The 57,290-nt window shown below is 73.7% G+C and carries 49 protein-coding genes and 2 pseudogenes (1 of these 51 running past the window's edge); 33 read left to right on the forward strand and 18 right to left on the reverse strand.

The genetic code is table 11. From position 1 onward, the window contains the following. Positions 1-992, forward strand: the 3' portion of a protein-coding gene (locus ACF9IK_RS27980) for a proline racemase family protein (protein ID WP_395296856.1). The gene continues 37 nt to the left of window position 1, outside the view; the window shows 992 of its 1,029 coding nt (coding positions 38-1,029); its start codon lies beyond the left edge, outside the window; it ends in the stop codon at positions 990-992. 113 nt (positions 993-1,105) lie between these two features. Beyond that, entirely contained in the window at positions 1,106-1,978 is an 873-nt protein-coding gene (locus tag ACF9IK_RS27985) for an ornithine cyclodeaminase family protein (protein ID WP_395298705.1), read from the forward strand. Between the two features lie 429 nt (positions 1,979-2,407). Here ACF9IK_RS27985 and ACF9IK_RS27990 read toward each other — a convergent pair whose 3' ends face one another. After that, complete coding sequence (locus ACF9IK_RS27990; protein WP_395296857.1) at positions 2,408-2,986, reverse strand: TetR/AcrR family transcriptional regulator; 579 nt, start codon at positions 2,984-2,986, stop codon at positions 2,408-2,410. Positions 2,987-3,094: 108 nt separating this feature from the next. On the opposite strand from ACF9IK_RS27990, the gene ACF9IK_RS27995 reads away from it, so the two are divergent. The 3 genes from ACF9IK_RS27995 to ACF9IK_RS28005 all read left to right on the forward strand — a co-directional run bounded on the left by ACF9IK_RS27995 (position 3,095) and on the right by ACF9IK_RS28005 (position 5,535). Continuing rightward, positions 3,095-3,979, forward strand: coding sequence for an NAD(P)-dependent oxidoreductase (locus ACF9IK_RS27995; RefSeq protein ID WP_395296858.1), 885 nt, complete (start codon positions 3,095-3,097; stop codon positions 3,977-3,979). A 145-nt stretch (positions 3,980-4,124) separates the two neighbouring features. After that, positions 4,125-4,832: a GntR family transcriptional regulator gene (locus ACF9IK_RS28000; protein WP_395296859.1), complete on the forward strand. Its 708-nt coding sequence runs from the start codon at positions 4,125-4,127 to the stop codon at positions 4,830-4,832. A 127-nt stretch (positions 4,833-4,959) separates the two neighbouring features. Continuing rightward, a complete protein-coding gene (locus ACF9IK_RS28005) occupies positions 4,960-5,535 on the forward strand; it encodes a Uma2 family endonuclease (RefSeq protein WP_395296860.1) in 576 nt (191 codons plus the stop codon). A gap of 35 nt (positions 5,536-5,570) precedes the next feature. Here ACF9IK_RS28005 and ACF9IK_RS28010 read toward each other — a convergent pair whose 3' ends face one another. Both ACF9IK_RS28010 and ACF9IK_RS28015 read right to left on the reverse strand, forming a co-directional pair. Next, the gene (locus tag ACF9IK_RS28010) at positions 5,571-6,251 is read right to left on the reverse strand and encodes an ABC transporter ATP-binding protein (RefSeq protein WP_395296861.1); all 681 of its coding nucleotides are present in this window, start codon (positions 6,249-6,251) and stop codon (positions 5,571-5,573) included. Then, on the reverse strand, positions 6,248-7,324 hold the full coding sequence (locus tag ACF9IK_RS28015) for an ABC transporter permease (protein WP_395296862.1): 1,077 nt from the start codon (positions 7,322-7,324) through the stop codon (positions 6,248-6,250). Before ACF9IK_RS28015 ends, ACF9IK_RS28010 begins: the two co-directional genes overlap by 4 nt. Positions 7,325-7,510: 186 nt before the next feature. Between ACF9IK_RS28015 and ACF9IK_RS28020 the strand changes: the two genes are divergently transcribed. From ACF9IK_RS28020 to ACF9IK_RS28055, 8 genes are all read left to right on the forward strand, one after another. Beyond that, a complete protein-coding gene (locus tag ACF9IK_RS28020) occupies positions 7,511-8,779 on the forward strand; it encodes a sensor histidine kinase (RefSeq protein ID WP_395296863.1) in 1,269 nt (422 codons plus the stop codon). A 29-nt stretch (positions 8,780-8,808) separates the two neighbouring features. Further along, complete coding sequence (locus ACF9IK_RS28025) at positions 8,809-9,456, forward strand: response regulator transcription factor (protein WP_395296864.1); 648 nt, start codon at positions 8,809-8,811, stop codon at positions 9,454-9,456. A 310-nt stretch (positions 9,457-9,766) separates the two neighbouring features. After that, complete coding sequence (locus tag ACF9IK_RS28030) at positions 9,767-11,524, forward strand: ABC transporter substrate-binding protein (protein WP_395296865.1); 1,758 nt, start codon at positions 9,767-9,769, stop codon at positions 11,522-11,524. Positions 11,525-11,537: 13 nt separating this feature from the next. Beyond that, on the forward strand, positions 11,538-12,497 hold the full coding sequence (locus tag ACF9IK_RS28035; protein ID WP_395296866.1) for an ABC transporter permease: 960 nt from the start codon (positions 11,538-11,540) through the stop codon (positions 12,495-12,497). Further along, the gene (locus ACF9IK_RS28040) at positions 12,494-13,480 is read left to right on the forward strand and encodes an ABC transporter permease (protein ID WP_395296867.1); all 987 of its coding nucleotides are present in this window, start codon (positions 12,494-12,496) and stop codon (positions 13,478-13,480) included. The genes ACF9IK_RS28035 and ACF9IK_RS28040 overlap by 4 nt, the downstream gene beginning before the upstream one ends. Continuing rightward, the gene (locus ACF9IK_RS28045; protein WP_395296868.1) at positions 13,480-14,478 is read left to right on the forward strand and encodes an ABC transporter ATP-binding protein; all 999 of its coding nucleotides are present in this window, start codon (positions 13,480-13,482) and stop codon (positions 14,476-14,478) included. The genes ACF9IK_RS28040 and ACF9IK_RS28045 overlap by 1 nt, the downstream gene beginning before the upstream one ends. Next, on the forward strand, positions 14,475-15,503 hold the full coding sequence (locus ACF9IK_RS28050; protein WP_395296869.1) for an ABC transporter ATP-binding protein: 1,029 nt from the start codon (positions 14,475-14,477) through the stop codon (positions 15,501-15,503). The genes ACF9IK_RS28045 and ACF9IK_RS28050 overlap by 4 nt, the downstream gene beginning before the upstream one ends. A gap of 647 nt (positions 15,504-16,150) precedes the next feature. Continuing rightward, the gene (locus ACF9IK_RS28055) at positions 16,151-16,381 is read left to right on the forward strand and encodes a hypothetical protein (protein WP_395296870.1); all 231 of its coding nucleotides are present in this window, start codon (positions 16,151-16,153) and stop codon (positions 16,379-16,381) included. A 78-nt stretch (positions 16,382-16,459) separates the two neighbouring features. On the opposite strand, the gene ACF9IK_RS28060 is transcribed toward ACF9IK_RS28055, so the two are convergent. From ACF9IK_RS28060 to ACF9IK_RS28070, 3 genes are all read right to left on the reverse strand, one after another. Next, a complete protein-coding gene (locus ACF9IK_RS28060) occupies positions 16,460-18,832 on the reverse strand; it encodes an immune inhibitor A domain-containing protein (RefSeq protein WP_395296871.1) in 2,373 nt (790 codons plus the stop codon). Between the two features lie 220 nt (positions 18,833-19,052). Beyond that, positions 19,053-19,430 (reverse strand): YrdB family protein, encoded by a 378-nt coding sequence (locus ACF9IK_RS28065; RefSeq protein ID WP_395296872.1) that lies wholly within the window; start codon positions 19,428-19,430, stop codon positions 19,053-19,055. A gap of 86 nt (positions 19,431-19,516) precedes the next feature. Then, positions 19,517-21,583 (reverse strand): S9 family peptidase, encoded by a 2,067-nt coding sequence (locus tag ACF9IK_RS28070; protein ID WP_395296873.1) that lies wholly within the window; start codon positions 21,581-21,583, stop codon positions 19,517-19,519. A 90-nt stretch (positions 21,584-21,673) separates the two neighbouring features. On the opposite strand from ACF9IK_RS28070, the gene ACF9IK_RS28075 reads away from it, so the two are divergent. Next, the gene (locus tag ACF9IK_RS28075; protein WP_395296874.1) at positions 21,674-22,876 is read left to right on the forward strand and encodes an aminotransferase class V-fold PLP-dependent enzyme; all 1,203 of its coding nucleotides are present in this window, start codon (positions 21,674-21,676) and stop codon (positions 22,874-22,876) included. Positions 22,877-23,115: 239 nt separating this feature from the next. Further along, on the forward strand, positions 23,116-24,681 hold the full coding sequence (gene dacB, locus ACF9IK_RS28080; RefSeq protein WP_395296875.1) for a D-alanyl-D-alanine carboxypeptidase/D-alanyl-D-alanine endopeptidase: 1,566 nt from the start codon (positions 23,116-23,118) through the stop codon (positions 24,679-24,681). Positions 24,682-24,764: 83 nt separating this feature from the next. Here dacB and ACF9IK_RS28085 read toward each other — a convergent pair whose 3' ends face one another. Beyond that, a complete protein-coding gene (locus ACF9IK_RS28085; RefSeq protein WP_395296876.1) occupies positions 24,765-25,112 on the reverse strand; it encodes an ArsR/SmtB family transcription factor in 348 nt (115 codons plus the stop codon). 29 nt (positions 25,113-25,141) lie between these two features. After that, the gene (locus ACF9IK_RS28090) at positions 25,142-25,516 is read right to left on the reverse strand and encodes a hypothetical protein (protein WP_395296877.1); all 375 of its coding nucleotides are present in this window, start codon (positions 25,514-25,516) and stop codon (positions 25,142-25,144) included. Positions 25,517-25,785: 269 nt separating this feature from the next. On the opposite strand from ACF9IK_RS28090, the gene ACF9IK_RS28095 reads away from it, so the two are divergent. The 3 genes and pseudogenes from ACF9IK_RS28095 to ACF9IK_RS28100 all read left to right on the forward strand — a co-directional run. Beyond that, the gene (locus tag ACF9IK_RS28095; RefSeq protein ID WP_395298706.1) at positions 25,786-28,641 is read left to right on the forward strand and encodes a DEAD/DEAH box helicase; all 2,856 of its coding nucleotides are present in this window, start codon (positions 25,786-25,788) and stop codon (positions 28,639-28,641) included. A 262-nt stretch (positions 28,642-28,903) separates the two neighbouring features. After that, positions 28,904-29,065 (forward strand): annotated as a pseudogene (locus ACF9IK_RS37080) (transposase); the annotation flags it as partial. Positions 29,066-29,104: 39 nt separating this feature from the next. Continuing rightward, a pseudogene (locus tag ACF9IK_RS28100) lies at positions 29,105-29,744 on the forward strand (IS3 family transposase); the annotation flags it as partial. 114 nt (positions 29,745-29,858) lie between these two features. Here ACF9IK_RS28100 and ACF9IK_RS28105 read toward each other — a convergent pair. Together ACF9IK_RS28105 and ACF9IK_RS28110 are read right to left on the reverse strand one after the other, a co-directional pair. Beyond that, a complete protein-coding gene (locus ACF9IK_RS28105) occupies positions 29,859-30,761 on the reverse strand; it encodes a 5'-3' exonuclease (RefSeq protein ID WP_395298707.1) in 903 nt (300 codons plus the stop codon). A gap of 59 nt (positions 30,762-30,820) precedes the next feature. Next, positions 30,821-31,924, reverse strand: coding sequence for a cation diffusion facilitator family transporter (locus ACF9IK_RS28110; protein WP_395296878.1), 1,104 nt, complete (start codon positions 31,922-31,924; stop codon positions 30,821-30,823). 187 nt (positions 31,925-32,111) lie between these two features. On the opposite strand from ACF9IK_RS28110, the gene chrA reads away from it, so the two are divergent. Then, positions 32,112-33,260, forward strand: coding sequence for a chromate efflux transporter (chrA, locus tag ACF9IK_RS28115; protein WP_395296879.1), 1,149 nt, complete (start codon positions 32,112-32,114; stop codon positions 33,258-33,260). 89 nt (positions 33,261-33,349) lie between these two features. On the opposite strand, the gene ACF9IK_RS28120 is transcribed toward chrA, so the two are convergent. Continuing rightward, on the reverse strand, positions 33,350-34,093 hold the full coding sequence (locus ACF9IK_RS28120; protein ID WP_395296880.1) for a gamma-glutamyl-gamma-aminobutyrate hydrolase family protein: 744 nt from the start codon (positions 34,091-34,093) through the stop codon (positions 33,350-33,352). A gap of 154 nt (positions 34,094-34,247) precedes the next feature. Between ACF9IK_RS28120 and ACF9IK_RS28125 the strand changes: the two genes are divergently transcribed. From ACF9IK_RS28125 to ACF9IK_RS28135, 3 genes are all read left to right on the forward strand, one after another. Further along, positions 34,248-35,711, forward strand: coding sequence for a glutamine synthetase family protein (locus ACF9IK_RS28125; protein ID WP_395296881.1), 1,464 nt, complete (start codon positions 34,248-34,250; stop codon positions 35,709-35,711). 73 nt (positions 35,712-35,784) lie between these two features. After that, on the forward strand, positions 35,785-36,639 hold the full coding sequence (locus ACF9IK_RS28130) for a 3-oxoacyl-ACP reductase (RefSeq protein WP_395296882.1): 855 nt from the start codon (positions 35,785-35,787) through the stop codon (positions 36,637-36,639). Positions 36,640-36,740: 101 nt separating this feature from the next. Beyond that, positions 36,741-37,850, forward strand: a complete 1,110-nt coding sequence (locus tag ACF9IK_RS28135; protein ID WP_395296883.1) for a DUF2510 domain-containing protein — start codon at positions 36,741-36,743, stop codon at positions 37,848-37,850. A gap of 193 nt (positions 37,851-38,043) precedes the next feature. On the opposite strand, the gene ACF9IK_RS28140 is transcribed toward ACF9IK_RS28135, so the two are convergent. The 3 genes from ACF9IK_RS28140 to ACF9IK_RS28150 form a co-directional block, all read right to left on the reverse strand. Next, positions 38,044-38,964, reverse strand: coding sequence for a lytic polysaccharide monooxygenase auxiliary activity family 9 protein (locus tag ACF9IK_RS28140; protein ID WP_395296884.1), 921 nt, complete (start codon positions 38,962-38,964; stop codon positions 38,044-38,046). Between the two features lie 254 nt (positions 38,965-39,218). Continuing rightward, complete coding sequence (locus tag ACF9IK_RS28145; RefSeq protein ID WP_395296885.1) at positions 39,219-39,653, reverse strand: hypothetical protein; 435 nt, start codon at positions 39,651-39,653, stop codon at positions 39,219-39,221. A gap of 125 nt (positions 39,654-39,778) precedes the next feature. After that, entirely contained in the window at positions 39,779-41,005 is a 1,227-nt protein-coding gene (locus tag ACF9IK_RS28150; RefSeq protein WP_395298708.1) for an alanine racemase, read from the reverse strand. Positions 41,006-41,119: 114 nt separating this feature from the next. On the opposite strand from ACF9IK_RS28150, the gene ACF9IK_RS28155 reads away from it, so the two are divergent. Beyond that, positions 41,120-41,863: an SseB family protein gene (locus ACF9IK_RS28155; RefSeq protein WP_395296886.1), complete on the forward strand. Its 744-nt coding sequence runs from the start codon at positions 41,120-41,122 to the stop codon at positions 41,861-41,863. Positions 41,864-41,947: 84 nt separating this feature from the next. Here ACF9IK_RS28155 and ACF9IK_RS28160 read toward each other — a convergent pair whose 3' ends face one another. Next, positions 41,948-42,325, reverse strand: a complete 378-nt coding sequence (locus ACF9IK_RS28160; RefSeq protein WP_395296887.1) for a DUF1844 domain-containing protein — start codon at positions 42,323-42,325, stop codon at positions 41,948-41,950. Between the two features lie 452 nt (positions 42,326-42,777). On the opposite strand from ACF9IK_RS28160, the gene infC reads away from it, so the two are divergent. The 9 genes from infC (at position 42,778) to ACF9IK_RS28205 (ending at position 52,885) form a co-directional block, all read left to right on the forward strand. After that, a complete protein-coding gene (infC, locus tag ACF9IK_RS28165) occupies positions 42,778-43,482 on the forward strand; it encodes a translation initiation factor IF-3 (RefSeq protein WP_395298709.1) in 705 nt (234 codons plus the stop codon). A gap of 140 nt (positions 43,483-43,622) precedes the next feature. Continuing rightward, entirely contained in the window at positions 43,623-43,817 is a 195-nt protein-coding gene (gene rpmI, locus ACF9IK_RS28170) for a 50S ribosomal protein L35 (protein ID WP_030286227.1), read from the forward strand. A gap of 108 nt (positions 43,818-43,925) precedes the next feature. Then, entirely contained in the window at positions 43,926-44,321 is a 396-nt protein-coding gene (gene rplT / locus ACF9IK_RS28175) for a 50S ribosomal protein L20 (RefSeq protein ID WP_030055649.1), read from the forward strand. Positions 44,322-44,458: 137 nt separating this feature from the next. Beyond that, the gene (locus ACF9IK_RS28180; protein WP_395296888.1) at positions 44,459-45,328 is read left to right on the forward strand and encodes a TrmH family RNA methyltransferase; all 870 of its coding nucleotides are present in this window, start codon (positions 44,459-44,461) and stop codon (positions 45,326-45,328) included. A 181-nt stretch (positions 45,329-45,509) separates the two neighbouring features. Next, the gene (locus ACF9IK_RS28185) at positions 45,510-46,613 is read left to right on the forward strand and encodes a sensor histidine kinase (protein WP_395296889.1); all 1,104 of its coding nucleotides are present in this window, start codon (positions 45,510-45,512) and stop codon (positions 46,611-46,613) included. A gap of 305 nt (positions 46,614-46,918) precedes the next feature. Further along, entirely contained in the window at positions 46,919-48,040 is a 1,122-nt protein-coding gene (gene pheS, locus ACF9IK_RS28190; RefSeq protein WP_395296890.1) for a phenylalanine--tRNA ligase subunit alpha, read from the forward strand. Next, the gene (pheT, locus tag ACF9IK_RS28195) at positions 48,040-50,541 is read left to right on the forward strand and encodes a phenylalanine--tRNA ligase subunit beta (RefSeq protein WP_395296891.1); all 2,502 of its coding nucleotides are present in this window, start codon (positions 48,040-48,042) and stop codon (positions 50,539-50,541) included. Before pheS ends, pheT begins: the two co-directional genes overlap by 1 nt. Before the next feature lie 176 nt (positions 50,542-50,717). Then, entirely contained in the window at positions 50,718-51,554 is an 837-nt protein-coding gene (locus tag ACF9IK_RS28200) for a chitosanase (protein WP_395296892.1), read from the forward strand. A 239-nt stretch (positions 51,555-51,793) separates the two neighbouring features. Further along, the gene (locus ACF9IK_RS28205; protein ID WP_395296893.1) at positions 51,794-52,885 is read left to right on the forward strand and encodes a sugar ABC transporter substrate-binding protein; all 1,092 of its coding nucleotides are present in this window, start codon (positions 51,794-51,796) and stop codon (positions 52,883-52,885) included. A 69-nt stretch (positions 52,886-52,954) separates the two neighbouring features. Here the strand turns inward: ACF9IK_RS28205 and ACF9IK_RS28210 are convergent, their stop codons facing one another. From ACF9IK_RS28210 to ACF9IK_RS28220, 3 genes are all read right to left on the reverse strand, one after another. Next, on the reverse strand, positions 52,955-53,824 hold the full coding sequence (locus ACF9IK_RS28210) for a 3-hydroxybutyryl-CoA dehydrogenase (protein WP_395296894.1): 870 nt from the start codon (positions 53,822-53,824) through the stop codon (positions 52,955-52,957). A gap of 275 nt (positions 53,825-54,099) precedes the next feature. Next, positions 54,100-55,098, reverse strand: coding sequence for a ketopantoate reductase family protein (locus tag ACF9IK_RS28215; protein ID WP_395296895.1), 999 nt, complete (start codon positions 55,096-55,098; stop codon positions 54,100-54,102). A 92-nt stretch (positions 55,099-55,190) separates the two neighbouring features. Continuing rightward, positions 55,191-56,132 (reverse strand): polysaccharide deacetylase family protein, encoded by a 942-nt coding sequence (locus ACF9IK_RS28220; protein ID WP_395296896.1) that lies wholly within the window; start codon positions 56,130-56,132, stop codon positions 55,191-55,193. Positions 56,133-56,380: 248 nt separating this feature from the next. On the opposite strand from ACF9IK_RS28220, the gene ACF9IK_RS28225 reads away from it, so the two are divergent. Then, on the forward strand, positions 56,381-57,280 hold the full coding sequence (locus tag ACF9IK_RS28225) for an SAM-dependent methyltransferase (RefSeq protein WP_395296897.1): 900 nt from the start codon (positions 56,381-56,383) through the stop codon (positions 57,278-57,280). The last annotated feature ends 10 nt before the right edge of the window (positions 57,281-57,290 follow it).

Genomic DNA, 57,290 nt, shown 5'->3' on the forward strand with positions numbered 1-57,290 from the left:
AGCCGTTCCGGATCGTCCTCGACGGCACGCCGGTGATCCCCGGTGACACCGTCGCCGAGCGACGGGCGATCGCGATCGGCGCCGGGGGCAGCGCCACCGCGCCCCGGCCGAGCGCGCTGGACCGGGTGCGGCAGCTGCTCACCCGCGAGCCGCGCGGGCACGCCGGGATGTACGGCGGGTTCCTGGTGCCCCCGGACGACGACGAGGCGCACCTCGGCGTGCTGTTCTGGCACAAGGACGGCTACTCGACCGCCTGCGGCCACGGCACCATCGCACTCGGCGCGTGGGCGGTGGACTCCGGCGTCGTCGCGGCTCCGGACGACGGCGTCGCCGGCGTGCGGATCGACGTCCCGTCCGGGCGGGTGACCGCGCTGGTGCACCGGACCGCCGGCCGCACCACCGGGGTGACCTTCCGCAACGTGCCGGCCGTCGTCAGCGCGCTCGACCTGCCGGTGGAGACCTCGCGCGGCACCGTCGGGGTCGCCGTCGCGCACGCGGGCGCCTGCTACGCCTCGGTGCCCGCGGCGGCGCTCGGCCTGTCCGTCGAGTCCGGCCGGCTGGCCGAGCTCACCGCCGCAGGCCGGGAGATCCGCGCCGCGCTGGAGGACTCGCCGGCCGTCCGGCACCCGCAGGACCCGCTGCTCTCCGGCGTCTACGGCGTCATCCTGTACGACGAGCTTCCCTCCGCCGACGGCGCGCCGAACCAGCGCAACGTCACCGTCTTCGCGGACGGGCAGATCGACCGCTCGCCCTGCGGTTCGGGCACCTCGGCCCGGCTCGCCGTGCTCGCCGCCGAGGGGCGGATCGTGCCGGGCGGGGAGCTGCGGCACGAGTCGGTGGTCGGCACGGTCTTCACCGGCCGGGTGCTGCCCGGCGGCGACCCGCTCGCCGGCGGGGTGGTCACCGAGGTGACCGGCACCGCCCACCGCACCGGCGAGCACAGCTTCGTGCTGGATCCGGACGACGCGCTGGGAACGGGGTTCCTGCTGTGACCGCGGCGGACGCCGTGACTGCGGACGCCGTGGCCGGCCCGCTCGTCGGCACCCTCACACTGCCCGGCGCGGCCGCTGAGCCGCTCCAGCACGCCGCGCCGGGCGCCGCCGGACTGACCCCGGGGGAGGCCGCCGACGCGATCGAGCGGGTGCTGCTGGACGGGCTTGACCCGGAGGCGGGACCGGCCCGCTCGGCGGTGCCGGTACCGGCCGGGGAGCTGCTGCTGATGCCGGCCGCCTCGGCCGACCACGTCGGCGTGAAGATCGCCGGCGTGGCCCCGGCGAACCCGGCCGCCGGCCTGCCCCGGATCACCGGTAGCTACCTGCTGCTGGACGGGCCGACCCTGCAGCCGGTCGCGCTGCTCGACGGTGCCGCGCTCACCGCGCTGCGCACGCCCGCCGTCACCGCCGTCGCCATGCGCCGGCTGGCCGCGCCCGACGCCGCGCACCTGGTGCTGTTCGGGGCCGGTCCGCAGGCGTACGGGCACCTGGACGCGCTGCTCGCCGTCCGGCCGCTGACCCGGGTCACCGTGGTGGCCCGGAGCGCGGCGCCCGCCGAGGCGCTGGCCGAGTACGCCCGGGCCCGCGGGCTGGAGGCCGTGGCGGGCGGGCCGGCCGCGGTGGCCGAGGCCGACCTCGTGGTCTGCTGCTCCACCGCCCGGACCCCGCTGTTCGACGGCGCGCTGGTGCCCGACCGCGCCGCCGTGGCGGCGGTCGGCTCGCACGAGCCGGACGCCCGGGAGGTGGACGCGGCGCTGGTCGGCCGGGCCGCGCTGTACGTCGAGGCGCGCGGGGCGGCGCTGCGGGAGGCCGGTGACCTGCTGATGGCCGGCGTGGGAGAGGGCCACGAGCTCTGGAACCTGGCCGAGCTGGTGCGCGGCGAAGCGCCGGTGCCGACCGACCGGCCGCGCTTGTTCAAGAGCGTCGGCATGGCCTGGGAGGACCTCGCGGTGGCGGCCGAGACGCACCGGCGCGGTCTCGCCTGAGCCCGGTTTCGGGCCGGACCTCCGGTGCCGGGTGGCGCCCGGCGCCGGGCGGATCCCGGCACGCGGGGTGCTTCGGCGCCGGACGGATCCGGTGCCGTGGGCCCGGGAACGTCGGAAGACTCCCGGTCGCGGCTAGGTGGGCCGCGGCCGGGCGGTCGCGGCGGGTGGGCCGCGACGGGTCGGGTCCGGTGGCGGTGGGTACGTCACCGGGCCCGGCCGTTGGGAAAGGCGGCGGGGCGGCCGCGGCCCTGGTGTGGGCCCGGCCGCGGTCGCCCGGCCGTCGAGGCACGGGCCCGGGGCGCCGACGTGCGTGCGGGGCCGTGGCTGCGGTCGGCGTGGTGGGAAGGGATCCCCCGCCACGCCGGCCGCTTCGGCGTTTCCGGGGCCGGGGTCCCCTGGCAGCGGTCGGCCGCAGGCAGTCGCGGGCGGTCAGCGGCAGCCGGCGATCAGGCGGGCCAGGTGCTTGCCGGCCAGGTGCAGCGGTTCCTCGCTGCGGGTGATCTGCGCGGTGAGTTCCGCGCCCTCCAGGGTGTTGACCACGGTGACGGCCAGCTCGCGGGAGTCCTCCGCGCTCAGGCCGGAGGTCCGCAGCCGGTCCTCGACGATGGCGCGCCAGTGCGTGAACGCCTCGCGGACGGCCTCTTCGATGACGGGCGCGCGGCCCACCGTCTCCAGGGCGGTGCTGGTGATCGGGCAGCCGTCCTGCCAGTCGGAGGCGCGCAGCGCCTCGGCCAGGAGCCGGGTGCAGGCGGTGATCGCCTCGGCCGGGTCGTCCGCCGCGCCGAGCCCCGCGCGGAGCAGTCCGGCGAACTCCTGGTCGCCGTGGCGGATCGCCTCGGCGGCCAACTCCTGCTTGCCGCCCGGGAAGAAGTGGTAGACGGAGCCGAGCGTGGCCTCCGCCTCGCGCGAGATCTGCTTGATCCCGGTGCCCTCGTACCCCTGGCGCTGCAACAGCCGGGAGGTGGCCCGGACGATCCGCTCCCGGGTGCCGGTGGTCGTCGTCTTCACCCGCCGAGTCTAGAGCCTGCCCTCCACGAACTGAATAGAGCGTTCGTTCCAGAATTCGTGTTAGCGTGCTTCTGGATAGAGCGTTCGTTCTAGTGGAGGGGGATCCCCGTGCCTTCTGTCGTCGTGCCCGCCAAGCAGCCCGTCACCGTGATCGGACTCGGCCCGATGGGCCGCGCGATGGCCGGTGCCTACCTGGACGCCGGCCACGCCGTCACGGTCTGGAACCGCACCGCCGCCCGCGCCGGCGGCCTGGTCGCCCGCGGCGCGGTGCTCGCACCCGATGTCGCGGCCGCCGTCGCCGCCAACGAGCTGGTCGTGCTCAGCCTCACCGACTACGACGCGGTCTTCGCCGTCCTCGACGCCGCCGGGGCCGCGCTCGCCGGGAGGGTCGTCGTCAACCTGAGCTCGGACACTCCGGAGCGGGCCCGGGAGGCCGCCCGCCGGCTGGCCGAGCTGGGTGCCGTCCACCTCACCGGCGGGGTGCAGTCGCCGCCCTCGGGCATCGGCAAGCCGGAGTCGTCCACCTTCTACAGCGGCCCGGTCGAGGCGTTCCAGCGCCACCGGGAGACGCTGGAGGTGCTGACCGGCGCCGACTACCGGGGTGACGACCCGGGACTGGCCCAGCTGTACTACCAGATCCAGATGGACCTCTTCTGGACCTCGTTGGTCGGCTACCTGCACGCCACCGCGGTGGCCGAGGCCAACGGCATCTCGGCGGAGGAGTTCCTGCCGTACGCCGGCTCCACGGCCGCCTCGATGCCGGACTTCCTGGCGTTCTACGCGCCGCGGATCACGGCCGGGTTCCACGAGGGCGACGTCGACCGGGTGGCGATGGGGCTGGCCAGCGTCGAGCACGTCCGGCACACGGTGGAGGCCTCCGGCGTGGACGCCTCGCTGCCGGCGCTGCTGGCCGACGCGTTCGGCCGCGCGGTGGCCGCCGGGCACGGCGACTCCAGTGCTACCAGCCTGGTGGGGCTGTTCCGGAAGGCCTGAACCGGGCCCTGGCGGGATCTCGTGAACGCAGGGGCTCCCACGGGGCCCCTGTGACGGCTGGCGGTCGTCCGAGTCGCGGAATGTTGCACACTCAACGTAACGTGACATTGTACGCTGGTGTCCTGCAAACCTCCGGAGGAACACCATGGCCGACCTGAAACCCCGCACCCTGATCTCCGTCCAGGAGCGGCTGCGCGACCAGGTCGCCCACGCGCTCCGCGCGGCCCTGATCTCCGGTGAGCTCCGGCCCGGCGTGGTCTACTCCGCTCCCGCCCTCGCCGCCGACTTCGGCGTCTCCGCCACCCCCGTCCGGGAGGCCATGCTCGACCTCGCCCGAGAGGGCCTGGTCGAGGCCGTCCGCAACAAGGGCTTCCGGGTCACCGAGCTGACCGAGCGCGACCTCGACGACTTCACCGAGATCCGCGCGCTGATCGAGGTGCCCACCGTCGGCCGGGTCGCCCGGACCGCCACGGCCGAGGAACTGGAGGCGCTGCGCCCGCAGGCCGAGGCGATCGTCGCGGCCGCCCGCAAGCACGACCTGATCGGCTACCTGGAGGCCGACCGCCAGTTCCACCTCGACCTGCTCGGCCTGGCCGGCAACGCCCGCCTCGTCGAGGTGGTCGGCGACCTGCGCAAGCGCTCCCGCCTGTACGGCCTCAACCGCCTGGACCAGCGCGGCGAGCTGGTCTCCTCCGCCGAGGAGCACCTGGAGCTGCTGGACCTGATGGTCCGTGGCGACGCCGAGGCCGCCGAGGCCTGCATGTCCCGCCACCTCGGCCACGTCCGCTCGCTCTGGGCCGCCGACCAGGAGGCCGAGGAGGAGCGCCCGTCGCTCCGCCTCCGCTCCCGGTAGGGGCTCCCGGTAAGGCGTCAACCACTCGTTCGGGTGAGGGGTGACGATCGGGCGCCGGGAGGCGCCCGCTCCCTACGACGATGCTCTCGACATCGGCAGCAAGGGGGAATTCCATGTCCGCCGCGCCATGGACGAGCCAGTGGAGCAGCCGACGCTGCTCGAAGCCGCCGAGCTGATCTCCAACCAGTTCGCCGGGCACCGGGTCGAGATCGTCGGGAGCCAGGTCGTGACGCCGCCGCCGAACGCTCCGTACGGCAACTCGCTCAGCCGGCTCATGCGCGTACTGTTCGCGGCGGGCCTCGACGGGGACGAGGCGGAGGTTCTGCAGAACGTCGGCATCTGGCTGCCGGACGGGCCGTCGGACTACGCCGTGCCCGACCTGTCGATCGTCGACACCGACATCGACGACCACCTTGTCGAGTACAACTGTTACGACCCGGTGGTCTTCCTCCTCGTGCTGGAGGTGACGTCTTCCGATCTCAGCGACGACCTGAAGAAGAAGCCGTTCGCCTATGCCTCCGCCGGCGTCCCGGTCTACGTGATCGTGGACCGGACGAACCCGCGCGTCATGGTGCTCACCGACCCGCAGGACGGTGAGCACCGCGTGCACGCCGTCCACCACCCGGGGCAGTCCTTCGCCCTGCCCGGGTCGATCGGGGCGGTGACGCTCTCGGTGGACGACGTGCTCGCGGTGAAGAGGTAGCTCACGTCGACGTGAGTGGCTCACGTCGACGTGGCTCACGCCGGCGTCGGGACCGTCAGCCTGCCGTCGTGGACCTCGGCCACCTGGTCGACGGCCGTCAAGTGGGTGCGGTCGTGGGTGACCAGGACGGTCGCGGTGGCGCGCCGGTGGGTGAGCTCGGTGATGAGCTCCAGGACGGCGGCGCCGCGTTCGTGGTCGAGGGCGCTGGTGGGCTCGTCGACCAGGAGCACGGTGGGGTCGTTCATGAGGGCCCGGGCGATGTTGACGCGCTGGCGCTGACCGCCGGAGAGCTGGTTCGGCCGGCGGCCGGCCCGGTCGCGCAGGCCGACGGCGTCCAGCAGCTCCAGGGCCCGGGGGAGGGCGGCGCGCGGTGAGCGGCCGTCCAGGTGGGCCATCACCTGGAGCTGCTCGGCGGCGGTCAGCGAGGGCAGCAGGTTGGCCTGCTGGAACACGATGCCGATCCGGTGCCGCCGCAGGGCGGTCAGTTCGGCGCGGCCGAGGCCGGCGGTGTCGACGCCGTCCACCACGACCCGGCCGGAGTCCGGGGTGATCAGCGTCGCGGCGACCGCGAGCAGGCTCGACTTGCCGGAGCCGGACGGGCCGACCACCGCGGTGATCGAGCCCTTGGGGACGTTCAGCGAGACCTCGTCCAGCGCGGTCAGCCGGCCGTCGCCGTCCGGGTAGGTGAGGGTGATGCGGTCGAGTTCCAGAGTCATCGGGCGCTCCCCAGGGCGGTCAGCGGGTCGACGGCGGTGATCCGTCGGATGGACAGGGCGGCGCCGACCGCGCCGAGCGCGATCATCACGGCGGCCGGGAGGAGGACGGTCGGGGCGTCCAGGACGAACGGCACCGCGGAGCCGATCACGGCGCCGGCGCCGGCCGCGATCGCGGTGCCGAGGGCGGTGCCCAGGACCAGCAGCAGCACGGCCTGGCCGAGGGCGTCCCGCAGCAGGTAGCGGGTGGAGGCGCCGAGCGCCTTGAGGACGGCGACGTCGCCGCTGCGCTGGATCGTCCAGACGGTGAAGAAGGCGCCGATGACGAGCGCCGAGATGGCGAAGAGGAAGCCGCGCATCAGCTGCAGCGAGCCGTTCTCCGAGGTGTAGGAGCCGATCGCGGCGAGGGCGTCCGCACGCGTCCGGGTCTCGGTGCCCAGCCGGGCGTCGGCGGCGCCGAGGTCCGCGCCGGAGGTGCCGGTCAGCGCGATCACGGTCGCGTGCCCGGTGCCGCCCGGGGCGAAGCGCTGCCAGTCGGCGAGGCTGGTCCAGACGACCGGGGTGTGGCTGTACCAGGCGTCGTCCGCCACGCCCGCGACCTGGAGCGGGTGTCCGGCGAGGGTGAACGACGCGCCGGGCTGCAGGCCGCCCAGGTGCTCGGCGGCGGTCGCCGAGAGCACCGCCCGGCCGGGGGCGACGGGCGCGCCCTTCGGGGCGAGCCCGGATCCGTCCGGTACGCCGAAGGCGGAGAGCGCCGCGGTGCGCTGCCCGGCGGCCGCCTTGGTGGTGGTGATCCCGAGCGGCTGCGCGGCCGACACCCCCGGGACCTGCGCCCAGGCCTGCCACTGGTCTGGCGTGACCTGCGAGTCGGTGAACGAGAGCTGCTGGCCGTCGGCGGGCTTCGAGAAGACCAGGTGGTCGGCGGGCAGCCCGGTGATCGCCGAGACGTTCTGCCGGCCCAGCCCGGCCGTCAAGCCGGACAGCAGGCCTACCAGCACGGTGATCAGTACGATGACGGTCCCCATCAGGGCGAACCGCCCCTTGGCGAACCCCAGGTCCCTCCAGGCGACGAACACGATGAGCCCTCTCCCTTTCCGTTCCCGCTCCTCTGTCGGGCCTTTGCTCCGACACTCACCACGGTCGCCGAACGGGGGCCCGCCGGGCATCGCCCGGGGGATTGGATCCCCGGCATCGAAGGGGAGAAGTGGAGTTCAACCTTTTGATTGATGCCGGGGGCGTGGCCCGGACCCTAGGCTGGGGGGATGGCGACCGAACGATCCCGCACCACTCCCGTCGCCCGCGTGCTCCAGGTCTGCCTGCACCTGCTGGTGGCGGGCCTGCTCGCACTCGCCGTCGCCCGGGCCGCCGTCGGCCGGGGCGGAGACCTCGCCGCCGTGGCCGCGGCCGCCACCGCGATGGCCGCCGTCTACGCCGCGGGCCCGCTGGTCGGCGCGGTACGGCGCTCGCCCCGGGCGGCCGCACTCTGGCTGGCGCTGCTCGGCGCCACCTGGGTGGGCGTGCTGATCGCCACCCCGGACGGCGTCTGGCTGGCCTTCCCGCTGTACTTCCTGGAGCTGCACCTGCTCGGCCGCCGGGGCGGGCCGGTGGCCGTCGCCCTGACCGCCGCCGCGGCGATCGCCGCGTACTCCTGGCACCAGCACGCCGTCAGCGTCGCCGCGGCCATCGGCCCGGCGCTCGGCGCGGCCGTCGCCACCGCCACCGTGCTGGGCTACCAGGCGCTCTACCGGGAGAGCGAGCAGCGGCGCCGGCTCATCGACGAGCTGACCGCCGCCCGCGCCGACCTCGCCGCCGCGCACCACACCGCCGGCGTCCTCGCCGAGCGCGAGCGCCTCGCCCGGGAGATCCACGACACCCTCGCGCAGAGCCTCTCCAGCATCCAGCTGCTGCTGCGGGCCGCCCAGCGGGCCCTGCCGGATCGGACCGAGGCCGCCGCGGACTACGTCGAGCAGGCCCGGCAGGCCGCGCAGGACAACCTCGCCGAGGCCCGGCGGTTCGTCCGCGCGCTCACGCCGCCGGACCTGGAGAGCGACTCGCTGCCGGTGGCGCTGGAGCGGCTCTGCGCCACGACCACGGCGCACAGCGGCCTGCCGGTGCGGCTCCACGTCTCCGGCGACCCGGTCGGGCTGCCGGTGCCGCAGGAGGTGGCACTGCTGCGGATCGCGCAGTCGGCGCTCGGCAACGCCGTCCGGCACGCCGACGCCTCGCACGCCGAGGTCACGCTCAGCTACATGGAGGGCGAGGTGGCGCTGGACGTGTTCGACGACGGGAGGGGGTTCGACCCGGCGGCGGTGGCCGCGGGCGCCGGGTCGGCGGGCGGCGACGGCGGTTTCGGACTGCCGTCGATGCGGGCCAGGGCCCGGGCGCTGGGCGGTACCTTCACCGTGGAGTCCGCGCCCGGGGAGGGGACGGCGCTCGCCGTCCTGCTGCCCCTCGCCCCGGCGGACGCAGAGCGGGCGGGGGCGGGCGGCGTCCGGGGTCCGGGACCGTCCGGGGTCCAGGAACGTCCGTGAGCAAGGAGCGCCCGTGAACGGGGATGCACGTGAGTGAGCGAGTGATCCGCCTGCTGCTGGCCGACGACCACCCGGTGGTCCGGGCCGGGCTGCGGGCCGTCCTGGAGAGCGAGCGGGACTTCGCCGTCGTCGCCGAGGCCGCGACCGCCGAGCGGGCGGTGGAGCTGGTCGCGGAGGTCGAGGTCGACGTGGTGCTGATGGACCTGCAGTTCGGGCCGGGCTCGGCGATGAACGGCGCGCAGGCCACCGCGGCCGTCACCGCCCGGCCGGGCGCACCGCGGGTGCTGATCGTCACCACCTACGACACCGACGCGGACATCCTGCCCGCGCTGGAGGCCGGCGCCACCGGGTACCTGCTGAAGGACGCGCCGCCGGAGGAGCTGGCCAGGGCCGTCCGCTCGGCGGCGGCGGGGCGCACCGCGCTCGCGGCCACCGTGGCGGACCGGCTCCTGGAGCGGATGCGCACACCGGCGGCGGCGCTGAGCGCGCGCGAGACCGAGGTGCTGGGGCTGGTCGCGGACGGGCTCACCAACCAGCAGATCAGCCAGCGGCTGCACCTCAGCCAGGCCACGGTGAAGTCCCACCTGGTGCACATCTACGCCAAGTTGGGGGTGGACTCGCGCACGGCGGCGGTGCGGGAGGCCCGCGGCCGGGGGCTGATCCGCCGCGGGGGCTGACGGCCTTCCCGTCCGGTCGCGGCGGTCCCGGCGTTCCCGGCGCTCCCGCACGGTTGTCGTGCGGGCCGGCCCGGTGCGGGCCGACGGAGGGTCACGTCACCGGATGGCTCCGGCGGTTCGGGCGGGGTCCGCACGGACACAGCTCGGTAACGGGTCGCGTCACCTCTTGTGCAGTGCAATTTCACATTACTATGTTACGGGTCACACCGTGGAGCGTCGGACCCCCTGAGGTCGCCTCCCGGTCGGGCCCCGGACCAGCCCCGGGGCGGGACCTCGGCCCTCACTTCGGGCCCCCACTGCGGAGTTGCACATGACCAGGCGCACCCAGGCCGCCCTCGCGGCGGCCATCGCAGCGACACTCACCCTCGGCCTCGGGGCCTGCGCGAAGGACAAGGACAAGGACGACAGCGCCGACAGCAGCGCGGCGGCGTCCACCAAGGGGCCGGGCGCCGACACCGGCACGATCATCGGCGGCACCCCGGTCAAGGGCGGCACCCTGACCGTCCTGACCAACCAGGACTTCGCCCACCTCGACCCCGCCCGCAACTGGGTCGTGCCGCACATGGACTTCGGCACCCGGCTGCTCTACCGCACCCTGACCACCTTCAAGGCCGAGCCGGGCCCGGCGGGCAGCGAGATCGTCCCGGACCTCGCGACCGACCTCGGCAAGTCCTCCGAGGGTGGCAAGGTGTGGACCTTCACCCTCAAGGACGGGCTGAAGTACGAGGACGGCACGCCGATCAAGGCCGCCGACGTGAAGTACAACGTCGAGCGCTCCTTCTCGCCGGACCTCACCGGCGGCCCCGACTACGCGGTCCAGTACCTGGCCGGCGGCGAGAACTACAAGGGACCGTTGGGCGGTGAGCACCTGGCCTCCATCGAGACCCCGGACGACAGGACCATCGTCTTCCACCTGAAGCGCCCGGTCGCCGAGTTCTCCTACACCGTCACGCTGCCGACCTTCTCGCCGGTGCCGCAGTCCCGTGAGAAGGGCACCCAGTACGACTCCCAGGTCTTCTCCTCGGGCCCGTACAAGATCGAGACCTACGACCGCGGCAAGCAGCTGGTGCTGGTCCGGAACACCAACTGGGACGCCGCGACCGACCCGGTCCGCAAGGCCTACCCGGACAAGATCGTGGTGACCCAGGGCCTCAAGGGCGGCCAGGCCGACGACCGGATCATCGCCAGCAGCGGTGTCGACGCCTCGGCCATCGAGATGCCCTGGATGCAGCACGAGTCCGTCTCCAAGGTGCTGCCCAAGCCGGACGTCAAGGCCCGGATGGCGGCCGAGCGGACCGGCTGCACCGACATGCTGTACCTGAACACCGCCAAGGCCCCCTTCGACGACCCGAAGGTGCGCGAGGCGATGATGTGGGCCGTCGACCGCGAGGCCCAGGTCACCGCCTTCGGCGGGCCGGCGATGGCCGACGTGGCCACCTCCTACCTGCCGCCGTCGCTGACCGGCGGGGCCAAGGCCGACCCGCTGAAGATCCCCGCCACCGGTGACCCGGCGAAGGCCAAGGAGCTGCTCAAGGCGGCCGGGAAGTCCGACCTCAAGGTCTCGCTCACCGTCTCGCTCGGCGACAAGACCCGTGCCGAGGCGATCCAGCAGTCGCTGGCCCAGTCCGGCGTCCAGGTCACGGTCAACACCGTCGACCCGTCCGCCTTCGCCGACACCGTCGGCGACACCAAGAACGCGCCCGACCTGGTGATCCAGGGCTGGTGCCCGGACTACCCGTCCGGTGCCACCTTCCTCCCGTTCCTCTTCGACGGACGGACCATCAAGGAGAAGGGCAACCAGGGCAACTACAGCCAGTTCCGCGACCAGGCGACCATGGACCGGATGGACCAGATCGCGGCCATGACGGACATCGACGCGGCGAACAAGGCCTGGCAGCAGTTGGACGAGGAACTGCTCAAGAAGGCCCCGGCCGTCCCGCTGATGTGGCAGCGCCGCCCGCTGCTGACCGGCACCAACGTGGCCGGCGCGTTCGGCAACTCCGGCTACGCCGGCATGATCGACATGGCCGTGGTCGGCCTCAAGGACCCCGCGAAGAGCCAGGGCTGAGGAACCGTCCGTCATGAGTACAACGACTGAGCCCGCCGCCGTGGACACCACGGCGGCGGGCCCCGCGAAGGCCGCCGGGCGCGGGCCCTGGCGGCTGGTCTGGGACCAGCTGTGGGCCAGGGGCTCCGCCCGGTTCGGCCTGATCACCGTGGCCGTGCTGATCCTCGCCGCCGTCCTGGCCGGCCCGCTGAGCGCACTCGGCGGATGGTCCCCCGAGGAGTTCGACAAGCGGGCCGTCGACCCGTACCTGGGCGGCCTGCCCCGGGGCGACTTCGGCGGCATCGGGGCCCGGCACTGGCTGGGCGTCGAACCCATCACCGGACGCGACCTGTTCGCCCGGGTGCTGCACGGCGGCCAGGTGTCGCTGCTGATCGCCTTCGCCGCCACCGCGGTGGTCGTCGTCGTCGGCACCCTGGCCGGCATCGCGGCCGGCTACTTCGGCGGCCGGGTCGACACCGTGCTGTCCCGGCTGATGGACCTCACGATGTCCTTCCCCTCGCTGATCTTCATGATCGCGATGATGTCGGTGGCCAAGGACGTCAACCGGATCCTGCTGATGACCTCGGTGATCGGCCTGTTCGGCTGGCCCGGCATCGCCCGGGTGGTCCGCGGCCAGACCCTCTCGCTCAAGCACCGCGAGTACGTCGAGGCCGCCAAGGTGGGCGGCGCCCGGTCCTGGCGGATCCTCACCCGGGAGATCCTGCCGAACGTGTCCGGCCCGATCATCGCCTACACCACGCTGCTCATCCCCGGAATGATCGCGACCGAGGCGGCGCTCTCCTACCTCGGCGTCGGCGTCCGCCCGCCCACGGCGTCCTGGGGGCAGATGATCGCCGAGAGCATCGTCCACTACGAGGTGGACCCGACGTACTTCCTCATCCCGACGGTCTTCCTGTTCACCGCCGTGCTCGCCTTCACCCTGCTCGGTGACGCGCTGCGCGACATCCTCGACCCGCGGGGAGGCCGGTCGTGATTCTCTACCTGGGCCGCCGGCTGCTCGGGGTGCTGGGCATCCTGCTGGCCATCTGCGCCATCACCTTCACCATCTTCTACCTGCTGCCGAACGACCCGGCCGGGGCGGCCTGCGGCAAGACCTGCAGCCCCGAACGGCTCGCCGACGTCAAGGCGGCGATGGGCCTGGACAAGCCGGTCTGGGAGCAGTTCGGCACCTATCTGGCCGGCATATTCGCCGGCCGCGACTACGGCTCCGGGCCCAGCGCCACCCACTGCGGCTTCCCCTGCCTCGGATTCTCCTACGAGTACTCGCTGCCGGTCTGGGACCTGCTCGTGGACCGCCTGCCGGTCTCCGTCTCGCTCGCCCTCGGCGCGGCCGTGCTCTGGCTGGCCCTCGGCATCGGCGCCGGCGTCGCCTCCGCGCTGCGCAAGGGCAGCCTCACCGACAAGGCGCTGATGGTGCTCTCCGTCGGCACCGCCTCGCTGCCGGTCTACTTCACGTCGATCATGCTGATCTGGGGCGTGGTGCGGACGCTGGGCTGGCTGCCCTACCCGGCGTACCACAAGTTCACCGACGACCCGTTCGACTGGGCGTCCAACCTGCTGCTGCCCTGGATCGCGCTGGCCCTGCTGTACGCGGCCCAGTACGCCCGGCAGAGCCGCAACTCGATGATCGAGACGATGGCCGAGCCGTACGTCCGGACCGCGCGGGCCAAGGGCCTGCCCGGCCGCACCGTCACGGTCAAGCACGGGCTGCGCTCCGGCATGACGCCCATCCTCACCATCTTCGGCATCGACCTCGGCGGCCTGCTGGCGGGCGCGGTCATCACCGAGTCCATCTTCGGCCTGCCCGGCGTCGGCCGGCTCTTCTACGACGGGCTGCTCCGCTCCGACCAGCCCGTCATCCTCGGCGTCACCCTGCTCGCGGCCTTCTTCATCGTCGTGGCGAACCTGCTGGTCGACCTGCTCTACGCGGTGGTCGACCCGAGAGTGAGGTACTGATGGCTCTGCTGGAGGTCGACGACCTCAGGGTCGCGTTCGACACCCCGCGCGGTACCGTCCGGGCCGTCGACGGCATCTCCTTCGCCGTCGAGGCCGGGCGGACCCTCGGCCTGGTCGGCGAGTCCGGCAGCGGGAAGTCCGTCACGTCGCTGGCCGTCATGGGCCTGCACCGCGGCGCCGCCGTCACCGGATCGATCCGGCTGGCCGGGCAGGAGCTCGTCGGGCTCGGCGAGCGCGCGCTCGGCACCGTCCGCGGCCGGCGGATCGCCATGATCTTCCAGGACCCGCTCTCAAGCCTGCACCCCTTCTACACCGTCGGGGAGCAGATCGCCGAGCACTACCGGGTGCACTTCAAGGCCTCCCGCAAGGCCGGGCGCGAGCGTGCGATCCAGATGCTCGGAGAGGTCGGCATCCCCGAACCCGCCCGCCGCGTCGACGAGTACCCGCACCAGTTCTCCGGCGGCATGCGCCAGCGCGTCATGATCGCCATGGCGCTCGCCTGCGAGCCCGACCTGCTGATCGCCGACGAGCCCACCACCGCCCTCGACGTCACCGTCCAGGCCCAGATCCTGGACCTGATCGCCCGTATCCAGCAGGAACGCGGCCTCGGCGTCGTCATGATCACCCACGACCTCGGCGTGGTCGCCCGGGTCGCCCACGAGGTGCTGGTGATGTACGGCGGCCGGGCGGCCGAACAGGCCCCCGTCGACCGGCTGTTCGGCGCCCCCGCACACCCGTACACCCGCGGGCTGCTGGACTCGCTGCCCCGCCTCGACGACACCGACGACGCCCCGCTGCGCGCCATCCCGGGCAGCCCGCCGTCGCTGATCTCCCCCGCCCCCGGCTGCTCCTTCGCCCCGCGCTGCGCCCGCACCACCGCCGCCAGTGCCGAGGACCACGCCCGATGCCTGTCCGAGCGTCCGGTGCTCGGCCCGCTCGTCCCCGGCCACCAGGCCGCCTGCCACCTGCCGCTGGTGCCGCAAGGAGCCCGTTCATGACCGCCCCCACGCCTCCGGCCGCCCGCCCGGCCCGGGCCGAACCGCTGCTGTCCGTCCGGGACCTGGTCAAGACCTTCCCCGGCAAGCGCGGGCGCGCCGGCCGGGCCGGCGCACCGATCCGCGCGGTGGACGGGGTGAGCTTCGACGTCGGCACGGGCGAGACGCTCGGCCTGGTCGGCGAGTCCGGCTGCGGCAAGTCCACCACCGGGCGGATGATCGTCCGGCTGCTCGACCCGACCTCGGGCACCGTCACCTTCGACGGCACCGAGATCGGCGGCCTCTCGCAGGCCGAGCTGCGGCCGCACCGACGGCACCTGCAGATGGTCTTCCAGGACCCGTACTCCTCGCTCAACCCCCGGCAGACGGTGGCCCGGATCATCTCGGAGCCGCTGCTGATCCAGGGGGCGAGCGCGGCCGACGCACGCAGGCGGGCCGCCGAGCTGATGGAGCTCGTCGGGCTGATCCCCGAGCACATCGACCGCTACCCGCACGAGTTCTCCGGCGGACAGGCACAGCGCATCGGCATCGCCCGCTCGCTGGCCACCTCGCCCCGGCTGGTGATCGCCGACGAGCCGGTCTCCGCGCTGGACGTCTCCATCCAGGCCCAGGTGGTCAACCTGATGGAGCGGCTGCAGCAGGAGCTGGGCCTGGCCTACGTGTTCATCGCGCACGACCTCTCGGTGGTCAAGCGGGTCTGCGACCGGGTCGCGGTGATGTACCTCGGCCGGATCGTCGAGATCGGCGCCAAGGAGGAGGTGTACGGCGACCCGGCCCACCCGTACACCCGGGCGCTGCTCTCCGCCGTGCCGCTGCCGGACCCGGCGGCCGAGCGGGCCCGCGAGCGGATCGTGCTGATCGGCGACCCGCCGAGCCCGGCCAACCCGCCGTCCGGCTGCACCTTCCACCCGCGCTGCCCGAAGGCGCAGGAGCTCTGCCGGAGGGAGCGGCCACTGCTGCGGATCACCGGGCCCGGGGCCCGGGAGGCTGCCTGCCACTTCCCCGAGGCCGGCCAGGACGCGACCTGACCTCCGACCTCCGGCCGCCGTAACCGCTCGCATCCCCCACGCCGGGCGGTACGGCTCCACACCGGGGGCCGCCCCTGCGGCGGCTCCCCCTCCGACCCCCGGTCGGGCGCGGCGGGGAGCCTCTTGAGGGCCGCGCCCGACCGGGTTCCACTCGTTCGGCCCAGGTGCCGCGTGCGGCCGGGGCGTCCCGTCCTCCCCCGGGTGCCGCTGCGGCGGGTCGGCCGCCGGGCAGGCGGCTCGCCGGGGCCGTCCGAGGTGAGTGCCTCCCCCGGAGGGTCGTCCGGACGCCGTTCCTCGGCCGCTCCTTGATCTCAAGCTCACCCGAAGTTCCAGCGCGTCGAAGTGCGACCGGGACTTCACCCGTCGCAGCCCCTCCCGCCTGCGCCAAGCCCGGCGTCCGCCGTCCCGAGGAGGGCCCGCGGGAGCCCGCCGGCGGTCGGCGCGAACCGGTTTCGCGCCGCTACGCCGCCGCGGCGTCGATCCTCGCCGGCGTCGTCGCGCCGTAAGAGACGAACCGCCACCTCACGGCAGTCCCGCCGCCCTCGATCGTGGCCGACAGCCGCCGCGCCGCTACGACGCCCGCGCCGCTACCACGCCCGCGCCGCTCCCGGGTTTCCCGGGAGCGGCGCGGCCTTCCCCGCCTGAGCGTGACCGCGGTGCGCCGCGGCCGGGACGGGGCGGAGGGCTGCCGGGTCGCCGCCGGGCTCGACTCCGTCCAGCCGATCGCCTTCGCGGCGACCTCGGTGCCGGCCGGCACCCTGGTCGGCCCGGGCGGCGACGCGTCGGCCGCCTCGGCGCGGTACCCGGCCGCCGGGGCCGCCGCGGCCACCCCACCGGGGTCGGGGGCCGTGGTCCTCGCCGCCCGCCGATCAGGGTGAGCGTGGTGGAGCCCGTGAATGCGGCCGTCCCGGCGCGCGCCGCAGCGCGGGCCGGGACGGCCTGATCGGGGGCCGGCCTCAGGAGGCCGGGCCGACGCGGACGGTGGTGATCCGCCCGCCGTGGGTCTCGCGGACCACCTCGATCTTCGTGTTGGTGTCCGGCACCTTCACGCCGAGCTGCGGGGTGGCCGGGTCGCTGTAGACGCCGGTGCGGTCGTTGAAGACCGGGACGGCCGGCTCGCTGCCGATCCGCACCGGGACGCCGCCCTTGTGCAGGGTGAAGGCGGTGGTGGGCTTCAGCGAGAAGACCGCGTCGAAGGTCTGCGCGCGGCCGTTGACCAGCGAGCCGTCGGCGAACCGGATCGGCGCCGGGTGGGCGTCGATCGGCAGGATGAGGCCGCTGCCCGGGTGGTCCTTGGTGTTGTTGTCGCCGTAGCCGGTGTCCCAGAGCCAGACGAGCACGCCCTCCTGGTACGGGTAGTTGTCGACGACGTCCTTCTTGCCGTCGACCCCCGTGTAGCCGAAGTTGTACGGGCCGGTCTTCAGGAAGGCGCCGTAGCCGGCGTACCGGCGGTTCTCCACCAGGTAGGCGCGCGGGTGCTGCTTGACCGCGTTGCGGCCGGTGACGACCGTGAAGCCGGTCGAGGTCCAGCCGTTGGCACCGTCCTCGGCGCCGTCGGTGAACAGCTCGGTGCCGCCTGCGGCGATCCGGACGGCGTCGACCAGGACGCCCCGGCCGTGGGTGTTGCCGTCCGAGGTGACGTGGAAGCGCACCCGGACCTGCTGCCCGGCGTAGCCGTCCAGCGGGATCGACAGCTGCCGGTAGGCGCCCGAAATGCCGCTCAGGCCCGGTACGTTGGCGGTGGTGTTGCCGATCGGCGCGCCGTCGACGGTGCCGGGGAGCGCCTTCCAGGTCCGGCCCTCGTCGGTGGAGGCCTCGACGGTCAGGAAGTCGTAGTCCTGCTCGATGTCGTACCAGGCGGCGGCGGTCAGCGTGACCGGGCCGCCGACCGCGCGCAGGTCCACCGCGCGGGTCAGGGAGTTGTCCAGGTTGTCGCCGGTGTCGCTCCACCAGTGCCGGCCGCCCTGGTAGGGGTCGGCGAGCTCGGTGGTGGTGGTGCCGTCGGGCAGATGCACCAGCACGGCCTGGGCCTGGTCGGTGTTGTAACCGCTGACGCCGAGGGCGTGGCTGGAGCGGGTGGCGGCCTGCGCCTCGTCGTAGTCGAGCCAGCCGAACTGCAGCTTGCTCCAGGCGTCGAGGTCGCCGGGGTAGCCGCCGGTGGTGTTCCTGCCCTTGCCCAGGTAGGAACCGGAGGACATCAGTGACCAGAAGTTGACGCTGTTGTCGCCGCCGGTGGTGCTGTAGAGGTCCGGCAGGCCGAGGTTGTGGCCGAACTCGTGGGCGAACAGGCCGACTCCGCTGTTCTCGCCGGCCTGCACGTAGTCGTAGACGTACAGGCCGGTGTCGCCGACCGGTGCGCCGCCGATCCGGTTGCCCTCGGGGCCGGTCGTGCCGGTCGGGTCCGGGAAGGTCCAACTGCGGTGCGCCCACAGGGCGTCGGCGCCCTGCGCGCCGCCGCCCCAGGTCTCGTCGACGCCGGCGTGCACCACGACCACGTTGTCGAGGTAGCCGTCGGGCTGGTCGAACTCGCCGTCCTTGTCGTGGTCGTAGCGGTCGTAGACGTCGTACTGGGCCAGCTCGGCCTTGACGTCGGCGGCCGTGCGGCCCTTGGCGATCTCGCCGTCGTACCAGGCCTTGACGGCGTCCCGGACGAACTCCTGGGCCTGCGTCCAGGCGCCGGAGCCCTGCGGGCCCTTGTTGCTGCCGTACCGCGCCTCGTTGTACGGCACGGTGACCCAGTCGCTGACGGTGCCGTCGAGGTCGTACCGCCCGGAGGACTGGGTGCGGTAGTAGTTGCGCAGCGAGATCGCGCCGGGGGTGTCGTCGAAGAACATCTGCTGGTAGTAGCCGCGGTCGAAGTCGGCGCTCCACAGCGTGTGGTTGTCGCTCCGGTCGGGCTTGGGGATGGTGTCGTGCCGCGGGCCGGGCGTGCCGCCGTAGCGGGGCTGGCCGTTGTACAGCGTGGTGTTGTCCACCTCGTCGCCGAACTGGGCGAGGATGACGAAGACCTTGTCCTTGCGCTGCTGCGCGAGCTGGACGTAGTCGTTGCCGATCTTCACCTTGCCGGGCGCCCGCTTGCCGGCGGTCTTGGCCACGGCGCCCTTGTTGAGCTGTTCGAGGGCCTTGGAGCGGAGCGACTGGCGCTCGCGTTCCTGCGGGGCGAGCGGGCCGGGCGGGGCTTCGGCGCCGCCCTCCTCGGCCGCCTGGGCGGCGATGCTCGACACGGTGACGGGGGACGGGGGAGCGGCCTGGGCGGGGGTGCCGAGGAGGGTGGCCGCTATCGCGCTCGTGGTGAGCGCGGCCGCGAGTGCCGCGGACAGTCTGCGCAACTGACCGGTCCTTTCCGGACGGTGGGTTGGTGGTACGGAGGGGCGACCGACGGTCGGGGGAAGCGCAGGTAATATTTCACATGTCATGGTTCATGCGGAAGGGTCGTGCAGCGGGCGCTGCGACGGGCCGCCAGGGGCCGTCCCGGGGGGCTGACGGGGCCCCTCCGGCAGCCGAAGGGGCGCCGCACGGTCCCTGCGGCGCCCCCGGGTTGGCGGTCGGTCAGCCCGCGGTGTACTCGACGGCCACGCTGACCAGGGCCACGGCGCCGAACACCAGCGCCAGGGTGGAGCGGCCCGCGGCGTTCAGGGCCAGTGCGCCGACCGCGAGGACCGCCAGTTTGACCGCGACCTCCGCGGCCAGCGGCAGCCGTACGGTCGGCCCGCCCGCGGCCAGGAACAGCCCCCAGGTGACGGCCGCCGCGGCCGGTGCGCCGATGCCGAGCAGCACGCGGGTGAGCGGCCCGGAACCGGTCCTGAAGCCCCAGTAGCAGAGCGCCGCCAGCAGCCCCAGCTCCAGGGCGAAGGCGACCCCGCCGTTGACGACGGTCAGCGGTGTCCAGTGGCGTCCGGCGACCGGCCCGGGTCTGGCGATCTTCATCCTCGATTCCTCCCCGTCGGGTCGCCGCCCGGGTGGGCGGCGATCACGGCGGGAGTGTCGCAGCCGGTGGCCGCGAACTCAACGGATCAGCCCAGGGCGCCCCGGAGGAAGGCGAGTTCGGCCGCGGCGACCTGCTCCTGGACGCCTCCCGGCGTCATGTGGGTGACGCCGGGAAGCGGCAGCACGCCGTGCGGCCGGCCGGCCCGGGTGAGCGCCCGGGAGAGCAGCAGGGTGTGCGAGGGGTGCACGTTGTCGTCGGCCAGGCCGTGGACCAGGAGCAGCGGGCGGGTCAGACCGGGCGCGTCGTCCACCAGGCAGTCCGCCGCGTAGCCCTCGGGGTTCTCCTGGGGCAGGCCGAGGTAGCGCTCGGTGTACGCGGTGTCGTAGTGGCGGAAGTCGGTGGGCGGCGCACCCGCGCAGGCGGCGTGGAAGACGTCCGGGCGGCGCAGCACGGCCAGGGCGGCGAAGTAGCCGCCGTACGACCAGCCGCGAACGCCGACCCGGCGGAGGTCGAGGTCGGGGTGGTCCGCGGCGAGCGCGTGCAGCGCGGCCACCTGGTCGTCCAGTGCGACCTGGGAGAACCGCCGGAAGATCGCCCGGGTGAACGCGGGGGAGACGAACGGGGTGCCCCGGTTGTCGGTGGTGACCACGGCGAAGCCCTGGTCGGCCCACCACTGGCGGAGCTGCCAGCGGCGCGGCTCGGCGGCCACCGCCTGGTAGCCGGGCCCGCCGTAGACGTCCAGCAGCACCGGCAGCCGCCGGCCGGCCACGTGGTCGCGCGGGTACACCACGGCGGTGGGCAGGGCGAGTTCGGTGACCCGGGCGAACTGCGGCCTGACCGCGAGGGGCAGTTCGGCCGCGAGGTCGGTCAACTCGGCCTCGCCGTGCGGGCCGGTGATCCGGCGGCGGACGCCGTCCGGGCCGGCGGAGGTGAGCAGCAGCGTCCCGCCGGCGGCGAGTGCGCTGTGGAACCCGGGCCCGGGGCTCAGCCGCTCGGGTTCGCCGCCGTCCGGGTCGATCAGGTGGACGTGCTGGTCGACGGGGTCGCCCTCGCCGGTCTCGCAGAGCAGCCGGCCGTCCAGTCGGCCCACGACCCGGCGGATCTGCAGGCCGGCGGTGCCCAGCGGCTTCCCGTCGAGGGCCAGGCCGCGAGCGTCCGGGGTGTCGTGGGCGGTGAGCAGCCGGCCGTCGGCCAGCCGGGCGGGCGTGCCGGGCAGATCGTCCACCCAGAAGTCGTCGGTGGTGCGGGAGAGTTCGGTGGTCGCGCCGGTGGCCGGGTCGGCCGAGAGCAGCAGGACGCGCTGCTGCAGCCGGTCGGCGACGGTGAGCAGCAACTCGTCCGCGCCGGACCACTCGGCGGCGCAGACGTAGGGGAACTCGGCGTCGTCCCAGCACAGCCGGACCTTGCCGCCGTCCAGGCCGAGCACCCAGAGCTGGACGTCGGCGTTGGGCCCGCCGACCAGCGGGTAGGCGAAGGACTCGGGCTCCTCGCCGGGGTGGGCGGGGTCGGCGAAGTGGCGCAGGGGCAGCGCGGACTCGTCCACCCGGGCGGCCAGCAGCGCGCCGCCGTCCGGCCGCCACCAGTGCCCGCGGGAGCGGCCGAGCTCCTCGGCGGCGGCGAACTCGGCCACGCCCCAGCGGGCGCCGTCGGCGGGGCTGAGCGGCGTCCGGTCCGGGGTGACGTACAGGGTGTCGTCGGCGACGTAGGCGACCCGGTCGCCGGCCGGCGCCGGGCGGGGGTCGAAGGCCGGCCCGGCGACCGGGAGTTCGGTGCAGCTTCCGGTGGCGGTGTCGGCGCGGAAGAGCCGCCCGTCGAGGGCGAACACGGCGACCGCGAGGTCGCCGGTGGCCGCGAAGGAGCCGATGCCGGCGGCGGTGAGCCGGATGCGCTCGCGCAGCCGGCGCTCGACGGCGGGCAGCGCCGCCGGGTCGCCGGTGCGGCCGGGGGCGAGCGCGGCCGGATCGGCGACCAGACGCTCCTCGCCGGTGGCCGCGTCGACCAGGATGAGGCGGTCGACCGGGTCCTCCGCGCCGGTGGAGCGCAGCAGCAGCAGCCGGGTACCGTCCTCGCCGAGGGTGATCGCGCGTGGGGCTCCGAAGCCGAAGCGGCCCGTACGGGCGCTGAGGGACAGGAAGGGGTCGGTGATGGTCACGGCCCGATGTTCCCGGTGGGACCATGGCCGGACCAGTAGTAGGACATGTGAAATGTCACACACCACATGAAGCCGACCCCGGAGGCAGCAGTGACCGAAGCCCCGAACCCCGCCGTCGAACCGGCGGCGCACTCCACCGTCGAGCCGCCGGCGCCGCTGCCCGGGACGGCGGAACTGTTCACCCTGGACCGGGAGTCGGTCCACCTCAACCACGGCTCCTACGGCGCGGTGCCGGTGCCCGTCCAGAGGCTGCAGGAGCGGCTCCGGGCCGAGCAGGAGCGCGACCCGGACGGCTTCTTCGCCGACCTGCCGGCCCGGGTCGGCGCCGCCCGGACGGCGCTCGCGGCCGAGCTGGGCACCGACCCGACCGGGCTCGCCCTGGTCGCCAACGTCACCGAGGCGGTCGCGGTCGCCCTGGACAGTGTCCCGCTCGCCCCCGGTGACCGGATCCTGGTCACCGACCACGGCTACGGCGCCGTCACCGAGGCCGTGCGCCGGCGCGCGGGGGAGGCCGGCGCCGAGGTGGACACCGTCCGCCTGCCGCTCGGCCTGCCGGACGGGGCAGCCGTCACCGAGGTCGTCCTGGCCGCGGTCCGCGGCCGCACGGTGCTCGCCGTGCTCGACCAGATCACCTCGCCCACCGCGCGCCGGATCGCCGGTCCGGCTCTGCTCGGGGCCCTGCGCGAGTGCGGCGTGACCACCGTGGTGGACGGCGCCCACGCCCCGGGCATGCTGGCCGAGCCGGTCGAGCCGGCCGCCGACTTCTGGTTCGGCAACCTGCACAAGTGGGCCTTCGCCCCGCGCGCCACCGGGGTGCTCGCCGTCCGCCCCGAGTGGGCCGCCCGGGTCCGCCCGCTGGCGCTCTCCTGGGAGCACCGTCGCGGCTACCCGGCCTGCGTCGAGTGGCGCGGCACCTGCGACTACACGCCGTGGCTGGCGGCCCCGGCGGGCTTCGCGGTGCTGCGGTCGCTCGGCGCCGACCGGGTGCGGCAGCACAACGAGCGGCTCGCCGGGTACGGGCAGGCGCTGCTCGCCGAGCGGCTCGGCCTGGAGCCGCTGCCTGCGACGCCGGGCGTCTCGATGCGCGCGCTGCGGCTGCCCCGCGGATGGGGCGAGGAGGAGGCGGCGGCCCCGGCCCTGATGGCGGACGTGTGGCGGCGGCACGCCGTCCGGACGGTGGTGCGGCCCTGGCCGGGCGGCGGGGTACTGCGGCTCAGCGCGCAGCTCTACAACCGGCCGCGGGACTACGACCGGCTCGCGACGGGGCTCGCGGAGCTGCTGAAGGAGCGTTGACGGCGCGCCGCACGCGCCGCACGCTCCGCCGACCGGGCGGGCCGGGTGCGTGTCGCCGCGGTGGCGGCGGGCCGGGTGCCCCAGAGTGGTCCCGCCGCCGCGGCGTCCGGCCGTTCGAGGCGGTCCGTCGCACGGCCTCACGGCCGTCGTGGCGCGCACGTCCGTCGTGGCGCGCACGTCCGTCGCCGCGCCGTGTCCGTCACAGCACCGTGTCCGTCGCCGCACCCCACGGAGGCCCCGTGCGTTCCCTTCCCGTCCGGCGGTGGTGCGTGCCGCTGGCCGCGCTCCTCACCGTGCTGTGCGTCGCCGGCCCCGTGTCGGGCCGCCCGAACGCCGAGGCGCGGGCCGGCACGCAGCTCGCCGCCGACCTGGACCGGCTGCTCACCGACCCGCGGTTGGCCGGTGCCCAGGCGTCGGTGCAGGTCACCGACGCCGCCACCGGTGAGGTGGTCTACCAGCACGCGAGCGATGCGCTGCTGCTGCCGGCCTCCACCCTCAAGACCGTGACGGCGGCCGCCGCCCTGGAACTGCTCGGCCCGGACCACCGCTTCGCCACCGAGGTGCTGGCCGACGGCCGACGCGGCGGCGGCGTCCTGGACGGAGACCTGGTGCTGCGCGGCGGCGGGGACCCGAGCCTGCTGCCGTCCGACCTGGACGAGCTGGCCGGCCAGGTCGCCGCGGCCGGCGTCAGCGAGGTCGACGGTGCCGTCCGGGCCGACGCCACCCGCTGGGACGACGTCCGGCTCGGCCCGAACTGGGCCTGGGACGACCAGCCGTACTACTACAGCCCGCAGATCTCGGCGCTGACCCTCACCACCGACACCGACTACGACCCCGGCACCGTCCGGCTGACCGTCACACCGGCCGCCGAGCCGGGCCGCCCGGCGGCGGTCCGGCTCACCCCCGCCGACGCCCCGGTCCGGCTGACGGGCCGGATCGACACCGGGCCGCTCGGCGGCGCACCGGCCCTGGACGTCACCCGCCGGCTCGGCGGCAACGAGATCGTGCTGGCCGGAAGCCTTCCGGCGGGCGCCGCTCCCGCCGACGAGTGGGTCACCGTCGACGATCCGGCCGCGGTGGCCGCCGCGGTGTTCGCGGCGGCCCTGCAGCGGCACGGCGTCACGGTGGCCGGGGGCGTGGCGGCCGGCCCGGCCACGGCGGATGCCGTCACGCTGGCCCGGCACGAGTCGGCGCCGGTCGGCGAGCTGATGGTGCCCTTCCTCAAACTGAGCAACAACGGCATCGCCGAACACCTGGTGAAGGAGATCGGCCTCGTCCGGGCCGGCTCCGGCAGCTGGTCCGCCGGTCTCGCCGAGGTCGTCGCGTTCCTCTCGCGCAACGGCCTGGACGTGACCGCCGCCCGGCAGAGCGACGGCTCGGGCCTGTCCCGGCACAACCTGATGACCGCACGCCGGTACGCGGCCCTGCTGGGATTCGCCCGCGGTCGCCCGTGGTTCCGGACCTGGTACGACGCCCTGCCGGTGGCCGGCGACCCGCGCCGGATGGTGGGCGGGACGCTCACCCGTCGGATGGTCGGCACCGCCGCCGAGGGCAGGGTGCACGCGAAGACCGGCTCGATGACCGGGGTCGACGCCCTGACAGGGTACGTCGAGGGCGACGGGCGGACCCTGGCCTTCACCGTGCTGTTCAACAACTTCGCCGGTGAGAGCCCCCGCCCGGTGATCGACGCGCTCGTCGTCCGACTGGCCGGCGGCCCCGCGGGGGCTCCGCCGTCCCCGCCGTCCCCGCCGTCCCTGAGTCCGGCCGCCCGGACCGGCGGGAAGGCGGCCCTGGACTGGACCTGATCGGCGACCGGACCTGGTCGCCGACCCGACCTGACCGACCCGCCTGCCGGTACCCGGCGAGCGCCGGGGCACCGTCGGCGGCGTCACGGCTGGTCGGCGGCGTCGGCGTCGGCGCGCAGCTCGGCGAGCAGGGTGTTCCGGTCGTCGATCAGCTCGGTGAGGATCCGCCGGGCGGCCCGGAGCAGGTCGGCGACCTCGCCGCCGGCGAGTGCGTACACCACCGTGCTGCCTTCCCGGGTGGCGGTGACGATGCCGGACCGGCGCAGGACGGCGAGCTGCTGGGAGAGGCTGGACGGCTCGATCTCCAGCTCGGCCAGCAGTTCGCGGACCGGCGTCGGTCCGGCCTGTAACAGCTCCAGTACGCGGATCCGGATCGGGTGGCCGAGCATCCGGAAGAACTCGGCCTTGGCCTGGTACAGCGCGACCCCCACGACGTCCCCTTCCCTGGTGCCCGGTCCGTTCAGATCTCCAACTTGAGCTCGATCCGCTTCAGGTGGTGCCGGGCCATCGCGAGGTTGGAACGGGTGCGGTTGAGCGCCAGGAAGAGGAAGAGCCCGCGGCCGTTCGGCATGGTGAGAGGCCGGACCAGGTGGTACTGGCTGGTCAGGGTGACCAGGATGTCCTCGATCTCGTTGTCGTGGAGGCTGAGCAGTTCCATCGCCCGCATCTTGGCCCGCACCACGTCGGTATTGCCGGCCGCCGCCACGTTCAGGTCGAGCTCCCCCCCGTCACCGAGGGTGCCGAGCGCCATGCCGCTGCCGTAGTCGACCAGCGCGACGCCGATCGCGCCGTCGATCGCCATGGCCTCCTTGAGCGAGGTCTCCAGGTTCGCCATCGTCTTCTCCTCCTGTCGTGGCCGCCGCAGGTCGGCGGCTGCCGTGGGTGGTGGCTTCGGCACCGAATGTAGGGAGAACGCACGGCGATCCACTGAGCTTGACCGGAGTTGATCAAATCTGGCCGTTTCGCGACTGGTTGAAGATATTTGCAACTATGGATATGAGAGAGAACCGATCCGTTGGCGCGGAAAACGGTGCTATCGATGTCGGTCCTCCCGGGTAACCTCTCGCTGAGATGCGAGATCACACCAACCACACCCGGACGGCGATGAACACCCCTCTGCCCGAGCACCCCGAGGAGCGGGAGCTCAACCCCGCCGAGGCGTACGCGGCTTTCCGCCGCCGGGCCAAGGAGCAGGCCACCGCCCTCTACGGCTTCCAGCAGCTCTACGACTTCCCACTGGACGAGTTCCAGATCGAGGCCTGCCAGGCGCTGGAGGCGGGCGAGGGCGTCCTGGTCGCCGCCCCGACCGGCTCCGGCAAGACCATCGTCGGCGAGTTCGCCGTCCACCTGGCCCTGCAGGCCGGGCGGAAGTGCTTCTACACCACGCCGATCAAGGCGCTCTCCAACCAGAAGTACGGCGACCTGGTCAAGCGCTACGGCGCCGCCAAGGTCGGCCTGCTGACCGGTGACAACACGGTCAACGGCGACGCGCCCGTGGTGGTGATGACCACCGAGGTGCTGCGCAACATGCTCTACGCGGGCTCCAGCACCCTGAACGGCCTCGGCTACGTGGTCATGGACGAGGTGCACTACCTCGCCGACCGCTTCCGCGGCGCCGTCTGGGAGGAGGTCATCATCCACCTCCCCGAGTCCGTCACCCTGGTCTCGCTCTCCGCCACCGTCTCCAACGCCGAGGAGTTCGGCGACTGGCTGGACACCGTGCGCGGCGGCACCAAGGTGATCGTCTCCGAGCACCGGCCGGTGCCGCTCTGGCAGCACGTGATGGCCGGCAACCGGATGTACGACCTGTTCGCCAACCCCGACCGCGACGGCCGCCCCAAGGACGCCCCGCGCAACCCGGCCAAGCTGGTGAACCCCGAGCTGGTCCGGCTGGCCCGCTCCGAGCTGGACCGCAACCCGCGCGACAGGTTCGGCCGCGGCCGCGGCCGCTCCATGCCCAACGGCCGCCCCGGCCGGGTCTGGACGCCGGGCCGGGTCGACGTCATCGACCGCCTGGACGCCGAGGGCCTGCTGCCCGCGATCACCTTCATCTTCAGCCGGGCCGGCTGCGAGGCCGCCGTCCAGCAGTGCCTCTCCTCCGGCCTGAGGCTCAACAAGGAGGAGGACCGCGCCAAGGTGCGCGCGATCGTCGAGGAGCGCTGCGCCGACATCCCGGACGAGGACCTGCACGTCCTCGGCTACTTCGAGTGGTTGGACGGGCTGGAGCGCGGCATCGCCGCCCACCACGCCGGCATGCTGCCGCGCTTCAAGGAGGTGGTCGAGGAGCTCTTCGTGAAGGGGCTGGTCAAGGCCGTCTTCGCGACCGAGACCCTCGCGCTCGGGATCAACATGCCCGCCCGCTCGGTGGTCATGGAGAAGCTGGTCAAGTGGAACGGCGAGACCCACGCCGACATCACCCCCGGCGAGTACACCCAGCTCACCGGCCGGGCCGGTCGGCGCGGCATCGACGTCGAGGGCCACGCCGTGGTGCTCTGGCAGCGGGGCCTCGACCCGGAGGCGCTGGCCGGCCTGGCCGGAACCCGTACCTACCCGCTGCGGTCCTCGTTCCGGCCCTCGTACAACATGGCCGTCAACCTGGTCTCGCAGTTCGGCCGGCACCGCTCCCGCGAGCTGCTGGAGACGTCGTTCGCGCAGTTCCAGGCCGACCGCTCGGTGGTCGGCATCGCCCGCCAGGTCCAGCGCAACGAGGAGGGGCTGGAGGGCTACCGCGCGTCGATGACCTGCCACCTCGGCGACTTCGACGAGTACATGGAGCTGCGGCGCCGGCTCAAGGACCGCGAGAACGAGCTCGCCCGTGAGGGCACCAGCCAGCGCCGGGCCGCCGCCGTCGAGTCCATCGAGCAGCTCAAGCCGGGCGACGTCATCCACGTCCCCACCGGCAAGTTCGCCGGCCTCGCCCTCGTCCTCGACCCGGGCCTGCCGCCGGTCAGCCGCAACGGCCGGGTCGGCACGCGCCACCCGGACTACCAGGACGGGCCGCGCCCGGTGGTGCTCACCGCCGAGCGGCAGGTCAAGCGGCTCGCCATGATCGACTTCCCGCACCCGGTCGCCGCCATCGAGCGGGTGCGTATCCCGAAGTCCTTCAACCCGCGCAGCCCGCAGTCCCGGCGCGACCTCGCCTCGGCGCTGCGCACCAAGGCCGGACACCTGGAGCCCGAGCGGTTCCGGCGCGGCCGCGCGGCCGCGGCCGACGACCCGGAGATCACCCGGCTCCGCGTCGAGCTGCGCCAGCACCCGTGCCACGGCTGCGACGAGCGCGAGGACCACGCCCGCTGGGCCGAGCGCTACCACCGGCTGCACCGCGACACCGAGCTGCTGGAGCGCCGGATGCGCTCCCGGACCCACACCATCGCCCGCACCTTCGACCGGGTCTGCGCCCTGCTCGCCGACCTCGGCTATCTGCGCGGCGACACCGTCACCGACGACGGCAAGCGCCTCGGCCGCCTCTACGGCGAGCTCGACCTGCTCGCCTCGGAGTGCATTCGCGAGGGCGTCTGGAACGGCCTGGCCGCGGCCGAACTGGCCGCCTGCGCCTCGGCGCTGGTCTACGAGGCCCGGCAGTCGGACGACGCGGCCGCCCCCCGGGTGCCCGAGGGCAGGGCCAAGGAGGCGCTCGGCCAGATGGTCCGGATCTGGGGCCACCTCGACGCCCTGGAGGAGCAGCACCGGATCAACACCGCCGAGGGCGTCGGCCAGCGCGAGCCCGACCTCGGCTTCGCCTGGGTCGCCTACCGCTGGGCACTCGGCCACAACCTGGACCAGGTGCTGCGCGACGCCGACATGCCGGCCGGCGACTTCGTCCGCTGGACCAAGCAACTGATCGACGTCCTCGGCCAGATCCAGGACGCGGCCGGCGAGGACGCCGAACTGCGCAAGACCGCCCGCAAGGCGATCGACGGCATGCGCCGCGGCATCATCGCCTACTCCTCCGTCGGCTGATCCCACACGGTGAAGGGCCCGTCCTCACCGAGGACGGGCCCTCCGCCACGCCCGGCCCAGCCCGGTGGATGCCGCCAGGCCTGCGGCCTTGGCGGCATCCACCCCCCATCCGTGCGCGGCTTCGGCTTCGCCTTGCCGCTTCGGTTCCCAACGAAGCGGCGAGGGTGCTGCGCAGGAAGTCGGCCGCACCAGCCTGGGTGACCCCTGCGGTGTGGACACGCCTGACAATGGATCTTGTTGGTCCAGGAAGGTGAAGATCCACATGGCACGGCCATCGAAGTACAGTGCGGAGTTCCGATCGGACGCGGTGGCGTTGTGGCGGGCCTCGGCGGGACGGCGGACGTTCAAGGACGTCGCGGCCGATCGGAACGTCAACCCGGAAACACTGCGCACGTGGGTGCGGGCCGCGGACGCCGAGACGACGGGCGGACCCGGGCGGAACGCGGAGGACGTGCAGGCGGAGCTGGCCCGGCTGATGCGCGAGCGGCGGATCGTCGGTCGGCACCTGCAGCGCCGCAAGCGCACCACGGTCCCGGATCCGGTCGCGCCGCCGGTGCCGGACCTTGATCGAGCGGGACTTCACCGCCGAGCGGCTGGACGAGCGCTGGTGCGGCGACATCACGTACATCCGGGCCGGCGGCGCGTGGCTGTTCCTGGTCTGCGTGATCGACATCCGCTCGCGTCGGGTGGTGGGCTGGTCGATGGCCACCCACATGCGAGCCTCGCTGGTCATCGACGCGCTCGAGGCCGCGGTCGCGGCCCGGGGCGGTGACGTCACCGGGGTGGTCTTCCACGCGGACCGCGGGGCCCAGTACACGTCGGCGGCCTTCGCCGAGGTCTGTGACGGGTACGGGACCCGCCGCTCGATGGGACGGGTCGGCTCGTCCTATGACAATGCCCTGGCCGAGAGCCTGTGGCAGAGCCTCAAGCGCGAGGCGCTGCACGGGATGCCGCTCACGACGGTGGCCCGGACCAGGCTCGAGGTCTTCCGCTGGCTCATCTACTACAACACCCGTCGCCGTCACAGCGCGCTCGGCTACGTCCCACCGATCGAGTTCGAACAGCGGCACCACGCTCCGGCTAAACTCTCCCTCGCGGTATGAAACCCCTGTGTCCACACTCCGGGGGGGGGGCACCTCAGTGGTGCGCGCTGCGGCGGCTGACGTGTCTGGGCCGGCCGCCGGTGATCCGAGGGGCGGCCGGCCCGGGCTCGCGGCTCAGCGGGTGGCGAGGGCTTCGACGACCCGGTCCAGGGAGGTACCGAGGCCCCAGCGGGTGGAGAGGTCCTCCAGGAGCATCGGGTCGGCGGGCTCGGCGGGGAGGGCGGGGTCGAAGCGCGGCAGGGGCGCGTCGTCGGCGACCCGGACGACCTTCGGTGCCACGTCCAGGTAGGCGGCGCCCTCGACGATGTTGCGGCGGCGGGCCGGGGTGAGCTTCGAGCCGATGTCCAGTGCGGCGGCGCGGATGGCGGGCAGGTCGCCGTACTCGTTGATCAGCTGGGCGGCCGTCTTCTCGCCGATGCCCCTGACACCGGGGAGGCCGTCGCTCGGGTCTCCGCGCAGGGCGGCCATGTCGGCGTACTGGGTGCCGCGCACGCCGTACTTCTCCAGCAGCAGCGCGTCGTCGGTGACCTGCAGGTTGCCCATGCCCTTGACCGGGTAGAGCACGGTGACCGCCCGGGCGTCGTCCACCAGCTGGAAGAGGTCGCGGTCCCCGGTGACGATCTGCACCGGGCCGGTCGCCCGGGCGGTGAGGGTGCCGATGACGTCGTCGGCCTCGTACCCGGGGGAGCCCACCCGGGCGATGCCGAGCGCGTCGAGCACCTGCTCGATCACCGGCACCTGCGGAGCCAGCGTGTCCGGCACCTCCTCCTCGCCGTCGACGGCCGCCTCGGCGACCCGGTGCGTCTTGTAGGTGGGGATGAGGTCGACCCGCCACTGCGGGCGCCAGTCGGCGTCCATGCAGGCGACCAGGTGGTCGGGCCGGTGGTCGTGGACCAGCCGGGCGATGAAGTCGAGCAGGCCCCGGACGGCGTTGACCGGCTCACCCTGCGGGGAGCGCAGGGTGTCCGGCACGCCGAAGTAGGCCCGGAAGTAGAGGCTGGCGGAGTCGAGCAGCATCAGTCGCGGTGCGGTCACGAGTCAGATCATGCCGCACCGCGCCGACGGACACCCGGTTCTCAGTGCTCGTGGGGGCCGGCGCGGTGGACGGGGCCGTGGGAGTCGGCGCAGTGGTCGGGGCCCTTGCCGGCGGGGGCGGCGAACTCCGGGGCGGTGATCTGCAGCAGGGTGCCCGCCGAGTCCTCGCCGACGTGGTCGACCTGCAGGGTGCTGTGGGTGATCCCGTACTCGCCGGCCAGCTTGCGCTGGAGCTCGCGCCGGACGGCGTGGCAGTCGCCGCCCGGGGTCACCAGGATGTGCGCCGAGAGCGCCGGCTGGTTCGAGGTGATCTCCCAGATGTGCAGGTCGTGGATCTCCTCCACCAGTGGCTGGGAGACCAGCCGGTCCGCCACCTCGTCCGGGTCGATGCCGGCCGGCGCCGCCTCCAGGAAGATCCGCCCGGAGTCGCGGACCAGGCCGACGCCTGCCCTGAGCATCAGCACCACCACGATCAGCGAGGCGATCGCGTCGGCCCGGGCGAAGCCGGTGACCAGGATGATCAGGCCGGCCACGGCGGTGGCGATGAACGCGTAGAGGTCGGTCACGACGTGCTGGAAGGCGCCCTCGACGTTCAGCGAGCTGCGGTTGGCCCTGGACATGCACCAGGCGGCGGCCAGGTTGACCGCGATCCCGACCAGCGCGGTGACCAGCACCAGTGAGCCGGTCACGTCCGGCGGCTCGATCAGCCGGGTGACCGCCTCGTAGGCGAGCCAGGCCGAGAGCACCAGCAGCGTCACCCCGTTGGCCTGGGCGGAGAGGATCTCGGCGCGCTTGAGGCCGTAGGTGTAGCCGCCGCGGGCCGGGCGCGCGGCGAGCCGCATGGCGACCAGCGCCAGCACGATCGAGGCGGCGTCGGTGAGCATGTGCGCGGCGTCGGAGATCAGGGCCAGCGACTGGGCGGCGAAGCCGACCACGACCTCGCCGGCCATGAACGCCACGATCAGCGCGAGCGCGCTCAGCAGCCACCGGCGGTCGGCGTCGGCGGCGACGCCGTGGCTGTGCCCGCCGTGCCCGTGGCCGTGCCCGCCATGGCCACCATGCCCGTGGCCGCCGCGACCGTGGCCGCTGCGCCCGTGCTGCTGGTCATGCGCATGATCATCGTGCGAGTGCTCGTGCCCGGCCATCGAAGTCCTCTCCTGGACGCGCGGGGGTCTGGACGTGCGGGGATCGCGGAAGGGGCGCAACTGCCCTGCACCCGAAGTGAACCTCAGATCGAACGAAGATCCAAAGACTGCATTGGAGACCGTTGTCATTGCCGGCGCGACACCTGGCTCCGGTATCGTCGCGCCGCCGTAGAACTGGGGAGCAGCCGTGGTGGAACAGCGGGTCGGACTGGGTGAGATCGCCCGGGAGTGGGGCCGGATCGGGCTGCTCGGCTTCGGCGGCCCGCCCGCGCACATCCTGCTGCTGCGCCGGCTCTGCGTGGAACGGCGCAAGTGGATGGAGCCCGGCGAGTTCGAGGACGGCATCGCCGCGACCAACCTGCTGCCCGGCCCCGCCTCCACCCAACTGGCGATCTTCACCGCCTGGCGGCTGCGCGGCACCGCCGGTGCGCTGGTCGGCGGCGCCTGCTTCATCTCGCCCGGACTGGTGCTGATCCTCGCCCTGTCGGCGCTGTTCCTGGCCGGCGACCCGCCGCTCTGGGTACTGGGCGCGGCGGCTGGCGCAGGCGCGGCCGTCCCGGCGGTCGCCGTGCAGGCCGCGACCTCACTGGTCCCCGGCAGCTTCGCCCGGGTGGGGAGGGAGCGCATCGCCCGGGCCCGCTGGGCCGGGTACGCGCTGGCCGGCGCGGCCGCCGCGATCCTCACCGGGCCGTGGCTGGTCCTGGTCCTGGTCGCGGCCGGGCTGGCCGAGACCGCCGTCCGGGCCCGCGGCCGGTCGGCCGCACTGCCGGCGGCCGCCGCGCTGCCCGCTCTGCCCGTCCTCGGCGGGCTGGGTGCGGTGGCCTGGGTGGCGTTCAAGGTGGGGGCGCTCTCGTACGGGGGCGGCTTCGTGATCATCCCGCTGATGCAGGACGACGCGGTGCACCGCTACCACTGGATGACCGACGGACAGTTCCTCAACGCCGTCGCCCTCGGCCAGGTCACCCCCGGCCCGGTGGTGCACACCGTCGCCGCGGTCGGCTACGCGGCGGCGGGGCTCGGCGGCGGACTGCTGGCGGCGGCGGTCGCCTTCGCGCCGTCCTTCCTGTTCGTCGTCCTCGGCGCCCGTCACTTCGACCGGCTGCGGGCGAACCAGCGGGTGCAGGACTTCCTCACCGGCGCCGGTCCGGCGGTGGTCGGAGCCGTCGCCGGCTCGGCCGTGCCGCTGGCCGCCTCCCTGGGGGAGGGCTGGCAGTGGGGCGTGCTGGCCGCCGCCCTGCTCTGGCTGGTCGCGGCCCGCCGGGGTGTCGTGCTCACCCTGCTCGCGGCCGGTGCGGCCGGCGTGATCGCCGCGGCCGCCGGGCTGCCGGTCTCCTGAGACCGGCCGGGACCGAGGGCCGGTCCGGCCCGCCCGCGGAGGGGGCGTCCCGGTGGACGGCCCGCGGGCGCGGCCCCCGGGGGCCGGGATCAGCCCAGGGCCGACTCGACCGCCTCCAGCGGGACGGTGCGGGCCGCCGTGGCCGCGCGCACCAGGGCCTGCATGACCCGCAGGTCGTCGCCCTGCTCCGGGTGCCACTGCACCCCGAGGGTGAAGCCGGGCCCCTCCACCGCCTCCACCGTTCCGTCCGGTGCGTGTGCGCTCACCCGCAGGCCCGCGCCGAGCCGGTCCACCGCCTGGTGGTGGAAGGTCGGCACCGTCAGCTCGCTCTCCGGCAGCAGCCCGCCGAGCAGCGTCCCGGGCACCGGCCGCACCACGTGCCGGCCGTACGTCCCGGGGGTGCCGGCGTGCACGTCCGGGTCGACCACGTCCGGCAGGTGCTGGATCAGCGTGCCGCCGCAGACCACGTTCAGGACCTGCATGCCGCGGCAGATCCCCAGCAGCGGAATGCCCGCGGCCAGCGCCGCCCGGATGAGCGCCGACTCCCAGTGGTCCCGCTCCGGGCAGCTCGCCTCGGTCAGCGGGTGCGGCGGCTGCCCGTAGTACGCCGGGTCGATGTCCGGCCCGCCCGCGATGACCAGCGCGTCCAGCCGGGCCAGCACCTCGGGGGCGCGCTCCGGGGCGTCCGGCGGCAGCAGCACCGCGATCCCGCCCGAGTCCCGCACGTAGGCGGTGTACCGCTCGGGCACCAGTGCCACCGGGCGGGCACGCCAGTCGCTCCAACTCGCGTCCACCTGGTAGGTGCTGACGCCGATGAAAGGCCTGCGATCCATGGCGGGCATTCTCCTCCCGTCCCACCTGATACACCGTCAATCAGATCTCTCGGCGCGCCACACCCGCCCGCCCTCTTCCGTGCTGTCGGTGGCAGGCCGTACGGTTCGCTGTGACCGATTGATCTCGCTGCGTGATCGAGGAGGGGGTTCCGCCATGCCCGACGCCACGGTGCCCGGTGCCGCTGCGCCCGGCGACTCCGTGCCCGGCGACACCGTGCCCGGCGACGCCGCGGGCACGCCCCGGCGCGCACCGCTCACCCTGGACGAGCTCCGCGCCCTGGTCGACGCCGGCGAGATCCACACCGTCGCGCTGGCCTTCACGGACATGCAGGGGCGGCTCCAGGGCAAGCGCTTCGCCGCCCGGTTCTTCCTCGACGAGGTGGCCGAGCACGGCGCCGAGGCGTGCGACTACCTGCTCGCCGTCGACGTGGACCTCCACACCGTGGACGGCTACGCCCTCTCCTCCTGGCAGACCGGGTACGGCGACTTCGCCATGCGCCCCGACCTCGCCACCCTCCGGCTCACCCCTTGGCAGCCCGGCACCGCCCAGGTCACCGCCGACCTGACCCGGCACGGCGGCCGCCCGGTGGACGCCGCGCCGCGGCAGCTGCTGCGCCGCCAGATCGAGCGCCTCGCCGAGTACGGCTTCGCCGCCGACGTCGGCACCGAGCTGGAGTTCCTGGTCTTCCGCGACACCTACGAGCAGGCCTGGTCGGGCGGCTACCGCGGGCTCACCCCGGCCAACCAGTACAACGTCGACTACTCCATGCTCGGCACCGCCCGGGTCGAGCCGCTGCTCTCCCGGATCCGCCTGGAGATGGCCGGCGCCGGCCTGGTCGTCGAGTCGGCCAAGGGCGAGTGCAACCTCGGCCAGCACGAGATCGCCTTCCGCTACGCCGACGCGCTCACCACCTGCGACCAGCACAGCCTCTACAAGACCGGGGCGAAGGAGATCGCCGCGCAGCAGGGCTGCGCGCTCACCTTCATGGCCAAGTACAACGAGCGCGAGGGCAACAGCTGCCACATCCACCTGTCGCTGCGCGACCTGCGGGACCGCTCGGCCGGCCCCGGCGGCACCCCTGCGTTCGCCGACCACGGCGGCCGGATGACCGACACCATGCGGCACTTCCTGGCCGGCCAGCTGGTCGCGCTGCGCGAGTTCAGCCTGCTCTACGCGCCGAACATCAACTCCTACAAGCGCTTCCGCCCCGGCTCCTTCGCGCCGACGGCCGTCGCCTGGGGCCGGGACAACCGCACCTGCGCCTACCGCGTGGTCGGCCGAGGCCCCGGGCTGCGGATGGAGAACCGGATGCCCGGTGGCGACGTCAACCCGTACCTGGCCGTGGTCGGCATGATCGCGGCCGGGCTGCACGGCCTCCAGCAGAAGCTTGAGCTGCCCGCGCCCTGTCTCGGCAACGCCTACGCGGCCGACGAGTACGCCCGGGTGCCCGGCTCGCTGCGCGAGGCCGCCGACCTCTGGGCCGGGAGCGAGCTGGCGCGGGAGGCCTTCGGCGCCGACGTGGTCGAGCACTACCTGCACACCGCCCGGGTCGAGCAGGCCGCGTACGACGGCGCCGTCACCGACTGGGAGCGCTACCGCTCCTTCGAGCGGATGTGAGCCCGGCGCGCGGTCCGCGACCGGGACCGTCGTCACCCGCCGTCACACGCAGAGCGAGGAGCAGGAGCCGGCCATGACAGAGACGCCCCCGGCCCGGGTGAAGCCCTCGGCCCGGGAGAAGGCCCCGGCCCGGGACCGGGGCGGCCCGGTCTGCCGCCGCCTGGTCGGCCGCACCGCCGTGGTCACCGGTGCGGGCAGCGGCATCGGCCTCGCCGCCGCCCGGCGGCTGGCGTCCGAGGGCGCCAAGGTGGTCTGCGCCGACCTCGACGAGACCACCGGCACGGCGGCCGCCAAGGAGGTCGGCGGGCTCTTCGTGCACACCGACGTCACCGACCCGTACATGGTCGAGGCGCTGTTCGACGAGGCCTACGAGACGTACGGCAGCGTGGACGTCGCCTTCAACAACGCTGGCATCTCCCCGCCGGAGGACGGCTCCATCCTGACCACCGGGCTGGAGGTCTGGAAGCGGGTCCAGGAGGCCGACCTGACCTCGGTCTACCTCTGCTGCAAGGCGGCGCTGCCGTACATGCGCCGGCACGGGCGGGGGTCGATCATCAACACCGCCGGCCTCGTGGCCCGGATGGGCGCGGCCACCTCGCAGATCTCCTGCACCGCCTCCAAGGGCGGGGTGCTGGCGATGTCGCGTGAGCTGGGCGTGCAGTTCGCCCGCGAGGGCATCCGGGTCAACGCGCTCTCGCCCGGGCCGGTGGACACCCCGCTGCTGCGGGAGCTGATCGCCGCGGACCCGGAGCGGGCCGCCCGCGGCCTGGTGCACATCCCGCTCGGCCGCTTCGCCCGGCCCGAGGAGGTCGCCGCTGCGGTCGCCTTCCTGGCCAGCGACGACTCCTCCTACATCACGGCGAGTGAATTCCTGGTCGACGGCGGTATCTCGGGAGCGTACGTGACACCGGTCCGAGAAGGGCACTGACGGGGGCACCCGCGGCTTCTCACCGTAATCTCATGGAGAATGCCGGGAATTGTGTGCTCCGCTGATATCGCGTTTATCCGAGTGCCTTTAGATTCACTGGTGTGAGTGAGCAGATTCCCGCCGGGTGGTACCCGGACCCCAAGGACACCAGCGAACCGAGACCGCAGCGCTGGTGGGACGGCAAGGGCTGGACGGCCAGCACCCGGCCCGCACCCCTGGACGCCCCGCCGCCGGAGCCCCCGGCGGCGCAGGCTCCGGGGCCGGACGCGACCGACGACACCCGGGTGCTGGAGGGGGAGGTGCTGGAGAGCGGGCCGACGGTCCGCTACCCAGAGCCGCCCCCGTTCGGCACCGCCTACGGATCGCCCGTGCCGCCGGCGCCGAAGCAGCGGCGCCGGCCGTCCCGGCTGGTGGTCGCGGCCACCGTGGCCGCCCTGGCCGGGCTGCTCGTCGGCTCCGGCATCACCTACCTCGCCATGGACGGCCACGGGGAGAAGCGGGCTACGCACCGCGCCGCCCCCAAGGCCCCGCCGTACGGCGGGAACGGCCCCTGGGGCGGCCTGCCCGACCTCGGCGGCCCGGACGGCGACGGCAGGAACGGCGACGGCAGGAACGGCGGCAACGGGAACGGCGGCAACGGGAACGGGAACGGCGGCCGGGGCAACGGCAGGAACAGCAGCACCGCGGCCGACCTGGTGAACCGGATCACCCTGCCGGTCCCGGCCGGCTGGAAGGGCGGTACCACGCAGGACGGCTTCGCCGGGCTGACGGTGGGCTCGTACGAGTGCGAGGGCGGCGGCGACTGCTCACTCGGCGGGGCCAACACCGGCCGGATCACCGGTGCCGGCACCGACGTCCAGGCGGCCGCCAAGGCCGACATCGAGAAGGCGGCCAAGGCCTCCTACAACGACATCAACTCCCACGAGGAGCTGAAGTCGGAGGCCGTCAAGGTCGACGGCCGGGACGGCTACCTGGTCCGCTGGAAGGTCGACGCGGCCAAGGGCAACGACGGCTACGTGCAGACCGTCGTGTTCCCCTCCGCCGACGGCAAGTCGCTGATCTCCCTGCACCTGGGCTTCGACATCGCCGACAAGGCGCCCGACGTCGCCGTGATGGACACCATCGTCAAGGGCGTCGCCGACTACAAGGGGAAGCTGCCGCCGATCCCTGGCGCTCCCGACGGCCCGGACGGCGGGACGTCGAACACCTGACGCGCTGCTCCGCCCACGTACGGCGGGCCGACCGGAGGCGCTCCGGGCGGCCCGCCGTAGGTGTCGGTCGCGGTCCCGGCGGGGCGCGTGGGGCCCGTGGGGCGTGCCGTCGTGCCGTCGTGCCGTCGTGCAGGGCGTTCCGGGGCCGGACCGAACGGGGGTGGGTGCTCGGTCCGGCCCCGGCCTCCGGCGGTCAGGAGTCGCGTCGAACAGCCTCGACGCGACGGCGCCGGAGCACCATGCCGGCCCAGCCCACGCCGATCGCGGCGGCGCCGGCCAGGAGCAGCGGGCCGGTGGGCGAGCCGCCGCCGACGGCGGCGCTGGCGGTCGGCACCACGGCGCCGGCCGGCTCGTTGGCGTTGCCGCCGTGCCCGTGGTGGGCCACGGTCGACTTGGACAGGCCGGCGGTGATCTGCTCCTCGCTCGGCGCGGCCGGCGCCTGTGCGGCGAGCGCGCCGGCGGGCTGAGCGACGGCGGTCTTCCCGAAGTCGATGTCGGAGCAGCTGTAGAAGGCCTCGGGGCTGTCGCTGCGCTGCCAGATCGTGTAGAGCAGCTGGCGGCCGGTGCGCTGCGGCAACGTGCCGGCGTAGTTGTAGTAGCCGTCCGTGGCGGTCCGGGTGACCGGCACCTGGGCGACCGGGGTCGGGTCCAGGTCCGACCACTTCAGCGGCTGGGTCGGGTCCCAGCTCTGCTTGGTGATGTAGACGGTCTGGGTGCCGAGGTGCGGCGCGGTGGTACGGAACTTGAAGTCGAACGCGCCGGCGCTCACCGGGGTGGCCGGCCAGTCGGCGCGGGGGAGGTCGAGCGCCTTGTACTTGTCGCGGTTGGCGGAGCAGAGCTTGCCGTCCGGGATCAGCGCCTGGTGGTGGCCGTCCGCGTTGGCGATGTTGACCTCGTTCCAGTCGTACAGCGGCTGGGTGCCGCTCATCGCCACCAGGTCCTTGCAGATCTGGGACTTGGGGTTCTCCGGCCCCTCGGCGTAGCAGGCGGCGACCCGGCTGACCGGGTTGGTCATGGTGCCGTGGGCGGCGGCGGTGCCGGCGGTGGTGGCCGCCACGGCGAGGACCGCGGCGCCGATCACGCCGACGGACAGGGCATTGCGCTTGATGGACATGGGGTGGGGACTCCTTGGCCGTGTGCCGGGCCGAGAACGTGGGGGGACGGGCACGCCTGCCCGGGGGCCGCCGACCCGGCGCGCGGACCCCGGCCAGAGCGTATGATTGGACTAGACCAACTGGCAATAGCCGTTACCGGCGTACTTTCTGACGGACAGTAGTCGTACGCGCAGCACAAAGGCCCGATGGGAAGCCGGAGTTAGGCTTCCCATCGGGCCTGCTTAAGGTTCCCCCGGACCGTCCGGCGGGCGGGTCAGCGCGGCTTCGGCTCCTGCGGGAGCACGCCGTTCACCGTGGAGGTGTGCGCCTGGATGACGATGCCCCCGCCGAACGAACCGCCGTGGATGGCGTTGTTCACCACGGCCCGCGGCTGCTCGGGCAGGTGGGGCCTGAACTCGTCCAGGATCGCCTGGAGTTCGGCCGCCGTGGCGGGGTCCTGCCGGACCAGCCGGCGGATCCGGCCGCGCACCTCGGCGGTGCTGTCCTCGATCAGCTCGGCGTCGTCGCCGGCCCGCACCACCTCGACCCGGATCTCCTCCAGCTCGGCGGACACCTCCTCGGTGTTGCGACCCCTTCCGAACAGCGCCGCCAGCCGCGTCCGGACCTGCGTCCAGGCGTCGGTCGCCATCAGTCCGACCACCGTGGTGGCGCCCGACGCCATCACCTGCTGCACGATCTCGCCTTCCACGGCGCCCCCTCGGGGTCGTTGCGAAGCCTTTCGCCCACCACGCTAGAGCACCTGGGCGCGGTGGTGGGCGGAAGCGGCACAGGTGCCGAACCGTCAGGCCGCCCGAGCCGCAGCTCCCGAGGCCCTCACAGGAAGGTCTTCCGCTCGCCCCGGTAGGTCGGGACGGTGCGCACCACCGTGTCGCCCTCGATCAGGTGCAGCTCGGCGAAGCGCTCGCACAGCTCGCCGGCCTTGGCGTGCCGGAACCAGACGCGGTCGCCGATCAGCAGGTCGTCGGCGGCCGGGCCGAGCAGCGGTGTCTGCACCTCGCCGGCGCCCTCCATCGGGTCGTAGCGCAGGCCCGGCGGCAGGTACGGCACCGGCGAGCGGTCCTGCCCGGCGGCGCCCGAGGCGGGGTAGCCGCCGCCCAGCACCGTGACCACGCCGACCCCGGGGCGGCGCACCACCGGCTGCCCGAAGAGCGCGGCCGGGCGGCCCCGGAACGCCCGGTAGTTGTCGAACAGCCGGGGCTGGTACAGCCCGGAGCCGGCCGCCACCTCGGTGACCACCCGCTCCGCCGCGGTGGACTCGACGCTGCCGGTGCCCCCGCCGTTGACGAACTCCAGCTCGGCCACCTGTCGCAGCCGGCGCACCACGGCGGCGCGCCGCTCGGCCAGCTCGGCCCGGGCCCTCGCCTGCATCAGCCGGATCATCCGCGAGCGGACCGGCCGGCCGGGCACGTCGTCGCCCACCCCGGCGACGTGGCCCTCGTACGCCATCAGCCCGACCACCCGGAACCCCCGGCGGTGCTGGACCAGTTCGGCGAAGGCGGCGAGGTCCTCGGGGGTGCGCAGCGGCGAGCGCCGGGCTCCGACCCGCACCCGCCCGCCGAGCAGGTGCAGCGAGGTGTCCAGCTCCAGGCAGACCCGGACCTCTGCGGAGCCGGCCCTGGCCGCGTCGATCAGGTCGAGCTGGGCCGGGTCGTCCAGCAGGACGGTGACGCCGGCCGCGAGCTCGGGGTCGGCGGTGAGTTCCGCGAAGCCGGGCCGGTCGGCCGAGGGGTAGGCGAGCAGGATGTCGCGCAGGCCCGCACGGGCCAGCCAGATCGACTCGTCCAGGGTGAAGCTCATCACGCCGGCGAAGCCGTCCGTCGCCAGCGCCCGCTCCAGCAGCGCCCGGCAGCGCACCGACTTGCTCGCCACCCGGACGGGCTTGCCGGCCGCCCGGCGCACCAGGTCCGCGGCGTTGGCGTCGAAGGCGGCGAGGTCCACGACGGCCACCGGACCGTCCAGGTGGGCGGTGGCCCGGTCGTACCGGGCGCGGTCGGCCGTCGGCGAGGGGGCGGCGGCGGTACGGGCAGCAGCTTCGAGCATGGCCATGGGCGCAGACTGCCACACCGCACTACCGGTCGGTAAGGTGTCGGCGGCGACCTTCTGGGGACCTTCGGTCCGTGTGGCGGCCGCCGGGCGTGGCATAGGGTCGGCGGGGTGGAGCGCAAGAACATTCCCGACCCAGGATTCGCCGGCGACGACGGCACCGCCGACCCGGCACTCGCCGCGGCACTCGACCGCTGGTCGCAGGACCGAAGCGCCGAACCGGAGGTGCTGGCGGCGCTGAGGCCGACCCGGCTGATGGTCCCGATCGTCGCCGTCCTCGGGGAGGTCGAGGTGGACGAGCACGGGCACAAGCACGAGAAGACCAGCGACATGGCCGTCCCGGTGGTCGAGGCCGCCGACGGCCGCCGCGCCCTGCCGGCCTTCACCTCGATGGAGACGCTGGCCCGCTGGCGCGCCGACGCCCGTCCGGCGCCGGTGGCCGCGCCGCAGGCCGCGATGGTCGCCTTCTCCGAGCGTGCCGACACCCTGCTGATCGACCCGGCCGGCCCGGTCGCCTACCAGCTGTCCGGTGCCAGGCTGCGCGCGCTGGCGGAGAACCGGCCGTACCTGCCGCCGTTGGCCGACCCCGACGTGCAGGAGGCCGTCCGGGCGTTGCTGGCGGCCGAGCCGCAGGTGGTGGCGGGCCTGCTGGCGCCGTACCAGGACGGCGACGGGCTGCTCGCGGTGGTGCTGGAACCGGAGCTGGACCAGGCGGGCCTGCAGGCGGCCGTCCAGCGGGTCGGGCAGGCGGTCGCCGCCGATCCGGTGCTGCGGGTCCGGCTCGACCGGGGTCTGAGCCTGGCCGTGCTGCCGGCCGGTGCGCAGCTGCCCGGCGAGCCGCTCTACCGGCGCTGAACGCACGGGTGCCCCCGCGGATCAGTGATCCGCGGGGGCACCCGTGCGGCCGCCGGTCGCGCCAGGGCGGCCGACGTGCGGGCCTCAGGCGTAGACCGGGCCGGTGAACTTCTCGCCCGGGCCGGCGCCCGGTGCGTCCGGGACGACGGAGGCCTCGCGGAAGGCCAGCTGGAGCGAGCGCAGGCCGTCCCGCAGCGGGGCGGCGTGGAAGTTGCTGATCTCCGGGGCGCCGGCGGTGACCAGCCCGGCCAGCGCGGTGATCAGCTTGCGCGCCTCGTCCAGGTCCTTGTCCGCCTCGCCGCCCTCGGCCAGGCCGCACTTCACGGCGGCGGCGCTCATCAGGTGCACCGCGACGGTGGTGATCACCTCGACGGCCGGGACCTCGGCGATGTCCCGGGTGAGGTCGTCGAAACCGATGGCCTCGTCGTCCGCGGCGGGGTTCTGGGTGGGCTCGCTGCTCAAGGGGGGCTCGTTCCGTCGTGCCGGTGTCCGTACACAGGGAGCGTACAAGGGGGGCGCGCGGCGGGGCGGAATGGCGTTCGACCCCGGGGAGCCTGTATGCTTCGAGACTGACCGGCCAGGTGCCTGCGAGGGTGCCCGGCCAGCAAGTGGAGGCTCCACCCAGGAGGCCCGAGAGGGCAACCGCGAAAGTCTCCCACCTGATCGGCTTCGCGGTCGACGGGTCCGGTCCGCGACGGGCGCCCAGCGCCGAGTCGCCCGCAGCACCCCTCACCGGGTGCCGCCCCCGGTTGTGTGGAGCCCCGCTTGTACCGAGCGGGGCTTTTTTCGTGTCGCGGTGCAGGCCGCCGTGCCAGGCAGCGCAGCACGAATGAAGCCCCGCCCAGTGGTCGAGTCCACTACGTGCGACCGCCGTCCGACGGCCGCATCGCAGAAGGTGCAACCGAGGAGGCCCCATCAGCACCGAGCCCCGCATCAACGACCGGATTCGCGTCCCCGAGGTGCGACTCGTCGGTCCCAGCGGCGAGCAGGTCGGCATCGTGCCGCTTGCCAAGGCGCTGGAGCTCGCGCAGGAGTACGACCTCGACCTGGTCGAGGTCGCGGCGACCGCCCGGCCGCCGGTGTGCAAGCTCATGGACTACGGCAAGTTCAAGTACGAGTCGGCCATGAAGGCCCGTGAGGCGCGCAAGAACCAGGCGCACACGGTCATCAAGGAGATGAAGCTCCGGCCGAAGATCGACCCGCACGACTATGACACCAAGAAGGGTCACGTCGTCCGGTTCCTCAAGCAGGGCGACAAGGTCAAGATCACGATCATGTTCCGCGGTCGTGAGCAGTCCCGTCCCGAGCTGGGCTTCCGACTGCTGCAGCGGCTGGCGAACGACGTCCAGGACCTGGGCTTCGTGGAGTCCTCGGCCAAGCAGGACGGCCGGAACATGATCATGGTTCTCGGCCCGCACAAGAAGAAGACCGAGGCGATGGCCGAGGCCCGCGCCGCCGCCGACGCCCGCAAGGCGGAGCGCCAGGGCCGGACCGCCGGCCCGGACGCCGCCGAGGAGCCCGCGGCCGAGCAGGCCGTCGAGGCGACGGAGGCCCCCGAGGCGCCGGCCGCCGAGGCCGCCGAGGTCGAGCAGCCGGCCGAGGCCTCCCAGGACGCCTGAGCCCGTAAGGGCCCGGGCGGTCCGGGGGACCGGCCACCAAGGTGACGGGGCGTCCTGCCCGGTCATCGCAGATCCATCCTTCACGCCCGCGCGGCGAACACCGCGCGGGCGTGGACGGACCGACGAGGAGATACGGCGAAATGCCGAAGCAGAAGACGCACAGTGGCGCCAGCAAGCGCTTCAAGATCAGTGGCTCTGGCAAGGTGCTGCGCGAGCGCGCCGGCCGCCGCCACCTCCTGGAGCACAAGCCCTCGACGCTGACCCGCAAGCTGGCCGGCACCGTCGAGATGGCCCCCGCCGACGCCAAGAAGATCAAGAAGCTTCTCGGCAAGTGATCGCCCTCCCGCCCGGTGCGAGCCGTGGCGGGGCAGCTGATCCTTCCCGACCCATTCGAATGACGGACCGCGTGAAGTAGTCCGTGGTCCTACCCAAGGAGTAATCAAGTGGCACGCGTCAAGCGGGCAGTCAACGCCCACAAGAAGCGCCGGGTCATCCTGGAGCGCGCCAGCGGCTACCGCGGCCAGCGCTCGCGCCTGTACCGCAAGGCCAAGGAGCAGGTCACCCACTCGCTGGTCTACAACTTCAACGACCGCAAGAAGCGCAAGGGCGACTTCCGTCAGCTGTGGATCCAGCGCATCAACGCTGCGGCCCGTGCCAACGGCATCACCTACAACCGCTTCGTGCAGGGTCTGAAGGCCGCGAGCGTCGAGATCGACCGCAAGATGCTGGCCGACCTCGCCGTCAACGACCCGGGTGCCTTCGCCTCCCTGGTCGAGGTGGCGCAGAAGGCGCTGCCGGCCGACGTGAACGCCCCGAAGGCCGCCGCCGACGCCGCCTGATCCACTCCCTGGATCAGTTGATCTGACACGGACCCGCAGGATTGCCTGCGGGTCCGTGTGTTTCCCCGGCAACCGCCCGGCACCCGGCTCCCGCCCCCGGCACCCCGTTGCCCGGCACCCCGCCCAGAGACGAGACCATGCAGAGCACCGACACCCCCCTGCTCACCTCCCTGCGCTCGCCGCGCGTCGTCGCCGCCCGCCGGCTCGCGAAGCGGAACCAGCGCACCAAGGAGCGCCGCTTCCTCGCCGAGGGCCCGCAGGCCGTCCGCGAGGCCGTCGCGTTCGGGAAGCTGCCGGGCTCGGCCGACCACGCCGTGGTCGAGGTGTACGCCACCCCGGAGGCCGCCGAGCGGCACGCCGGCATCGTGGCCGCCGCCCGGGCCGAGGGGATCGCGGTGCTCACCGCCACCGACGAGGTCATCGCGGAGATCTGCGACACCGTGACCCCGCAGGGCATCGTGGCGCTCTGCCGCTTCATCGACACCCCGTTCGACGAGGTGCTGAAGGCCCGGCCCAAGCTGGTCGCCGTGCTGGCGCACGTCCGTGACCCCGGCAACGCCGGCACCGTGCTGCGCACCGCCGACGCGGCCGGCGCGGACGCCGTGGTGCTCACCGACGCCTCGGTGGACCTCTACAACCCGAAGGCGGTCCGGGCCTCGGTCGGCAGCCTGTTCCACCTCCCGGTCGCCGTCGGGGTCCCGGTCGAGGATGCCGTCGCCCGGCTGCGCGAGGCCGGGGTACGGGTGCTGGCCGCGGACGGAGCTGGCGAGCGCGACCTCGACCAGGAGCTGGACGAGGGAACCCTCGGCGCACCCGGCGCCTGGGTGTTCGGCAACGAGGCGTGGGGGCTTCCGGAGGAGACCCGCGCACTCGCCGACGAGGTGGTGCGCGTGCCGATCCACGGACACGCCGAGAGCCTCAACCTGGCCACGGCCGCCGCGGTCTGCCTCTACGCCTCCGCCCGGGCGCAGCGTTCGTCCGGCGGGTGCCGCGCGGCGCGGCCGTAGGACCGGTCCCGCGCCGGTCCGGGCGTTCGCGCCGCAGGCCCGAAGGGGGCGGCCGGACACGCCCCGGACGCCCCCGGAAGTCGCGTTCGCCACGCCGTGGGCCCTACTGCGGGGGGCTGCGAGACGCTAGGGTCTGCCTCGGTGGGGGGAAAGACACGGTGGGTAATCGGGGAGGACACCCATGGTCGGCAGCGGGCCAGAGCTCGACCCGGACGACCTGCCGGACGGCCTGGTGGTCGCCGACGAGCTGGGCCGGGTGGTCTGCTTCAACCGCGCGGCCGCGCGGCTGACCGGCATCCGCCCGGCGGCCGTCCTGGGCAGCCGGTTAGCGGACGCGCTGCCGCTGGAGGACCTCGACGGCCGCCGCTGGTGGCAGCTGACCGACCCGTACGGCGGTCTGGCGATCCGCACCAGCCAGCCGGAGCGCAACCTGCTGCTGCCGGGCGGCCGTGAGGTGCTGGTGTCGGCCCGGTACGTCCGCCCGTACCCGCAGGGGCCGCTGGAGCGGCTGGTGATCGCGCTGCGCGGCACCGAGGCGCGGCGGCGCACCGAGCGCAGCCACGCCGAGCTGATCGCCACCGTCGCGCACGAGCTGCGCTCGCCGCTCACCAGCGTCAAGGGGTTCACGGCGACCCTGCTGGCCAAGTGGGAGCGGTTCACCGACGGTCAGAAGCGGCTGATGCTGGAGACCGTCGACGCGGACGCCGACCGGGTCACCCGGCTGATCGCCGAGCTGCTGGACATCTCCAGGATCGACGCAGGCCGGCTGGAACTGCGCAAGCAGGTGGTCGACGTCGCGGCGGCGGTGCGCCGGCACGTGGAGCGCACGGTCGCCACCGGCATCCCCGAGGAGCGCTTCGACATCCGGGTCGGTGAGCCGCTCACGGTGCTCTGGGCCGACCCGGACAAGGTCGACCAGGTGCTGGCCAACCTGATGGAAAATGCCGTGCGCCACGGGGAGGGAACTGTCACGATCGAGGTGGCACCGGCCAAGGAGGTCGTCGAGGCACCCGTCTGGGAGCGTTCCGGCACCCCACCCCGCATCGTGGAAGGCACAGCGGTCACCGTGAGCGACGAAGGAAGCGGCATCCCCGAGGAGTCGATGCCGCGCGTCTTCACCCGCTTCTGGCGGGGCTCCAAGCGCGGCGGCACCGGCCTGGGTCTCTACATCGTCAAGGGCATCGTCGAGGCCCACGGTGGATCGATCCGCGTCGACCGCGCGCCCGGCGGCGGCGCCCGCTTCCGATTTATCCTGCCCGCCGGGGTGCCCGACTTCATGCTCTGAGCGAGCAGGAACGGCCGGCAGCGCACGCTGCCGAGCCCGGGACCGGCGGGCGGAGCACCGCCCGACCGCCGTCGTGCGGTCTTCCGGAGTCGTCGCCCGACGGGGCTTGACGACGGTCGCGCTACGCGCTGCGACTACACTCGACCTTTGGCGTTGCGCAACGCCCTGCGCGGCCGTGCCGCGGACAACCCCCCTGGCCGTCGAGGCGGGGGCTGCCCGTGCCCCGGCCACGCAGGGTGTGACGCGAAAGGCGTTGGCCCCCCTTCACCTGAGCACGGACGAGCAGGAGCACGGGAAAGATAGAGATGTCGGCACCCAACAAGTCGTACGACCCGGTCGAGGTCGAGGCCCTCAAGCCCGAGGCGGTGGAGCAGGCCCGGGACGAGGCGATCGCCGCGTTCGCCGCCGCCGGCTCCCTCGACGAGCTGAAGCAGGCCAAGGTCGCCCACACCGGCGACCGTTCCGCGCTCTCCCTCGCCAACCGCGAGATCGGCGCCCTGCCCCCGCACGCCAAGGCCGCCGCCGGCAAGCTGATCGGCCAGGCCCGCGGCGCCGTCAACCAGGCCCTCGCCAAGCGCCAGGCCGAGCTGGAGGCGGAGCGGGACGCCCGCGTGCTGGTCGAGGAGGCGGTGGACGTCACGCTGCCCTACGACCGCGCGCCGCGCGGCGCCCGCCACCCGCTGACCACGCTGGCCGAGCGCATCGAGGACACCTTCGTCGCGATGGGCTACCAGGTCGCCGAGGGCCCCGAGGTCGAGGCCGAGTGGCTGAACTTCGACGCCCTCAACCTGGGCCCGGACCACCCGGCCCGCTCGATGCAGGACACCTTCTTCGTCCAGGCCCCGGACGGCAGCGCCGACTCCGGCGTCGTGCTGCGGACCCAGACCTCCCCGGTCCAGGCCCGCACCATGCTCGACCGCGAGCCTCCCATCTACGTCGTCTGCCCCGGCCGGGTCTACCGGACCGACGAGCTGGACGCCACCCACACCCCGGTCTTCCGGCAGGTCGAGGGCCTGGCCGTGGACGAGGGCATCACCTTCGCCGACCTCAAGGGCACCATCGAGCTGCTGGTCTCCAAGCTGATCGGCGACGGCCTGGAGCTGCGCTGGCGGCCCTCGTACTTCCCGTTCACCGAGCCGAGCGCCGAGATCGACCTGCAGTGCTTCGTCTGCCGCGGCGAGTCCGTCGGCAACCCGGACAAGCCCTGCCGCACCTGCTCCTCGGAGGGCTGGATCGAGCTCGGCGGCTGCGGCGTGGTCAACCCGCGGGTGCTGGTCGCCTGCGGTGTCGATCCGAACCGCTACAGCGGGTTCGCCTTCGGCCTGGGCCTGGAGCGAATCCTGATGAACCGCCACAACGTCGCCGACATGCGCGACATGGTCGAGGGTGACGTCCGCTTCACCCTCCCGTTCGGGATGGAGATCTGATGCGCGTCCCGCTTTCCTGGCTGCGCGAGTACGTCGACCTGCCGGCCGGCGAGACCGGTCGCGACGTGGCCGAGCGCCTGGTGCGCGCCGGCCTGGAGGTCGAGACGGTCGAGCAGCTCGGCGGAGACCTCAAGGGTCCGCTGGTGGTCGGCGAGGTGCTCTCGATCGAGGAGCTGAGCGGCTTCAAGAAGCCCATCCGGCACTGCTTCGTCAACGTCGGCGACGCCAACGGCACCGGCGAGCCGCAGGAGATCGTCTGCGGCGCGACCAACTTCGCCGTCGGCGACAAGGTCGTCGTGGTGCTCCCCGGCGCCGTGCTGCCCGGCCCGTTCCCGATCTCCGCGCGGAAGACCTACGGCCAGACCTCGGCCGGCATGATCTGCTCGGCGCGCGAGCTGGGCATGGGCGACGACCACAACGGCATCATCGTGCTGCCGCCCGAGTACGAGCCCGGCACCGACGCGATCGAGCTGCTCCAGCTGGTCGACGAGGTGCTGGACATCGCCGTCACCCCGGACCGCGGCTACTGCCTCTCGATGCGCGGCGTCGCCCGCGAGGCCGCCGCCGCGTACGGGCTGCCGCTGGCCGACCCGGCGCTGCTCGACGTGCCGCCGGCCAACTCCTTCGGCTACCTGGTCAAGGTCAACGACCCGGCCGGCTGCGACCGCTTCGTCGCCCGCACCGTGGTCGGCCTGGACCCGAACGCCAAGTCGCCGATCTGGCTGCAGCGCCGCCTCCAGAAGGCGGGCATCCGCCCCATCTCGCTGGCCGTCGACATCACCAACTACGTGATGCTGGAGGTCGGCCAGCCGCTGCACGCGTACGACAAGCAGCGCGTCGACGGCCCGATCACCGTCCGCCGGGCGGAGCAGGGCGAGACCCTCACCACCCTCGACGGCGTGCAGCGCAAGCTGTCCCCCGAGGACCTGCTGATCTGCGACAACAGCGGCCCGATCGGCCTGGCCGGCGTCATGGGCGGCGCCTCCACCGAGATCCTCGACCCGGCCGCAGGCCCGGGCACCACCGAGGTGATCATCGAGGCGGCGCACTTCGACCCGGTCGCCATCGCCCGCGGCGCCAAGCGGCACAAGCTGCCGTCCGAGGCGTCCAAGCGCTTCGAGCGCGGCGTAGACCCGGAGGCCGCCCGCGCCGCCGCGCAGCGCGCCGTCGACCTGCTGGTGCTGATCGCCGGTGGCACCGCCGAGGCGGGTGTGACCGACATCGCCGCCCCGCACCCGGTGCGCACCATCACCATCGCCGCCGACCTGCCCGACCGGGTGGCCGGCACCGAGTACGGCCGCGAGACCGTCACCCGGCGCCTGCAGGAGATCGGCTGCTCGGTCGCGGGCGCCGACGTCCTGGAGGTCACCCCGCCGACCTGGCGCCCCGACCTCACCGACCCGTACGACCTCGCCGAGGAGGTCATCCGGCTGGAGGGCTACGACAACGTCCCCGCCCGGATGCCCACCGTTCCGCCGGGCAAGGGCCTGACCGACGCCCAGCGCACCCACCGCCGGGTGGGCGTGGCGCTGGCCGGCGCCGGCTACGTCGAGGTCAACAACTACCCGTTCGTCGGCGGGGCCGCCTTCGACGGGCTGGGCCTGGAGGCCGACGACCGCCGCCGCCGCACGGTCAAGCTGGTCAACCCGCTCAACGACGAGGAGCCGGCGCTGCGCACCACGCTGCTGCCGGGTCTGCTCGGGGCGTTGCGCCGCAACATCGGCCGCGGCAACACCGACCTGGCGGTCTTCGAGACCGGCACGGTCTTCCTGCCGAAGGACGAGCTGTCGGTCGCGCCGCGCCCGGCGGTCGACCGGCGGCCGAGCGCCGAGGAGCTGGCCGCGCTGGACGCCGCGCTGCCGCACCAGCCGCGCCGGGTCGCCGTCGCCCTCGCGGGCGAGCGACTGCCGTCCGGCTGGTGGGGCAAGGGCGGTCAGGCGAGCTGGGCCGACGCCGTCGAGGCCGGCCGGACGGTCGCCCGCGCGGCCGGCGTGGAGCTGACCGTGCGCCAGGGCCAGCTGGCCCCGTGGCACCCGGGCCGCTGCGCCGAGCTGGTCGTGGCCGGCACCGACCGCGTGGTCGGTCACGCCGGTGAGCTGCACCCGCGCGTGGTCAAGGCGCTGGGTCTGCCGGAGCGCACCGGTGCGATGGAGATCGACCTGGACCTGCTCACCGAGGACGGCGCCGAGCGGGTCTCCGGCCCGTCGGTCTCGGCCTTCCCGGTGGCCACCCAGGACGTCGCGCTGATCGTGGACACCGCCGTCCCGGCCGCCCAGGTGGAGGCCGCGCTGAAGGCCGGTGCCGGCGAGCTGCTGGAGGACATCCGGCTGTTCGACGTCTTCACCGGTGAGCAGGTCGGCGAGGGCAAGAAGTCGCTGGCGTACGCGCTGCGCTTCCGCGCCGCCGACCGGACGCTGACCGCCGACGAGGCCAGCGGTGCGCGCGAGGCCGCCGTCGCCGAGGCCGTGGCCCGTACGGGCGCGGTGCTGCGCGGCGCCTGACGCAGGGTCGAGGGGCCCCGACCGGGAAGTCCGGTCGGGGCCCCTCGCGTGCCTGAAGGGGCAGACCCCTTGCGCCGGGCTGGGCGTGTTCGCTTCAATCTCGTTAGGAAAGTTTCCTAACACCTCGGCGCCGGGTGCCCCCTGCCCGCGTGCCCACGGAAACCACGGAGCGTCAGATGCAACCCAAGCACCGCACCGTCCGCGTCGCCCTCGCGGCGCTGCTGATCGCCGCCCCCGCCGCCGTGGCGGCGGCCGACGTCGCAGCCGCCGCCCCCGCCCCGGCCGCCGTCCAGGTCAAGGCCGTCGGCCTCGACGACCCGCACAAGAAGGACATCGCGATGCAGCTGGTGTCCAGCGCCGAGAACTCCTCGCTGGACTGGAAGGCCCAGTACAAGTACATCGAGGACATCAAGGACGGCCGCGGCTACACCGCCGGCATCATAGGCTTCTGCTCCGGCACCGGCGACATGCTGGAGCTGGTCGAGCACTACACCGACCTCAAGCCCGGCAACGTCCTGGCCAAGTACCTCCCGGCGCTGCGCAAGGTCAACGGCAGCGACTCGCACTCCGGCCTCGGCTCCGCCTTCGAGCGCGACTGGGCCACCGCCGCCAAGGACGGCGTCTTCCGGAAGGCGCAGGACGACGAGCGCGACCGGGTCTACTTCAACCCGGCGGTCAGCCAGGCCAAGGCCGACGGCCTGCGCGCGCTCGGCCAGTTCGCCTACTACGACGCCATCGTGATGCACGGCCCCGGCAGCAGCTCGGACAGCTTCGGAGGCATCCGCAAGGCGGCCATGAAGAAGGCCAAGACCCCGGCCCAGGGCGGCGACGAGGCCACGTACCTGAAGGCGTTCCTGGCGGCCCGCAAGGTGGTCATGAAGCAGGAGGAGGCCCACGCCGACACCAGCCGGGTCGACACCGAGCAGGCGGTCTTCCTGAACGCGAAGAACTTCGACCTCAACCCGCCGCTGAAGTGGAAGGTCTACGGCGACAGCTACGCCATCAACAGCTGAGACCGGACGGTCGGCGAAGGGGTGGGAGGGTGCGCGCTCCCACCCCTTCGGCATGTGGAGAACGGGGCGGCGGGGGCTGCAAGCCGAGCTGGGAGGATGTGCACGCTTCCTTCACTCCATAACGAATCGAGCAGAACACATCTCGAAGAAGCCTTCACTTATTGACGGCACGGTGTAGTGGCACGGAGACTCCGTCCTCTGCCGTATGACGCGGCGCAGTACAGGAGGCATCACCCACCATGAACAGACCAACCCGTCGAGCGGCCGCCGGCACGGCGGTCGCGCTGTCGCTGGCGCTCACCCTCGCGGCCTGCGGCCAGGACGACGGAGCGCAGAAGCCGTCCGCCGGCGGCAACAAGACCATCGGCCTGCTGCTGCCGGAGAACGCCTCCTCCACCCGGTACGAGGCCTTCGACCGGCCGCTGATCGAGTCCACGGTCACCGGCCTCTGCCCCAGGTGCACGGTCGACTACGCCAACGCGAACGGCAGCGAGACCGCCCAGAAGAGCCAGTTCGACCAGCTGCTGGCCAAGGGCGTCAAGGTGATCCTGCTCGACCCGGTCAACGCCAAGGTCACCGCCCCGTGGGTCGAGGCCGCCGCCGCCAAGGGCGTGCAGGTCGTCGCCTACGACCGGCTCGCCGAGGGCAAGGTCGCCGCGTACGTCTCCTTCGACAACCAGCGCACCGGCGAGCTGCAGGGCCAGGCCCTGCTGGACGCCCTCGGGCCGAAGGCGGCCGCCGCGAACGTGGTGATGATCAACGGTGCCGAGACGGACCCCAACGCCGCGATGTTCAAGGCCGGCGCGCACCGCGCGCTGGACGGGCGGGTCAAGAAGATCGCCTATGAGCAGTCCGGCGAGTGGAAGCCGGAGGTGGCCACCGCGAAGATGAACGAGGCCATCAAGGCCCTCGGCAAGGACGGCATCCAGGCCGTCTACGCGGCCAACGACGGCATGGCCGCGGCGGTCGTCGACGCCCTCAAGGCGGCCGGCCTCAAGAACGTGCCGGTCGGCGGCCAGGACGCGTCCATCGACGCGGTGCGCCGGGTGCTCATCGGCGAGCAGACCTACACCATCTACAAGCCGTACAAGCCCGAGGCCGAGGCGGCGGGCAGCATCGCCGTCCAGCTGCTGGAGGGCATGGACATCAGCTCCTCCGCGAGCTCGCTCACCGAGAGCGGAGGGGAGCACATCCCCTCGCTGCTGCTCACGCCGATCGTGGTGACCAAGCCGAAGGTCCAGGTGACCGTGGTCGGCGGCGGCCTCTACAAGGCGGCCGACATCTGCACCCCGGAGTACGCGGACGCCTGCGCGGCGGCCGGCGTCAAGTAGCGGCGGCCGGCGCCGAGCGGCCGTGGCCGGTGCCCCTCCCGGCCGATCGGGGAGGGGCACCGCAGCCGGTCAGGCGCTCGCGGTGTAGTCGTAGAAGCCGCGGCCGGACTTGCGGCCCAGCAGGCCCGCGTCGACCATCCGGGACAGCAGCGGGGGAGCGGCGTACAGCGGCTCCTTGTACTCGTCGTACATCGACTCGGCGATCGACACGATGGTGTCCAGGCCGATCAGGTCGCACAGGCGCAGCGGGCCCATCGGGTGGGCGCAACCGGCCTCCATGCCCTTGTCGATGTCGGAGGCGGTGGCCACGCCCGACTCGAACATCCGCACCGCCGAGAGCAGGTACGGCACCAGCAGGGCGTTCACCACGAACCCGGCGCGGTCGCGGGCGCGGATCGGCTCCTTGCCGAGGACCTCGGTGGCGAACGTCTCGACCCGCTCGGTGGTGGTGGCCGAGGTGGTCAGGGTGGGGATCACCTCGACCAGCTTCTGCACCGGCGCCGGGTTGAAGAAGTGCAGGCCGATGACCTGCTCCGGGCGCGTGGTGGCGGCGGCCAGCTTCACGATCGGGATCGACGAGGTGTTGGAGGCGAGGATCGCGTCCCTGCGCTCGATCACCTGGTCCAGCGTCTGGAAGATCTGGACCTTGATGTCCTCGCGCTCGGCGACGGCCTCGACCACCAGGTCGCGGTCGGCGAAGTCGGCGAGGTCGGTGGTGAAGGTCAGCCGGGCCAGCGCCTCGTCGCGCTGCCCCACCGTCAGCTTGCCCCGCTTGACGGCCGTCTCCAGGGAGTTGGTCACCCGGGTGCGGCCGAACTCCAGGGCCTCCCCGCTGGCCTCCGACACCAGGACGTCCAGCCCGGCCCGGGCGAACACCTCCGCGATGCCCGACCCCATCAGACCGCAGCCGATCACTCCGACGCGCGCGATGTCACTCACTCAGTTGCCCTTCGATGGTGCTGGGGTGTGCGGCCCCAGCGACAGGTGGCCCAGCAAGCTGCTGTTCAGCGGTGGGGAGCACCGGAATCCGGGCACCCGTGAACCGCCTCGACGACGTTACTACTCCGTACCGGCCGGTAGGTCATCCCCTCCCCGGATGGGCCGGACGGGTGAGACGGCCGATCCCGCCCGTGCGCCCGGGCCCCGCCCCGTCCCCTGCCGGACAGGAAGCGGGACGGTCGCCCCGCGGCGGCCGGGCGTCGCGCCGGCGGGCGTCAGAGCTCCAGCAGCGCCCGCCGCTCCCCGGCGGTGAGCGAACCGGGCTCGCGCCCGGCCCGCGCGAAGGCGTTCGCCAGCCGCTGCAGCGCCCCGTTGAGCGGCGTCGGCACCCCGTGCAGCCGGCCGAGCAGCACGATCTCGCCGTTGAGGTGGTCCGCCTCGATCGAGCCGGTGCCGCGCGCCAGGCTCTGCCAGGACGAGCTGCCGCTGCGCCCGACCCCCGGCACCCGCCCCATCGTCATCGCCTCCCCGGCCAGCGCGGCCTGCTCCTGCGGGTCGTGGTGCGCGATGCCCGCCGCGGCCAGCACCGTCGCCCCCTCCGCCATCACCCGGCGGCGCAGGCCGTCGAGCGGATCGCCCTCGACCGGGCCGGCCACCGCGTCCAGCGCGTTGCCGAGGTTGCCCAGCAGCTTGGTGTACTTCCAGTCCATCGTGGCGGCGTCGACGGGCGCGCCGAACCCGGACGCCGCCAGGTCGGCCGCCACCGCCGCGGCCGTCGCGCCGCCGAGGCCCGCGGGGTAGCCGCCGATCCGCAGCACCCCGCTCACCGGCGTCCCGGCGGCGGTGACCAGGCCCGGCTCCACGAACCCCGACGGCAACCAGACGCACACCGCCAGCACCCGGCGGAAGAGCCGCAGCGCGAGCCGTTCGTTCTCCACCCCGTTCTGCGCGCAGAGCACCGGCAGCCGCTCGCCGGCCGTGCCGCCGCCGGCCACCGGACGCGGTGCCCACGCCGCCAGTGCGGCGGCGCTGTCCTGCGTCTTCACGGCCAGCACCAGGGCGTCGTCCTCGCGCAGCGCCACGTCCTCGGGGCCGTCCGCCACCGGTATGCGCAGCGTCCGAAGGCCCTCCGGCGTTCCGAATCGCAGACCGTCCTCACGCAGCGCGGCGAGCTGCGCCCCGCGTGCCACCAGGACCACCTCGTGCCCGCCCTCGTGCAGCCGGGCACCGATCGTGCCGCCCACCGCACCCGCCCCGACGATGATGTAGCGCATGGCGGAAGCATGGCACGGCGACGGGGCCGGGGGCAGGCACCCCCGGGACGCCCGGCGCCCCGCCCCGGACCGCCCTCGGGCCGGCGTGGGTCCTAGGCCGGCGTGAAGAGCCGGCTGGCCGTGACCGGCTTCAGCCCGGCCCTGGCGAGGCCGTCCAGGATGCCGGGCAGCGCGTCCACCGTGCACTGGTGGCCCATGTGCAGGGCGACCACCGAGCCGCCCTTGGCCGACGTCAGCACCCGGCGCTGCAGCTCCGCCGCGCTCGGGTCGCCGTAGTCGCGCGGGTCGACGTCGAAGGAGAGCACGTGCGCGTAGCCGACCGCCTTGGCCTGCTCGCGCACCATCGGGGTGGCGTACTGGGCGGCGGAGGGGCGGAACCAGCGGCCGATCGAGCCGGTCAGGCGCTGCAGCCGCTCCGCGCACTGGGCGATCTCGGCGCGTGCCTGGTCGGGGCTCATCGCCGAGATGTTCTGGTGGTTCTGGGTGTGGTTGCCCAGCTCGTGGCCGCCGTCCAGGATGCGCCGGGCCATCTGCGGCTGCTGGTCCAGCCAGCTGCCGACGGCCATCACCGTCAGCCCGGCTCCGCGCTGCTCGGCGATCTCCAGCAGGGCGGTGGCCAGCTTCGGGTCGCCGCTGCCGTGGACGGTGAGCGCGACGTTCTTGCCGGTGCGCGGGCCGTACACGACCTCCAGCGGGGTGCCCGGGGGCAGCGGCGGCAGCACCGGCGGGCTCGGCGGCGTGGCCGTCGTGGCGGTCGCCGCCGCGGCGCTCGGCTGCGGGTCCGCGGAGGGGGAGACGGCCGGTGCGGGGGAGGCCGGCCCCTCACCGCCCGACCAGGCCGGGTCCACCGCGGCCGGGTCCCCGCCCGCCGGGTCGACGGTGCCGGGGTGCACGGCGAGCGCCCCCGGGTCGGCCCGGCGCGGGCCGGTGCCGCCGCACGCGGCGAGCAGCCCGCCCCCGGCGGCCAGCACGGCGAGTCTGGCGGTGGTGCGCAGCAGGGTGCGGCGGTCGGAGATCATCCGGTCGGCAGTCATCGGCAGCCAGCATAGAGACGGCTCAGGTCCGCGGGCGATTCGAGGGCCTGGCCCCCGGCCGGACGCCGGCGTGCACACACATCGTGCACACACGCGCGCCGTACGGCACCGGATAAACCCGAACTCCCGCTGTTTCCGGGCCAGGCCGTCGGATACGATCACGGCGCGCCGCGTGTTCCGGGGGAGTTGCGCCGCGGCGGCCGATCCGGCAGCGGATTCCGGAAGCGAGTACAGGGGGACGGACCAGGATGCACGAGGACAGCACCGCTTCGGCGGCCGCCGGTACAGGTACCGGCATCGGCAGCGACTGGGAGTGGGCCAGGGCCGACGACTGGGAGCCGCCGACCGAGCTCGACACCGGCGTTCCGCACACCGCCCGGATGTACGACTACTACCTCGGCGGCAAGGACAACTTCGAGGCCGACCGCAAGGCGGCCGAGGCCGCCATCGCCGCCTACCCCGCGCTGCCGCTGCTGGCCCGCACCAACCGTGAGTTCCTCGGCCGCGCCGTCGAGTACGCGGCCGGCCGGGGCATCCGCCAGTACGTCGACATCGGCACCGGCATCCCCTCCGTCGGTTCCACCAGCGAGGTGGCCCGGCGGGTCGTCCCGGACGCCCGGGTCGTCTACGTCGACAACGACCCGATCGTCGCCACCCACGCCCGCGCCCTGCTGGCGAGCCACAAGGCCGGCCACACCTCGGTGGTCGAGGCCGACCTGCGTGACCCGGCCTCGATCCTCGACCACCCCGGCCTGCGCGCCGCCGTCGACCTGGACCAGCCGGTCGCCCTGATGCTCGTCGCCGTGCTGCACTTCGTCCGGGACGAGGACGGCGCCGAGGCGATCGTCCGGACCCTGCGCGACGCGCTCGCGCCCGGAAGCGCGCTGATCCTTTCCCACGGCAGCCCCGACTTCGCCTCGCGCGAGAGCGCGGCCGAGGGCGCCCGGATCTACAAGAGCGCGAGCGCCCCGCTGGTACTGCGCCCGCGCGCCGCGGTGGAGCCGTTCTTCGGCGACTTCGAGTTCGCCGGCCCCGGCCTGGTCCAACTCCCGCTCTGGCGACCGGAAGCCGGCCACGTCCCCACCACCGACCTGCCCGAGGGCTGGCAGGACGTCTCCGCCTACGCCGGCGTCGCCGTCAAGCGCTGACCACCTCGCG

Source organism: Kitasatospora hibisci (assembly GCF_043950205.1).
GTDB lineage: Bacteria > Actinomycetota > Actinomycetes > Streptomycetales > Streptomycetaceae > Kitasatospora > Kitasatospora hibisci.

Coding starts and splice junctions, on each gene's coding strand:
- ACF9IK_RS28000 (WP_395296859.1), top strand. CDS start 4,125: ATGGCCGACCTGAAACCCCGCACCCTGATCTCCGTCCAGGAGCGGCTG.
- ACF9IK_RS28005 (WP_395296860.1), top strand. CDS start 4,960: ATGGACGAGCCAGTGGAGCAGCCGACGCTGCTCGAAGCCGCCGAGCTG.
- ACF9IK_RS28010 (WP_395296861.1), bottom strand. CDS start 6,251: ATGACTCTGGAACTCGACCGCATCACCCTCACCTACCCGGACGGCGAC.
- ACF9IK_RS28020 (WP_395296863.1), top strand. CDS start 7,511: ATGGCGACCGAACGATCCCGCACCACTCCCGTCGCCCGCGTGCTCCAG.
- ACF9IK_RS28030 (WP_395296865.1), top strand. CDS start 9,767: ATGACCAGGCGCACCCAGGCCGCCCTCGCGGCGGCCATCGCAGCGACA.
- ACF9IK_RS28035 (WP_395296866.1), top strand. CDS start 11,538: ATGAGTACAACGACTGAGCCCGCCGCCGTGGACACCACGGCGGCGGGC.
- ACF9IK_RS28045 (WP_395296868.1), top strand. CDS start 13,480: ATGGCTCTGCTGGAGGTCGACGACCTCAGGGTCGCGTTCGACACCCCG.
- ACF9IK_RS28050 (WP_395296869.1), top strand. CDS start 14,475: ATGACCGCCCCCACGCCTCCGGCCGCCCGCCCGGCCCGGGCCGAACCG.
- ACF9IK_RS28065 (WP_395296872.1), bottom strand. CDS start 19,430: ATGAAGATCGCCAGACCCGGGCCGGTCGCCGGACGCCACTGGACACCG.
- ACF9IK_RS28090 (WP_395296877.1), bottom strand. CDS start 25,516: ATGGCGAACCTGGAGACCTCGCTCAAGGAGGCCATGGCGATCGACGGC.
- ACF9IK_RS28095 (WP_395298706.1), top strand. CDS start 25,786: ATGAACACCCCTCTGCCCGAGCACCCCGAGGAGCGGGAGCTCAACCCC.
- ACF9IK_RS28105 (WP_395298707.1), bottom strand. CDS start 30,761: ATGCTGCTCGACTCCGCCAGCCTCTACTTCCGGGCCTACTTCGGCGTG.
- ACF9IK_RS28110 (WP_395296878.1), bottom strand. CDS start 31,924: ATGGCCGGGCACGAGCACTCGCACGATGATCATGCGCATGACCAGCAG.
- ACF9IK_RS28120 (WP_395296880.1), bottom strand. CDS start 34,093: ATGGATCGCAGGCCTTTCATCGGCGTCAGCACCTACCAGGTGGACGCG.
- ACF9IK_RS28125 (WP_395296881.1), top strand. CDS start 34,248: ATGCCCGACGCCACGGTGCCCGGTGCCGCTGCGCCCGGCGACTCCGTG.
- ACF9IK_RS28130 (WP_395296882.1), top strand. CDS start 35,785: ATGACAGAGACGCCCCCGGCCCGGGTGAAGCCCTCGGCCCGGGAGAAG.
- ACF9IK_RS28140 (WP_395296884.1), bottom strand. CDS start 38,964: ATGTCCATCAAGCGCAATGCCCTGTCCGTCGGCGTGATCGGCGCCGCG.
- ACF9IK_RS28150 (WP_395298708.1), bottom strand. CDS start 41,005: ATGCTCGAAGCTGCTGCCCGTACCGCCGCCGCCCCCTCGCCGACGGCC.
- rpmI (WP_030286227.1), top strand. CDS start 43,623: ATGCCGAAGCAGAAGACGCACAGTGGCGCCAGCAAGCGCTTCAAGATC.
- ACF9IK_RS28180 (WP_395296888.1), top strand. CDS start 44,459: ATGCAGAGCACCGACACCCCCCTGCTCACCTCCCTGCGCTCGCCGCGC.
- ACF9IK_RS28185 (WP_395296889.1), top strand. CDS start 45,510: ATGGTCGGCAGCGGGCCAGAGCTCGACCCGGACGACCTGCCGGACGGC.
- pheS (WP_395296890.1), top strand. CDS start 46,919: ATGTCGGCACCCAACAAGTCGTACGACCCGGTCGAGGTCGAGGCCCTC.
- pheT (WP_395296891.1), top strand. CDS start 48,040: ATGCGCGTCCCGCTTTCCTGGCTGCGCGAGTACGTCGACCTGCCGGCC.
- ACF9IK_RS28200 (WP_395296892.1), top strand. CDS start 50,718: ATGCAACCCAAGCACCGCACCGTCCGCGTCGCCCTCGCGGCGCTGCTG.
- ACF9IK_RS28205 (WP_395296893.1), top strand. CDS start 51,794: ATGAACAGACCAACCCGTCGAGCGGCCGCCGGCACGGCGGTCGCGCTG.
- ACF9IK_RS28215 (WP_395296895.1), bottom strand. CDS start 55,098: ATGCGCTACATCATCGTCGGGGCGGGTGCGGTGGGCGGCACGATCGGT.
- ACF9IK_RS28220 (WP_395296896.1), bottom strand. CDS start 56,132: ATGACTGCCGACCGGATGATCTCCGACCGCCGCACCCTGCTGCGCACC.
- ACF9IK_RS28225 (WP_395296897.1), top strand. CDS start 56,381: ATGCACGAGGACAGCACCGCTTCGGCGGCCGCCGGTACAGGTACCGGC.